The organism is Streptomyces actinomycinicus, assembly GCF_016741775.1.
Lineage (GTDB): Bacteria > Actinomycetota > Actinomycetes > Streptomycetales > Streptomycetaceae > Streptomyces > Streptomyces actinomycinicus.
Map to the genome: position 1 here is coordinate 1 of NZ_JAERRK010000032.1, position 57671 is coordinate 57671.

The 57671-nt window shown below is 72.0% G+C and carries 52 protein-coding genes (1 of these 52 running past the window's edge); 32 read left to right on the plus strand and 20 right to left on the minus strand.

The genetic code is table 11. The features are described 5' to 3' along the window. Positions 1 to 60: 60 nt before the first annotated feature. Together JK359_RS36425 and JK359_RS36430 are read left to right on the plus strand one after the other, a co-directional pair. Positions 61 to 198, plus strand: coding sequence for a hypothetical protein (locus JK359_RS36425; protein WP_201843920.1), 138 nt, complete (start codon positions 61 to 63; stop codon positions 196 to 198). Between the two features lie 105 nt (positions 199 to 303). Beyond that, positions 304 to 576, plus strand: coding sequence for a DUF6059 family protein (locus tag JK359_RS36430; protein ID WP_201843921.1), 273 nt, complete (start codon positions 304 to 306; stop codon positions 574 to 576). Between the two features lie 30 nt (positions 577 to 606). On the opposite strand, the gene JK359_RS36435 is transcribed toward JK359_RS36430, so the two are convergent. The 10 genes from JK359_RS36435 to JK359_RS36480 form a co-directional block, all read right to left on the minus strand. Continuing rightward, positions 607 to 1197 (minus strand): malonic semialdehyde reductase, encoded by a 591-nt coding sequence (locus JK359_RS36435; protein WP_201843922.1) that lies wholly within the window; start codon positions 1195 to 1197, stop codon positions 607 to 609. A gap of 62 nt (positions 1198 to 1259) precedes the next feature. After that, a complete protein-coding gene (locus tag JK359_RS36440) occupies positions 1260 to 2273 on the minus strand; it encodes a 3-oxoacyl-ACP synthase III family protein (protein WP_201843923.1) in 1014 nt (337 codons plus the stop codon). Positions 2274 to 2482: 209 nt separating this feature from the next. Next, on the minus strand, positions 2483 to 3652 hold the full coding sequence (locus tag JK359_RS36445) for a hydroxymethylglutaryl-CoA synthase (RefSeq protein WP_201843924.1): 1170 nt from the start codon (positions 3650 to 3652) through the stop codon (positions 2483 to 2485). A gap of 3 nt (positions 3653 to 3655) precedes the next feature. Next, complete coding sequence (locus tag JK359_RS36450; protein ID WP_201843925.1) at positions 3656 to 4717, minus strand: hydroxymethylglutaryl-coenzyme A reductase family protein; 1062 nt, start codon at positions 4715 to 4717, stop codon at positions 3656 to 3658. Beyond that, positions 4714 to 5805 carry a type 2 isopentenyl-diphosphate Delta-isomerase gene (gene fni / locus JK359_RS36455; protein WP_201843926.1) on the minus strand — a complete coding sequence of 364 codons (1092 nt, stop codon included), beginning with the start codon at positions 5803 to 5805 and terminating at the stop codon, positions 4714 to 4716. Before fni ends, JK359_RS36450 begins: the two co-directional genes overlap by 4 nt. Further along, positions 5802 to 6947 (minus strand): phosphomevalonate kinase, encoded by a 1146-nt coding sequence (locus JK359_RS36460; protein WP_236679017.1) that lies wholly within the window; start codon positions 6945 to 6947, stop codon positions 5802 to 5804. The genes fni and JK359_RS36460 overlap by 4 nt, the downstream gene beginning before the upstream one ends. Next, entirely contained in the window at positions 6944 to 7993 is a 1050-nt protein-coding gene (gene mvaD / locus JK359_RS36465; RefSeq protein ID WP_201843927.1) for a diphosphomevalonate decarboxylase, read from the minus strand. The genes JK359_RS36460 and mvaD overlap by 4 nt, the downstream gene beginning before the upstream one ends. Then, on the minus strand, positions 7983 to 8963 hold the full coding sequence (mvk, locus tag JK359_RS36470) for a mevalonate kinase (RefSeq protein ID WP_307788436.1): 981 nt from the start codon (positions 8961 to 8963) through the stop codon (positions 7983 to 7985). The genes mvaD and mvk overlap by 11 nt, the downstream gene beginning before the upstream one ends. Before the next feature lie 579 nt (positions 8964 to 9542). Further along, positions 9543 to 9728 (minus strand): MerR family transcriptional regulator, encoded by a 186-nt coding sequence (locus JK359_RS36475; RefSeq protein WP_201843928.1) that lies wholly within the window; start codon positions 9726 to 9728, stop codon positions 9543 to 9545. Beyond that, positions 9725 to 10351: a hypothetical protein gene (locus JK359_RS36480; protein ID WP_201843929.1), complete on the minus strand. Its 627-nt coding sequence runs from the start codon at positions 10349 to 10351 to the stop codon at positions 9725 to 9727. Before JK359_RS36480 ends, JK359_RS36475 begins: the two co-directional genes overlap by 4 nt. Positions 10352 to 10697: 346 nt before the next feature. Between JK359_RS36480 and JK359_RS36485 the strand changes: the two genes are divergently transcribed. The 6 genes from JK359_RS36485 to JK359_RS36510 all read left to right on the plus strand — a co-directional run bounded on the left by JK359_RS36485 (position 10698) and on the right by JK359_RS36510 (position 18969). After that, positions 10698 to 12818: an FAD/NAD(P)-binding protein gene (locus JK359_RS36485; protein WP_201843930.1), complete on the plus strand. Its 2121-nt coding sequence runs from the start codon at positions 10698 to 10700 to the stop codon at positions 12816 to 12818. Continuing rightward, a complete protein-coding gene (locus tag JK359_RS36490; protein WP_201843931.1) occupies positions 12815 to 14254 on the plus strand; it encodes a nitrosuccinate lyase in 1440 nt (479 codons plus the stop codon). Before JK359_RS36485 ends, JK359_RS36490 begins: the two co-directional genes overlap by 4 nt. A gap of 148 nt (positions 14255 to 14402) precedes the next feature. Next, a complete protein-coding gene (locus tag JK359_RS36495) occupies positions 14403 to 15956 on the plus strand; it encodes an NAD(P)/FAD-dependent oxidoreductase (RefSeq protein WP_201843932.1) in 1554 nt (517 codons plus the stop codon). A gap of 76 nt (positions 15957 to 16032) precedes the next feature. Then, a complete protein-coding gene (locus JK359_RS36500) occupies positions 16033 to 16371 on the plus strand; it encodes a hypothetical protein (protein WP_201843933.1) in 339 nt (112 codons plus the stop codon). Beyond that, complete coding sequence (gene qcrB, locus JK359_RS36505; RefSeq protein ID WP_201843934.1) at positions 16368 to 18191, plus strand: cytochrome bc1 complex cytochrome b subunit; 1824 nt, start codon at positions 16368 to 16370, stop codon at positions 18189 to 18191. The genes JK359_RS36500 and qcrB overlap by 4 nt, the downstream gene beginning before the upstream one ends. A gap of 418 nt (positions 18192 to 18609) precedes the next feature. Next, complete coding sequence (locus tag JK359_RS36510) at positions 18610 to 18969, plus strand: DUF3099 domain-containing protein (protein WP_201843935.1); 360 nt, start codon at positions 18610 to 18612, stop codon at positions 18967 to 18969. Between the two features lie 99 nt (positions 18970 to 19068). On the opposite strand, the gene JK359_RS36515 is transcribed toward JK359_RS36510, so the two are convergent. Then, the gene (locus JK359_RS36515; RefSeq protein WP_201843936.1) at positions 19069 to 20373 is read right to left on the minus strand and encodes a multidrug effflux MFS transporter; all 1305 of its coding nucleotides are present in this window, start codon (positions 20371 to 20373) and stop codon (positions 19069 to 19071) included. A gap of 503 nt (positions 20374 to 20876) precedes the next feature. On the opposite strand from JK359_RS36515, the gene JK359_RS36520 reads away from it, so the two are divergent. The 20 genes from JK359_RS36520 to JK359_RS36615 all read left to right on the plus strand — a co-directional run bounded on the left by JK359_RS36520 (position 20877) and on the right by JK359_RS36615 (position 43298). Continuing rightward, on the plus strand, positions 20877 to 21641 hold the full coding sequence (locus tag JK359_RS36520; RefSeq protein WP_201843937.1) for a helix-turn-helix transcriptional regulator: 765 nt from the start codon (positions 20877 to 20879) through the stop codon (positions 21639 to 21641). Positions 21642 to 21758: 117 nt separating this feature from the next. Beyond that, on the plus strand, positions 21759 to 22775 hold the full coding sequence (locus tag JK359_RS36525; RefSeq protein ID WP_307788437.1) for a type III polyketide synthase: 1017 nt from the start codon (positions 21759 to 21761) through the stop codon (positions 22773 to 22775). A 28-nt stretch (positions 22776 to 22803) separates the two neighbouring features. Then, positions 22804 to 23361, plus strand: coding sequence for a cupin domain-containing protein (locus JK359_RS36530; RefSeq protein WP_201843939.1), 558 nt, complete (start codon positions 22804 to 22806; stop codon positions 23359 to 23361). Positions 23362 to 23375: 14 nt separating this feature from the next. Further along, positions 23376 to 24524, plus strand: a complete 1149-nt coding sequence (locus JK359_RS36535) for a DegT/DnrJ/EryC1/StrS family aminotransferase (protein WP_201843940.1) — start codon at positions 23376 to 23378, stop codon at positions 24522 to 24524. An 84-nt stretch (positions 24525 to 24608) separates the two neighbouring features. Next, positions 24609 to 26195 carry a class I adenylate-forming enzyme family protein gene (locus tag JK359_RS36540; protein ID WP_201843941.1) on the plus strand — a complete coding sequence of 529 codons (1587 nt, stop codon included), beginning with the start codon at positions 24609 to 24611 and terminating at the stop codon, positions 26193 to 26195. Positions 26196 to 26254: 59 nt separating this feature from the next. Then, positions 26255 to 27325, plus strand: coding sequence for a methyltransferase (locus JK359_RS36545; RefSeq protein ID WP_236679018.1), 1071 nt, complete (start codon positions 26255 to 26257; stop codon positions 27323 to 27325). A gap of 191 nt (positions 27326 to 27516) precedes the next feature. Then, the gene (locus JK359_RS36550; RefSeq protein WP_201843942.1) at positions 27517 to 27738 is read left to right on the plus strand and encodes a hypothetical protein; all 222 of its coding nucleotides are present in this window, start codon (positions 27517 to 27519) and stop codon (positions 27736 to 27738) included. Between the two features lie 15 nt (positions 27739 to 27753). Continuing rightward, the gene (locus tag JK359_RS36555; RefSeq protein ID WP_201843943.1) at positions 27754 to 28407 is read left to right on the plus strand and encodes an undecaprenyl diphosphate synthase family protein; all 654 of its coding nucleotides are present in this window, start codon (positions 27754 to 27756) and stop codon (positions 28405 to 28407) included. Positions 28408 to 28561: 154 nt separating this feature from the next. Continuing rightward, complete coding sequence (locus JK359_RS36560) at positions 28562 to 29848, plus strand: cation:proton antiporter (protein ID WP_201843944.1); 1287 nt, start codon at positions 28562 to 28564, stop codon at positions 29846 to 29848. 132 nt (positions 29849 to 29980) lie between these two features. Further along, positions 29981 to 30901, plus strand: a complete 921-nt coding sequence (locus JK359_RS36565) for an aromatic prenyltransferase (protein WP_201843945.1) — start codon at positions 29981 to 29983, stop codon at positions 30899 to 30901. 175 nt (positions 30902 to 31076) lie between these two features. After that, a complete protein-coding gene (locus tag JK359_RS36570; RefSeq protein WP_201843946.1) occupies positions 31077 to 32600 on the plus strand; it encodes an MFS transporter in 1524 nt (507 codons plus the stop codon). A gap of 167 nt (positions 32601 to 32767) precedes the next feature. Then, the gene (locus JK359_RS36575; protein ID WP_201843947.1) at positions 32768 to 34204 is read left to right on the plus strand and encodes a DUF6851 domain-containing protein; all 1437 of its coding nucleotides are present in this window, start codon (positions 32768 to 32770) and stop codon (positions 34202 to 34204) included. 111 nt (positions 34205 to 34315) lie between these two features. Next, positions 34316 to 34609 carry a hypothetical protein gene (locus JK359_RS36580; RefSeq protein WP_201843948.1) on the plus strand — a complete coding sequence of 98 codons (294 nt, stop codon included), beginning with the start codon at positions 34316 to 34318 and terminating at the stop codon, positions 34607 to 34609. 358 nt (positions 34610 to 34967) lie between these two features. Then, complete coding sequence (locus tag JK359_RS36585) at positions 34968 to 35714, plus strand: sigma factor-like helix-turn-helix DNA-binding protein (RefSeq protein WP_201843949.1); 747 nt, start codon at positions 34968 to 34970, stop codon at positions 35712 to 35714. Then, positions 35711 to 36373, plus strand: coding sequence for a response regulator (locus JK359_RS36590; RefSeq protein WP_201843950.1), 663 nt, complete (start codon positions 35711 to 35713; stop codon positions 36371 to 36373). Before JK359_RS36585 ends, JK359_RS36590 begins: the two co-directional genes overlap by 4 nt. Positions 36374 to 36694: 321 nt before the next feature. Continuing rightward, positions 36695 to 37618, plus strand: a complete 924-nt coding sequence (locus JK359_RS36595; protein WP_201843951.1) for an RNA polymerase sigma-70 factor — start codon at positions 36695 to 36697, stop codon at positions 37616 to 37618. 192 nt (positions 37619 to 37810) lie between these two features. Beyond that, positions 37811 to 39088: an NAD(P)/FAD-dependent oxidoreductase gene (locus JK359_RS36600; RefSeq protein ID WP_201843952.1), complete on the plus strand. Its 1278-nt coding sequence runs from the start codon at positions 37811 to 37813 to the stop codon at positions 39086 to 39088. A 101-nt stretch (positions 39089 to 39189) separates the two neighbouring features. Further along, positions 39190 to 40503 carry a cation:proton antiporter gene (locus tag JK359_RS36605; RefSeq protein WP_201843953.1) on the plus strand — a complete coding sequence of 438 codons (1314 nt, stop codon included), beginning with the start codon at positions 39190 to 39192 and terminating at the stop codon, positions 40501 to 40503. A 192-nt stretch (positions 40504 to 40695) separates the two neighbouring features. Next, the gene (locus JK359_RS36610; RefSeq protein WP_236679019.1) at positions 40696 to 42084 is read left to right on the plus strand and encodes an MFS transporter; all 1389 of its coding nucleotides are present in this window, start codon (positions 40696 to 40698) and stop codon (positions 42082 to 42084) included. 548 nt (positions 42085 to 42632) lie between these two features. Continuing rightward, complete coding sequence (locus JK359_RS36615; protein ID WP_201843954.1) at positions 42633 to 43298, plus strand: response regulator transcription factor; 666 nt, start codon at positions 42633 to 42635, stop codon at positions 43296 to 43298. A gap of 31 nt (positions 43299 to 43329) precedes the next feature. On the opposite strand, the gene JK359_RS36620 is transcribed toward JK359_RS36615, so the two are convergent. From JK359_RS36620 to JK359_RS36635, 4 genes are all read right to left on the minus strand, one after another. After that, the gene (locus JK359_RS36620) at positions 43330 to 44565 is read right to left on the minus strand and encodes a sensor histidine kinase (RefSeq protein WP_201843968.1); all 1236 of its coding nucleotides are present in this window, start codon (positions 44563 to 44565) and stop codon (positions 43330 to 43332) included. A 216-nt stretch (positions 44566 to 44781) separates the two neighbouring features. Further along, the gene (locus tag JK359_RS36625) at positions 44782 to 46155 is read right to left on the minus strand and encodes an FtsX-like permease family protein (RefSeq protein ID WP_201843969.1); all 1374 of its coding nucleotides are present in this window, start codon (positions 46153 to 46155) and stop codon (positions 44782 to 44784) included. A 5-nt stretch (positions 46156 to 46160) separates the two neighbouring features. Next, a complete protein-coding gene (locus tag JK359_RS36630) occupies positions 46161 to 46919 on the minus strand; it encodes an ABC transporter ATP-binding protein (protein WP_201843955.1) in 759 nt (252 codons plus the stop codon). Positions 46920 to 47253: 334 nt separating this feature from the next. Continuing rightward, positions 47254 to 47775, minus strand: a complete 522-nt coding sequence (locus JK359_RS36635; RefSeq protein ID WP_201843956.1) for an NUDIX domain-containing protein — start codon at positions 47773 to 47775, stop codon at positions 47254 to 47256. A gap of 270 nt (positions 47776 to 48045) precedes the next feature. On the opposite strand from JK359_RS36635, the gene JK359_RS36640 reads away from it, so the two are divergent. From JK359_RS36640 to JK359_RS36650, 3 genes are all read left to right on the plus strand, one after another. Continuing rightward, complete coding sequence (locus JK359_RS36640; protein ID WP_201843957.1) at positions 48046 to 49833, plus strand: acyl-CoA dehydrogenase family protein; 1788 nt, start codon at positions 48046 to 48048, stop codon at positions 49831 to 49833. Between the two features lie 323 nt (positions 49834 to 50156). Then, positions 50157 to 50441, plus strand: a complete 285-nt coding sequence (locus JK359_RS36645; RefSeq protein ID WP_201843958.1) for a hypothetical protein — start codon at positions 50157 to 50159, stop codon at positions 50439 to 50441. 78 nt (positions 50442 to 50519) lie between these two features. Beyond that, positions 50520 to 51080, plus strand: a complete 561-nt coding sequence (locus JK359_RS36650; protein WP_201843959.1) for a Type-2Aa cytolytic delta-endotoxin — start codon at positions 50520 to 50522, stop codon at positions 51078 to 51080. A gap of 271 nt (positions 51081 to 51351) precedes the next feature. On the opposite strand, the gene JK359_RS36655 is transcribed toward JK359_RS36650, so the two are convergent. From JK359_RS36655 to JK359_RS40045, 5 genes are all read right to left on the minus strand, one after another. After that, positions 51352 to 52287, minus strand: coding sequence for an NAD-dependent epimerase/dehydratase family protein (locus JK359_RS36655; RefSeq protein ID WP_201843960.1), 936 nt, complete (start codon positions 52285 to 52287; stop codon positions 51352 to 51354). After that, positions 52284 to 53360, minus strand: coding sequence for a cytochrome P450 (locus tag JK359_RS36660; RefSeq protein WP_307788438.1), 1077 nt, complete (start codon positions 53358 to 53360; stop codon positions 52284 to 52286). The genes JK359_RS36655 and JK359_RS36660 overlap by 4 nt, the downstream gene beginning before the upstream one ends. Positions 53361 to 53623: 263 nt before the next feature. Beyond that, positions 53624 to 55186: a class I adenylate-forming enzyme family protein gene (locus JK359_RS36665; RefSeq protein ID WP_236679021.1), complete on the minus strand. Its 1563-nt coding sequence runs from the start codon at positions 55184 to 55186 to the stop codon at positions 53624 to 53626. Continuing rightward, the gene (locus JK359_RS36670; RefSeq protein ID WP_307788439.1) at positions 55186 to 55926 is read right to left on the minus strand and encodes a glycosyltransferase family A protein; all 741 of its coding nucleotides are present in this window, start codon (positions 55924 to 55926) and stop codon (positions 55186 to 55188) included. Before JK359_RS36670 ends, JK359_RS36665 begins: the two co-directional genes overlap by 1 nt. Beyond that, positions 55923 to 56951: a 3-oxoacyl-ACP synthase III family protein gene (locus JK359_RS40045; RefSeq protein ID WP_201843961.1), complete on the minus strand. Its 1029-nt coding sequence runs from the start codon at positions 56949 to 56951 to the stop codon at positions 55923 to 55925. Before JK359_RS40045 ends, JK359_RS36670 begins: the two co-directional genes overlap by 4 nt. 278 nt (positions 56952 to 57229) lie before the next feature. On the opposite strand from JK359_RS40045, the gene JK359_RS36680 reads away from it, so the two are divergent. Beyond that, positions 57230 to 57671: the 5' portion of a SigE family RNA polymerase sigma factor gene (locus JK359_RS36680; protein WP_201843962.1), read on the plus strand. It continues 74 nt past the right edge of the window; only the first 442 of its 516 coding nucleotides appear in the window; its start codon is at positions 57230 to 57232; the stop codon falls past the right edge of the window.

Sequence of the window (57671 nt, forward strand, 5' to 3'; positions counted from 1 at the left end):
CCGACGGCCCGTACAAGCCCGACCACTACCGCTACTGACGCCAACCAGCAGGAGGAGCACGTGTACGACACCAAAGAGGAGGCCGGCAGGCTGTCGGACGAACTGACGGACCCTTCACCCTCCACACCGCCCCTGCGGCTCGCCGGGACCGACGACGACGAGTGGTGGGAGCCCCACGTCGTGCGCGGCATCGACTGACGTACCGGACCGGCAGCGCGACAGCGGTCGTTCTCCACTGATCCACGAGCGGACCTTGCGAATCTATGGAGGAGATCACGAGCGAAGGGACAAAAGGGGGCGGGCATGAAACGGTTGCTTCGGGGTGGTCGTCGGGCACTGGCGGACTACGTCGTGCGACGACTCTGGCAGTCCCTGGTGGCCTTCGGGGCCGCACACGACCCCTTCGTGCACCACGCCGGAGAAGAGCAGCCGCCGCGGCAGCGGCCCGGAGGGCCACCGCTCGCCCACCCCGAGCGACTGCGCGAGGACGTTCCGCTCTCCAAGGAGGAGCTGCGGATCCTGCGCGAGGTGTGGCCGGCGTACTACGCCGAACACCGCGCCACCGACAGCAGGTGAGGTGCCGGCAGCAGCCGGCACCGACCGGTGTCAGACGGTCGTGAAGACCTCCTCGAAGCCGAAGCGGGGAGCACGCTCGCCCCAGGCGCCGGGACCCGGCCTGCCGATGTTGACGACCAGCAGCGGGGTGTGGTCGTCGTCCAGGAACTCCGCCTGCACGCCAGGGAAGTCGAATCCGTCCATCGGCCCGGCGGCCAGGCCGGCCGCACGGACGCCGATGATGAAATACGCGGCCTGCAGGACGCCGTTGAGCCGGGCGGACCGCTCCCGGACCTCCCGCGAGGCGAAGACGACATCCTTGGCCTGCGGGAACACCGGGAGCAGCCTGGGCAGCTCCTCGTGGAACTCGTTGTCCGTGGACAGGATCGCCACCAGCGGGGCGGCGGCGGTCTTGGCCTGGTTGGCCGGGGCCATGTGCTTCACCAGGCGCTCACGGGCCTCGGCCGAGCGGACCAGGGTGATGCGCAGCGGGCACTGGTTGAACGCGGTCGGACCGTACTTGACCAGGTCGTGGATCGCCTGGACCTGCTCGTCGGTGACCGGCTCCTCGGTGAAGGTCTGAGGGGTGCGGGCCTCGCGGAACAGCAGGTCCTGGGCCGTGGGGTCGAGGACGAGTGACATGGGTGAAACCTTTTCGGTGGAAGTGGTCGTCGGCTGGTGAAGCGGTCCCCGTGGCCGGCCCTTCACCACTGGACCAGGGCGAAACTCGCGGCCATGCCGCCGCCGAAGCCGGCCATGAGGACCAGCTCGCCCGGGCGGATGCCGCCCGCGCGGACGGCCGCGTCCAGGGTGATCGGGATGGAGGCGGCTCCCGTGTTGCCGTAGTGCGTCACGGTCCGGTGCATGGTGGCGTGCGGCAGGCCCAGGTCGGTGAAGACCTCGTCGAGCATGACGCCGTTGGCCTGGTGCGGGATGAAGTGGTCGATGTCCTGGGGCTCGACACCGGCCTCGTGGAGGAAGCTCTTGACCAGCTGCGGAAGCTGCTCCACGACGAACCGGCGCACCTCGCGCCCCTCCATCGCGAAGTACTGCAGCCCCGCGTCGAGGCCGGCCTGCTCCAGGGGCTGCCGGCTGCCGCCCGCGGGCACCCGGATCAGGCCCGACAGTTCGCCGAACGTGTGCAGCGCGACATGCCGCACGACCGGCCCCTGGTCGGTCGTGCCGAGCACCATCGCACCGGCGCCGTCCCCGAACAGCACGACCGTCCTGCGGTCCGCGGGGTCCAGGATGCGCGAGTACACGTCCGCGCCGATGACCAGCGCGTAGCCGCCGCGGCGCAGGATCACGCTGCCGACCGCGGAGAGCGCGAACACGGTGCCGGAACACACCGCGTTGATGTCGAAGGCCGCGGTGCCGGACGCACCGAGGTTCTGCTGGACGTAGGCCGCCGTCGGCGGCTGCGGCCGGTCCGGCGTGGACGTGGCGACCGCGATCACGGACAACTGCTCCGCGGTGATGCCGGCCGACCTCATCGCGGCCCGGGCCGCGGCCGTGGCCAGGTCCGACGTGGCCTGGTCGGAGGCGGCCCAGCGGCGTTCGCGGATCGCCGTCTTGCGGGTGATCCAGGCGTCGTCGACACCGGCAGGCGCACCGACTTCGTCGTTCGAGACGATCCGGTCCGGCACGAAGGCTCCCGTGCCGACGATCCTGACGTCCCGTATGGGGCTGCCCGTACGGAGGATCGTTGCGTCGTCCATGCGGATGCCCTCCCCTCACATGGTCTGTGAAAACAGCTGCACGGCCGGCGGGTGGCCGGCCGGGGCGGGCCCGCGGGCGGCCGGCCCGTGCGGGGCCGCCCGCCTGACACGGGCCCGGCAGCGCCCCGACGGGGCGCGGACGACTGCGCGACGGGCCGCGGGGTGCCGCGAACGGCCGGCGGGCCGTCGCGGCGCTTCCCGCGGAGCGTTCAGCGCTTCTGGTAGATGCGCTTGTGGCCGCTGATCCCGGCCAGCCGGTAGGGACCGGTGGTCTGCGCGGGGTTGGAGTGGTCACCGCCGTCGGCCGGGAGCTTGTGCTCGTGCAGCGTCCGGTACTCGGCGTGGTCGACGGTCTTGCGCCGGTCGATCGCCTCGCGGTTGGCCTCGGTGCGCAGGTGCTCCCGGTACCCGGCGACGACGGTCCCGGCGAAGAACTCGGCGACGGAGCCGGAGCCGTAGCTGAGGAAGCCGATGGGACGGCCGGTCAGGTCGTCGGCCTGGTCGAGCAGCGCGGCGAGACCCAGGTACACCGACGCGGTGTAGCTGTTCCCGATCACGGTGTTGTAGGCGGTGGTCTGCCCCAGGGCGGCCGCGATGACGTCCTTGTCCGTGTCGTAGCCGCAGTAGTTCAGCAGGTGGCGGTGGGCCTTGTAGGCCATCTTGGTGAACGGCTGGTGGTAGCAGAACGCGGCGAACTCATCCAGCGAGCGGCCGCCCTGCTCCTGGTAGTCCTTCCAGCTGCCCTCGACGGCCTGCAGGTAGGCGCCGATGGACTCGTGCCCGTCGACCAGGGCCGCGTCCCGGTAGTTCGGCCGCCAGAAGTCCATGACGTCCGCGGTGAACAGGCCGGAGGGGTCCTCGATGCGCACCAGCGCCGGGTCCACGCCGACCAGCATGGCCACCGCCGCCGCGCCCTGCGTGGCCTCGCCCGGGCTGTCCAGCTCGTACTTGGAGACGTCACTGGCGATCACGAGGACCTGCTGGGCGGGGTCGCGCCGGACCAGGCCGATGGCGAACTGCAGGGCCGCGGTGGCGCCGTAGCAGGCCTGCTTCAGCTCGACGACCCGGGTGGCGGACGACAGCCCGATCAGCGAGTGGACGTAGATGCCGGCCGCCTTGGCCTGGTCGATCGACGACTCCGTCGCGAAGACGACCGTGCGGATCCGGTCGGTGCCGTGCCGGGCGACGATCGGCGCGGCGGCCGTGGCACCCAGGGTGACGATGTCCTCGTCGGCGGCGGGCACGCTCATCGACTCCTGGCCGATGCCCACGTGGTACTTGCCGATGTCGGTGCCGTTGTACGCGGCGAGCGCGGTGTGCGGCAGGACGTACTCGGTGGTCGCTATCGACAGATCGTGGATTCCTATGGAGATGGACATGCCCTATGCACCAACCTTTGCGGTCTTGTTGTCGCGTTCCAGCTGGACGTGCGCGCGCATGAGTTCGCCGGGGTTCGTCTGTGCCGCGAGCAGGGAGAGTTCACCGCACAGCACCGTCGCCGCGGCGATGACGGCGAGCCGGCGGGCGTTCTCCCCGGGGGCGCGGTCGGCCCGGCAGCCGAGCCGGTTCAGGTTCGTCTCCACGAAGCCGAGGCCCTTGCCGTTGCCCACCGTGCCCACGATCAGGTTCGGCAGGGTGCAGGCGAAGTAGAGGTCGCCGTCGCGGTCCTCGGCCATCACGACGCCCTGGGAGCCCTCGACGATGTTGGCGGCGTCCTGGCCGGTGGCCAGGTAGAAGCCCAGCAGCATGTTGGCGAAGTGGGCGTTGGCCGAGCGGATGCCGCCGGCGAGCAGGGTGCCGAGCATGTTCTTGCGGATGTTCAGTTCGACGACCTTGGCCGCCGTCGTGTGCAGGACCTTCTCGACCACCTCGCGCGGCACGAGCAGTTCCGTGACCACGTTCTTGCCGCGGCCGAGGATGCCGTTGATCGCGGTGGCCTTCTTGTCCGTGCAGTAGTTGCCGGAGATCGAGCCGTAGGAGATGCCCGGGACCGTCTCCAGCAGGTGCTTGAGGAGCACGTCGGAGGCGAGGGTGGCCATGTTGTGCCCGGAGGCGTCGCCGGTGGAGAACTCGAAGCGGATGAACAGCAGGTTGGCGTTGATCTCGTGCCGGATGTTGATCAGCTGGGCGAACCTGCTGCAGCCGCGCACCACCTCGCGCAGCTCCTCGATGCGCGCCTCGATGGCCTGCGCCGCGGTGTACGCGGTCTGTGCGTCCGTCGCCTCGACCAGGACCGAGCGCGTCATCCGCTCGTCCACGAGGGTGGCGACGATGCCGTTCTCGGCCAGCATCGAGACCTTCGCGCCGCGGCCCACGGACGGCCACAGCGGCGACTCGTAGGTGGCGAGCGGAACATGCGTCTCGGTCTGGGCGACGTTCCCGGAGATGCGGACGGGTCCCACCCAGCGCATCGGGACCCCGGCTATGGCGTGCGTCTCGGTCATCGCGTGCTTCCCGTCGTCTCGTGGAGGGTCTCGGTGGAGCTGGAGCGCCGGGCCAGCGGACCCGTCTCGATGCCGCGGTCGGCGCAGAAGGACCGCAGCGAGCCCTGGATCAGCACGTCACAGCGGCGCAGGTCGGCGGGGGTGCGCGCGCCGAGCATCGTCTGCAGCGCGGCCAGCTGGTCCAGCCAGGTGGTCAGCTGGGAGATCAGCGCGTCCACGCCCCCGTCGAGCAGGGTCCGCAGGAATCCTCCGGACGCGCCGACACCGTTGGCGCCGAGCGCCAGGGCGCGGGCGACGTCGAGCGGGCTGCGGACGCCGCCGGAGGCGAGCAGGGGCAGGCCGGCGCCCTGCGCGTCCAGCAGGCAGGCCGGTGCCGACTGGCCCCAGCCGTGCAGGAAGGCGTACTCGCCCAGCTCCCGCCGGCCGTTCTCGATGCGGGCGAAGTCCGTGCCGCCCCGGCCGCTGACGTCGGCCACGGCCACACCGAGGTCCTTCAGCGTCTCCACGGTCTGCCGGCTCAGACCGTTGCCGACCTCCTTGACGATCACGGGGACGTCGACGGCCGCCGCGATCTTCTCGATCTGCCCGACCCAGGCGGAGAACGAGCGGTCGCCCTCCGGCATCGCCGTCTCCTGCGCGGTGTTGACGTGGATCTGCAGGGCGTCGGCCCGGATCAGCTCGATGGCGCGCCACACGTTCTCGACCGTCGCCGTCGCGTTGACGTTGGCCATGACGAACCCGTCCGGGTTGTTCTCGCGCAGCACGCTGAACGTGCCCGCGCACGACGGGTCCTTGAAGTAGGCGTTCATGGATCCCGAGGCGATCGGCACCCCGGTCTCCCGGGCGGCGACGGCCAGGTCCCGGTTGATGACACCGGTCTTGGCGCTGCCGCCGGTCATCGCATTGATGTAGATCGGCACCGGCCAGGAGATGCCCGCGAAGGACGTGGCCAGGGACACGTCCGGGCGGTCGATGCCGGCCAGGGCGTGGTGTACGAACGACACCTCGTCGAACTGGTTGATCCCGCGGGGGGTGTCCTGCTGCTCGATGGCGAGCCGGACGTGGTCGTCCTTGCGTTGAGCGCTCATTCCTCGATCCCTTCCAGGGCGGGACGGATGGGCAGGGGCAGCACCCCGGCCGTGGCCCACCGTTGCCGTACTTGTGAGATGTCCCGTGACGCCTCGGCGTCCAGCAGGGCGATACCGCAGTCGCCGCCTCCCGCCCCGGAGGGCTTGGCCGCGCCGCCGACCGCCTCGGCGGCGTCGCACAGCCGCGTCAGTCTGTCCGTGAAGATGCCGAGCCCGACCTCGTCGTCCAGGCGGGCCAGTTCCTGCCGGGCCGCGCGGATCTGCCGCAGCAGGCCCTCGCCGTCACCGGCCTCGAGCGCGGCGGTCGCCGCGCGCACACAGCCGTTGGTGGTCTCGACGAACCTCTCGTGCGAGGCGGTGCCCCGCCATGGCTTGCGGTGCAGGCCGGACACGAGGGACGCGGTGGAGGCGGGCTCCCCGGTCCAGCCGACCTCCAGCGACAGTCCCGCGGGCGACGGCAGCCGGCGCACCGAATGCCCCGGCCAGGGTGCGCCGATCGTCCGGTCGACCCCGACGCGGCGGGCCAGGTCCAGCACGAAGGCCCGGTCGGGTGCCTGGTAGGCGATCCAGCCGCCCCAGGTGCTCGCGGCGAGGTCACCGCCGGAGGCCTTGGGGTCGACCCGCGCCGTGGCGAGCAGGGCCAGCCGGTAGCGTTCGTCGTCCGACAGCTTCAGACCGGCGAACGCGGCCACCGCGTCGACGGTCGCCACGGTCACCGCGCCGCTGGAGCCCAGCCCGTACTTCCTGCCGTTGTCGTGGAGCCGGCTGCTGACCGAGACGCCCAGTGGCGTGGGCTGGGACATTCCGCGTTCGGTCAGCAGCCGGCCCACGGTCTCGATGGCCGACACCACGTGGGTCAGCCCGCCGCGCGCCCGCCCCCCGTCGTCCGCGCCGCGCACGACGAGCCGGCCGTCGTGCCAGCGCCAGGGCACCGCCCCGGGGCCGAGGTCGGAGGAGATCACGACATCGGCCCCACCGGCGTCGGAGCCGGCGTCGGAGCCGGCGTCGGAGACGGTGACCGTGATGTGCCGGTCGACCGCCACCAGGATCGCGGGGTTGCCCGGGTCCACCACCGCGTACTCGCCCGCGACGAACAACTTGCCCGGCGCCTGCCGGGCAACCGTGCGCTGCGGCGTCATCATCCGTCCCCGCCCAGCAGGTGGGCGCCGCGCCCGGGCCCGGCGACGAGCACCGTGCCGTCCGGTACGGCGTCGCGGACGGCGTCGGCGACCCGCGGCGCGTCCGCGCGACGGCACAGCACCTTCACGTTGGGACCGGCGTCCATGGTCGCGTAGGCCGGCACGGAGTCCTGCCTGAGCTGGAGCACACGGTCGAGCACGGCGACCGTGGCCGGTGACAGGTACCGCACCGCGGGACGCGCCGCCAGCATGGTGGCGTGCATGCCGAGCGCGTTGCGTTCGGCGATCTCGCCGACCGCCTCGAGGTCGCCGCGGCCCAGCGCGGTGCGCATGTCGGCCAGATCCTGCTTGCTGGAGTCGGCCCACGGCCGGTACAGCGGCGAGGTGTCGACCGTGCGCCGCATGGCCTCGCGGCTCGAGACGGCCTTGGGACCGGCGTTGACCACGGCGATGACCAGCGCGGGGTCGATGTCCGCCGTGGGCACCGGCTCGGCGTAGGAGCCGAGGTCCGCCTCCGCCGCCGTACCGGTGTCCGGGCCGGCGTGCCAGACGGCGAAGCCGCCGAACACCGACCGCGAGGCCGACCCGGAACCGCGGCGGGCCAGGCGGGACAGCGCGGTGGCGTCGAGGTCGATCCCGTACGCGGCGGCGGCGGCGACGGCCAGGGCGGCGAACCCGCTGGCGGAGGAGGCCAGGCCCGCGCCGGTGGGCACGGTGTTGCGGGTGTCGACGACGGCCCGGTGCTCCAGCCCGGACAGCTCCCGCACCAGTTCGAGGAACGTGGTGATGCGGCGGCCCGCCTCACCGGTCGCCCGGTCGCCGTTGAGTGTCACCTCGTCCTGCTCGGCATCGGGGTCGAGCCGGACCCGGGTGGTCGTCGGGAAGACGTCCAGAGTCATCGACAGGCTGTCGGTGCAGGGCAGGATCAGGCGTTCGTCGCGCTTGCCCCAGTACTTGATCAGCGCGATGTTCGGGTGCGCGACCGCGGTGGCGCCTGTCGCGGTCTGTCCCGACGGTCGCGGCACGGTGGTCGATCGGTCACGGAGCATGGTTGTCGAGCCCCTTCAGCGGTACCAACCAGGTCTGTACGGCGCCGGCCTCGTGCAGACGCCGGGTGACCTCCCGGGCCCGTTCGGGCAGGGTCAGTGCGATCAGGCAGCCGCCGAGCCCACCACCGGTGATCTTGGCGCCGAGGCTGCCGGCGTCGAGCGCGGCGTCGACCAGCGCGTCGATCCGGTCCGTGCTGAGCCGGGCCGCACGCAGCAGTGCGTGGTAGTCCGTCATCCGCGTGCCGAGTTCCTCGGGTTTGCCGTCGGCGAGGGCCTGCCGGGCCGCCTCGGTCAGCTCCGAGGCCCGGTCCACGAACCTCTCCTGCGCACCGGCATGACGGCGGAACCCGTCCCGCAGCAGCTCGACCGCTTCCTTGGTGCTGCCCAGGTCGCCGCTGTCCGCGACGATGAACAAGCCCTCGCAGCCGAGCCTGAGTTCCTCGGTCCGTCCGGGCCGGAACAGCAGCGGACGGCTCGCCCCGACGGTCATCGCATCGACGCCGCTGGCCTTGCCGTGCGCCATGTTCTCGGCCGTCTGCACCAGTTCGAACGCCGCCGTCTCGGTCAGTTCACGGCCGAACAGGTCGGCGAGGGCGAAGGCGATCGCGCGCGAGCTGGCCGCGCTCGAGCCGAGGCCCCGGCCGTGCGGGATCGCGCCGTCGAGGATCACGTCGAGGTGTGTCCTGCCGGTCACGCCCATGCGCGCCTTGAACTCCGCGGTCAGCCGGCGCAGGCCGTCCGAGGCCTGGGTGACCAGCGCCCGTGCGGGTGAGCCGGTCATCGTGTACGACAGGTCGCTCTGGCCGTCGGAGGTGTGGAAGGACCACCCGGCGCTGGCCGTCACCGTGAGCTGCGGGATCGGAAGTGCGAGCGCCGGAGCTCCGTAGACGACCGCGTGTTCCCCCAGCAGGATGGCCTTGGCGTGGGCGCGGCCGATGCCGACCGAGCGAGCCCGGTGGCTTTCTGACACCCCCTCCGCTGAGGTCGGTAGAGTCAACGCACTCAGCTCCCTTTTTCTTTTCTGCATGGTGATCGCATGGTCATGGGGATCGATCGTCCAAAGTTCTCGGATGGAATGAGGCAGGACGTCGCGGCAGCACCCAGAAGGCGATTGATCGGATGCGGAAGAAAGCGGGTGCCGTGCGCGCGGGAATCCGGTCCGCAGGGCGCTGAACGGGCGGGCACGGCACGCGATCCACTGCCCCATGGCTATTTTTGGGCAGGGTAGACGTGGGTAGATAGTGACACGGGTCGGACTCCACGCCAACACCGCGCCGGAGTGACCTGGGTCACCCGCACGGAAAGTGCTGGCACATAAGCTCGGGACGCGCAATCGAGCGAAATTCCAAGGGAATTCGAGCCGGTACCGAGAGTCTCACGGTCGAAGACACCGGAGGCGGGCGGGGACCGGGAATCGCGGCACTGCGGCCGGCGCGCGGGGCCATGGGCGCAGAAGACCGGAAGCCGCCCCGGACATCCGGGGCGGCAGGGGGCACGCAGGGGGACCGCGTGCCGGGGAAGGGGCCCGGGGGAGGGGCCCGGGACCGGGTCAGTGCCGGCGCTGCAGGGCGATCTCGGTGAGTTCCTCGATGTCGAACTCCGAGCGGCGGTGCGGCGCGCCGTAGCGCGTGATCTTCCCGCGGCTCACCCACTTGCGGATCGTCGCCTCGGACACCCCCACGGCGAGTGCGGCCACCTTCGTGGGGACGAGCCGGTGGCTCGGGGGCTTGATCATGCGTTGACACCCTTTCGCTGCCGCTCCATGAGCTTCCTGAGACTCAGCCACTCGCACACTTCCCATGAATGTCCTGAAGAGCAGGTGATGCTGCTGCCCGCACCCGCGCCGCGCTGCGGGGAGGCGCTGATCGTGCCCGGGCAGTCGTCCACGACGCAGTGCCGGACGGGCGTGTGCAGCTCTCGGGGCTCGGGGTCGATGGTCCGGCGCAGCTCGGCGACCAGGCCCTCGATCTCGTCCGCGAAGTCGACCGCCGGCGCCTGGCCGGCCAGCCACTGGAGGTTCAGGATGAGAAAACGCGCCAAGGAAAGCACGGTACGCGGCGGTGCAGTGGCCCCGAGCTTTTCCACGACCATTCCCGACCACGACTCGAGAATGGTCACGATGTTGTGGCGGGCGTCCAGCACGGAGACGTCCAGATGGTCCTTCCTGCGGCTCCCCGAGACCTTGGTCGGGTTCGTCCGACGGCCCGTCGGAGACACCTGGTAGAGGCATTCCTGGTAGAGGCCGGGGAGCGCGTGCAGGTTGTGCTCCACCGTCTTGATGCAGGGAACGCAGAGGACGGATCCGGCGGCGGCGTGGTTTTCCTGAGTGTGGTTCCTGGGACATGGCTGAGACTTCATCGAGGCTCCTTCACGAGGCGTCTCGGCCCCGCAACCGCTGTGCTTCACCTGGGATATCCCGTGCCGATTGCGGCAGTCGTTTCCGTGCTCCGGTCCGGTGACACTGGTGCGCCCCGCCCCGGCGAACGCTCCCATTACCCGACGGGCGACTCGAGTCCCGATACAGCATCGTTCGGAAACCTGCCCGGTGAACTGCCCCGGACCGCCTCTCAAGGCCGTTTCCACCCGGAACCGAGCTTCGGTTGAGCCCCTGCACGGACGGTGGCCGGAGGAAGGAGGAACTGTGGACGGTACGCACGGAGGCGAACGCGCAGTGAGCGTCGAACTCCCCGCAAGGCCGCTCGTCATGACGGCCACTCAGTTTCGCCCGGGTGAGGCTCTTCCCCCCGGAGCACCAGGCACCGCCCGCGCATCCGCCGAACCGGCCGGGAACGGCACGGCGGCACACCTGGAGGTGTGCCTCGTCGGCGCCGGCCCCCGGGGCCTTTCCGTACTGGAACGGCTCTGCGCGCAGGAACGGAAGTCGCCCCGCTGGGACACCGTCACCGTGCACGTCGTCGACCCGGATCCGCCGGGCTCGGGACGGGTGTGGCGCCCCACCCAGTCCCGGCACCTGCTGATGAACACCGTGGCCTCCCAGGTGACGGTCTACACCGACGCCAGCGTCCGCATCGACGGTCCGCTGGAGGAGGGGCCGAGCCTGCACCAGTGGGCCAAGGCCCTGGAGACGGGAACCCTCGAGGACGTCCCGGAGGGCGGCTACGGCGAGCAGATCGTCGCCGAGGCACGCGCACTGGGCCCCGACACCTATCCCACGCGCGCCCTCTACGGCTCCTACCTGACCTGGGCCTTCCAGCGGGTCGTGGCGCACGCCGCCGCACACGTGAGGGTGCGCACCCACGCCGTACGCGCCGTCGCCCTCGAGGACGCCGACGCCGTGGCCGGGCCCGCGGGCCCGCAGACCGTCACCCTCGAGGACGGCACCCGGCTGAGCGGCCTCTCCGCGGTCGTCCTCGCCCAGGGCCACGTGCCGGTCCGCGCCTCGGACACCGAGCGGCGGCTGACCGGCTTCGCCGCCCGGCACGGACTGACCTACCTGCCCCCCGCCAACCCGGCGGACGTGGACCTGTCGGGCATCCGCCCCGGCCAGAGCGTGCTGCTGCGCGGGCTCGGCCTCAACTTCTTCGACTACATGGCGCTGTTCACCCGCGGCCGGGGCGGTGTCTTCACCCGGGTGGACGGCCGGCTGGTCTACCGTCCCTCGGGCCGCGAACCACGCCTGTACGCCGGCTCCCGGCGCGGGGTGCCCTACCAGGCGCGCGGCGAGAACCAGAAGGGCGCCCACGGCCGCTACTTCCCCCGGCTGCTCACCGCCGGGTACATCGCGTCGCTGCGCGCCCGGGACACCCGCAGCGGGGCCATCGACTTCGCGGCCGACCTGTGGCCGCTCATCTCCAAGGAGGTGTGCGCCGTCTACTACGCGGCCCTGCTCGCCCAGCGCGGCGAACCGGGCCCCGTGACGGAGGAGTTCACCCAGCGGTACCTGGACGCCGAGCCGGGCCCGGCCGAGGACTCGCTCCTCGACGCAGCCGGCATCGGCACGGCCGAACGCTGGGACTGGGAGCGCGTCGCCCGCCCCTACGGCAGCCGCTCCTTCGACGACCTCGCCGCCTTCCGCCGCTGGCTGCGCGGCCACCTCGACGACGACGTCCGGCTGGCCCGCCAGGGCAACGTCAGCGGACCGGTCAAGGCCGCCCTCGACATCCTGCGGGACCTGCGCAACGAGCTGCGGCTCGCCGTCGACCACGGCGGCCTGACCGCCGACTCCCACCGCGACTACCTCGACCGCTGGTACACACCGCTCAACGCCTATCTGTCCATCGGCCCGCCGACGTCCCGCATCGAGGAGATGGCCGCGCTCATCGACGCCGGGATCCTCGACGTCACCGGACCCGACCTGTCCGTCACCGCCGAACCCAACGACCCGCTCGGCCCCTGCTTCATCGGCACCTCCGGCGCGATAGCGGACGTACGGATACGGGCCACGGTCCTCATCGAGGCCCGCCTGCCCGAGATCGACCTGCGGCGCACCGCCGACCCGCTGATGGCCCAGCTGCTGCGCACCGGGCAGTGCCGCCCGTACCGCATCCCCGGCGGCACCGCCGGCACCGGCGCGGACTACGAGACCGGAGGGCTCGCCGTGACCGAGCGGCCCTACCACCTGATCGACGCCCGGGACGAACCGCACCCCCGGCGCTTCGCCTACGGGGTGCCCACCGAATCCGTGCACTGGGTGACCGCCGCGGGCATCCGCCCCGGCGTCGGCTCGGTCACCCTCGAGGACTCCGACGCCATCGCGGCGGCGGTCCTCGCCGTGCCCGGGGCGACCGCACCGCCGCCCCCGGCCGCCGCCGCGGCGCTGCCCGCGGCCACCGTCCCGCTCACCACCGCGAAGGCAGGCGCATGACCTCCCCGCAGGAACCTCCACGGCCCGCAGCCCTCCCCGGCCACCTCGACGCCGGACTGCTCTCGCCCGTACGCGCGGGCACCCCCGTCGAGGCGGCCGTCGGCGACAGCGCATGGCTGCAGGCGATGCTCGACGCCGAGGCGGCCCTGGCCCGAGCCCAGGCCCGGTGCGGCACCGTGCCGGCCCACGCGGCCGAGGCCATCACGGCCGCCGCCCGCGCCGAACTGCTGGACGTACGGGAAGTGGCCCTGGCCGCACGGGAGACCGCCAACCCGGTGGTCGGCCTGGTCAAGGCGCTGACCACGGTGGTCGCCGAGCGCGCCCCGGCCGCCGCCGAGTACGTCCACCGCGGCTCCACCAGCCAGGACGTCTTCGACACCGGGGCGATGCTGGTGGCCGCCCGCGCGCTGCGCCTGATCGTCGCGGACCTGCGGGACGTCGCCGAGGCCCTGGGCGGTCTCGCGGCCACCCACCGGGACACCGTGATGGCGGGCCGCACCCTCGCCCTGCACGCCGTCCCCACGACCTTCGGGCTGAAGGCGGCCGGCTGGCGGCAACTTGTCCTCGACGCGGCCGAGCGCCTCGAGCGCATCGCCGACGGGGGGCTCCCGGTGGCGCTCGGCGGCGCGGCCGGCACCCTGGCCGGCTATCTGCAGTACGCGGGGGAGGGCGCCGACCCCGCGGCCGTGCTCGGCGAACTCGGCGCCGCCTTCGCCGCCGAGACCGGCCTGGCCGCCCCCGTACTGCCCTGGCACGCACTGCGCACCCCCGTCGCCGACCTGGGGGCCGCCCTCGCCCACACGACCGGAGCCCTCGGCAAGATCGCCGCGGACGTGCTGGTGCTCACCCGCACCGAGATCGCGGAGGTGGCCGAGCCCTCGGTCGCCGGGCGGGGAGCCTCCTCGGCGATGCCGCACAAACGCAACCCGGTGCTCGCCACCCTCATCCGCTCCGCCGCCCTCCAGGTGCCCGCGCTGGCGACCGTCCTGATGCAGTGCCTGCCCACCGAGGACGAGCGTTCGGCCGGCGTCTGGCACGCCGAGTGGCAGCCGCTGCGCGAGGCCCTGCGGCTCACCGGCGGCGCCGCGCACACGGCGGTCGAACTCGTGCGGGGGCTGACGGTGCACCCGGCACGGATGCGCGCCAACCTCGCGGCGACCGGGGGGCAGCTGGTGTCCGAGCGGGTCTCGGCCGTCCTGGCCCCGCGGATCGGCAGGACGGCCGCCAAGGAACTGCTCACCAGGGCCTCGTTGCTGGCCGCCACGACCGGCCGCCCGCTGGCCGCCGTACTGGCCGAACTCCCGCAGCTGGCCGGCGTACTGAGCCGCGGCGAGGCGGCCGCCCTGCTCGACCCGGACCGCTACACCGGTGTCGCCGGCCCCCTGGTGGACCGGGCGCTCACCGCACCGGACCGCACGCCCACCGGGGCGCCCTGACGGCTCCCCGTGCACCCGCCCGCTCGAGACGGCCTCGGGACCCGCTCGAGCCCCCCTCGAGCCCCGGTTCCGGACCGCCCGAACCCCTGCCCCCCGGACGGCCCCTTTGCGCATGATGCAAGGACAACGCACAGGGAGGGCAGCCAAGTTGACTCTGCACGCGCAGGTTGCCGGCGGTCGTGGCGGCGGCCACGGCCACGCCGTGGTCATCGGCTCGAGTCTCGCCGGGCTCACCGCGGCGCGGGCCCTGGCCTACTTCATGGACCAGGTCACCGTGATCGAGCGTGACTGGCTGCCCCGCGGACCGGGGCGGCGCCGGGGCGTGCCCCAGGCACGGCACACCCACACCCTGATGCCGGCCGCCCAGCAGGGCCTGGAAGAGCTGTTCCCGGGCATCGGCAAGGACCTGACCGCCGCCGGAGCGGTGCGCGTGCGGATGCCCGAGGACATGCTGCTGCTCGGTCCGGGCGGCTGGCTGCCCCGGACCGGCTCCGGCCTGTCGGTGCTGAGCGCCGGCCGCGACCTGATCGACGCCGTGATACGCGACCGGCTGCGCGCCGAGCCCAAGGTGACCTTCCTGCAGGAACACGAGGCCGTCTCCCTGGAGCCCGGCCGCAACGACAGCGTCGCCGGCGTCTGGGTGCGCGGGCGGGACCGCAAGGCACCCGAGGGGTGGGCCGGCCGCCGCCTGATACCGGCCGACTTCGTCGTGGACGCCAGCGGACGCGGCTCACGCGCCCCCCAATGGCTCGCCGAACTCGGCTACACCCCGCCCGGCGAGACGGTCGGCGACCCCCGCACCGCCGTCGCCACCGCCGTGTACGCGCCGGCCATCGGCCATGTCGCCGACTGGAAGAGCCTGCTGCTCATGCCCGCGCCCGGCCAGCCGGCCCAGGGCATGCTGCACCCCATCGAGGGCGGCCGCTGGTCGGTGTCGGTCTGCACCGGCGACGGCAGCCGCCCGCCCGCCGACCACGCGGGGCTGCTGCGCGCCGCCGGAGCCCTGCGCCACCCGCTGCTGCGCGAGGTCCTCGAGGCCGCCACACCGCTCGGTCCCGTCTACGGCTGCGCGGCCACCGGCAACCGCTGGCGCCACTACGAGAGGCTGCGCCGCTTCCCCGGCCAGTTCCTCGTCGTCGGTGACGCCTACGCTGCCCTCGACCCGGCCCACGGCCAGGGCATGACGGTCGCGGTGGAGTGCGCCCTGGCCCTCGACCACCTGCTGACCTGCCACGGCACCGCGGTCGGCCTCGGCCACCGGTTACGCCGTGCCCTCGCCCACCGGCTGGCTCCGGTCTGGCGCGCGAGCGCCTTCGGTCTGCGCGCCGTGCAGGACGGCCGGGACCCGCGGGCCGGCCTGCGCGAGCGGCTCGGCAGACGGTACGCGGCCCGGATCGCGGCCGCCGCGACCACCGAGGCACCCGCGGCCGCGCTGCTGCTGGACCTGCTGCAGTCGGCGGCCGCACCCACCGCGCCGCTGCGCCCGTCGGTACTGCGCGCCGCGCTGCGCGGCCCGCGCGGCCCGGTTCCGGCGGCCCCGCCCAGCACCACCCACGGGTCCGACGCGCGACGGCGCCGCGCGGTCGCGCCGGACCGGCCCGCCATCGGGGTCTCCACCGGTTCCGCCCGCTGGCGGCCCGGCACCGGCTCGTCCGCCCAGTGGCCGGCCGCGGCCCCCGTCGGCGACCGGCGGCTGCCGTGAAACACCGGGTTCCGGCACCGGCCGGCAAGGCGTACCCGGCCGCGCACGAAATGGGGAGCGGTCATACGCTTCACGCATGACAAAGGCAGATCAACTGGCATCTGCGGGAGTCGAGTTGCAAGGCACGTGGCTGTATGGCGCACGTAACAAGCCTGCAAAACCCGCCCAGTTGAGACAGAAGAAGATCAATTCACACGCCGCTCACTCGAAACTCGCTCAAGAATCACTTGAGTTGGGCCTGTACTTACACTCGAGAACGGTTGTCGAGCCGCCTGCGGCGTCGATAGCGTTCCAGCTGCTCGAAGGCACGGGCCTGCTTGCGCCGCAGCAGGCCACCCCGGCCGCCGGCCGCTTGCCGGACGGACCGGATGTGCCGGTGACAGCCGAGCGGCGAGGGGAGGGTGCGCGGGTATGAGCACGACCGAAACGGCGCCACCGAGTGCCCGCACCGAGACACCGAAAGGCGAGCGCGTCGCCGACTGGATGGACGGGCGGCTCGGGATCTACAACTTCAGATTCCTGATCCGCAAGGTGTTCCCCGAACACTGGTCGTTCATGTTCGGCGAGATAGCGCTCTACAGCTTCGTCGTCCTGCTGCTGACCGGCATCTGGCTGACGCTCTTCTTCGACCCGAGCATGTCCGAGACGGTTTACAAGGGGCCGTACACCGCGCTGCAGGGCGTGCGGATGTCGCAGGCCTACTCCTCGACCGTCCACATCAGCTTCGAGGTGCGCGGAGGCCTGTTCATCCGCCAGCTGCACCACTGGTCGGCCCTGACCATGATCGGCGCGCTGTGCTGCCACACGCTGCGGCACTTCCTCACCGGCTCGTTCCGCAAGCCGCGCGAGGTCAACTGGCTGATCGGCTTCGTGCTCCTGGTGCTGGTCACCCTCGAGGGCTTCGTCGGGTACTCGCTCCCCGACGACCTGCTCTCGGGCACCGGCCTGCGCATCGCCGAGGGCGTCACGCTCGCCATCCCGCTCGTCGGAACGTACCTGTCGATGTTCCTGTTCGGCGGCGAGTTCCCGGGCCACAACGTGATCGGCCGGTTCTACAGCTTCCACATCCTGCTGATCCCGGGGATCATCGTGGCGCTGCTCACGGTGCACCTGATCCTGGTCTTCTACCACAAGCACACCCAGTTCCGGGGTCCCGCCCGCACCGAGCAGAACGTCGTGGGCCAGCCCCTGTTCCCGCACTACACGGCCAAGGCCGGCGGCTTCTTCTTCCTCATCGCCGGTGTGCTCTCGCTGCTGGCGGGCATCGCCCAGATCAACCCGGTGTGGACGTACGGTCCCTACCGGGCCGACCAGATCTCCCAGGGCTCCCAGCCCGACTGGTACATGGGCTTCCTCGAGGGCGCGCTGCGCGCCATGCCCTCCTGGGAGTTCGCGGTCGCGGGCCACACCGTCAACCTCGGCGTCCTGATCCCCGCCGTCATCCTGCCCACGCTGATGATGGCCGTGATCGCCCTCTGGCCGTTCCTGGAGGCCTGGGTCACCGGGGACCGGCGTGAGCACCACCTCCTCGACCGGCCGCGCGACCACCCCACACGGACCGCGTTCGGCGTCGCGTTCGTCTCCCTGTACCTGGTGCTGTTCTTCGGCGGCGCCAACGACGTCCTGGCCGAGATGTTCCACCTGTCCCTGAACCAGATCACCTGGGCGGTGCGGATCGGCGTCTTCGCGGTGCCGGCGGTGGCGTACGTCGTGACCCGGCGGATCTGCCTGGGTCTGCTGCTGCGGGAGCGCGACAAGCTCCTGCACGGCCGTGAGACCGGACGGATCAGGCGCCTGCCGCACGGTGAGTTCGTCGAGGTGCACGAGCGTCTGGACCGGCACCGGGAGTACGCGCTGCTGGCCCGCAAGTCCTACGAGCCGCTGCCCGCGCCGTCGCCGGAGCGGGACGGCGTGCCCAACCCGAGGCTGCGCAAGGAGATGCTGCGCTACCGGCTCAGCCGCTGGCTGTTCGGCGGCCAGATCCCGAAGCCGACCCCGCAGGAGATGCGGGAGGCCCTGGCGCACTTCGGCCACGCGGAGGGCGGCCACGCCGCGCTCAACGGCCACGGCTCGCCCAACGGGCACGGGTCGGCCAACGGGCACGGGTCGGCCGACGGCCACGGCTCGGCCGACGGGCACGGCTCCGCCAACGGGCACGGGTCACCCGACGGACACCTGGAAACCGGCGCCGAGCGCCCCGCCGACGGACGGGAGCCGGACCAGGAACTGCTCTGACCCGGCACATCGCAGGGGACCGGGTCAGTGAGGGCGGCGCGGGTGATCAGGGGACGGTCACCCGCGCCGCCGTCGTTCCACGGCCGCCGTTCCGCCGTTGTTCCGTCGCCGTCGTGCCACGGCCGTTGTTCCGTCGCCGACGTACCGCCGCTGTCGTTCCGCCGCTGCCGTTCCACTGCCGTCGTTCCGTCGCCTCCGCCCCACCCACCCGTCCGCCACGGTCCGCCACCGCCGTGCCGCCGCACCGTGCACCGTGAGCCGGCCGCGCGGGCGTCGCACGAGGTGCGGCCGCCTCGCCGGTGCCCGGCCCAGGCAGGTACACCGCCACGCAACGCGGGACCGCCGGGCCGGCCCGGCGCGAGGTCCCGCTTCCCATCCGGTTGTCCGGCCTTCGGGCCGGAGTGTCCACGGAGGCCCGATGAGTACAACCCCCTGGCGCCGGGACGCACCCCGGGCCGAGTCCATCACCGGGGCGCGCACCGGCCTGACGCGTGACCTGCGGGGCCGCCAGCGCCGCTATCTCATGGCCATGCTGGTGCGCAGCGCCTGTGTGGTCCTGATGGCCGCCACCTGGAGCCGCTGGCCCGTCGTCGCGGTCGGCGCCCTGGTCGGCGCGGTCGTCATCCCCTACGTCGCCGTGGTGGCCGCGCAGGCCCACTGGCGCCAGCAGCGGGGCGCCCGGCACGCGGTGGTGTGGGTCAGGGAGGAGCCGCCCGCCACCCGCGTGGTCCTCGAACCCACCCTGATCCTGCCGCCGGAAGGCAACAGCCCCGGCTGAACCGTCCGCACGGGCGCCGGGGAACACGGAACGGCTCCCGCGGATCGCTGGGCGACCGGCGGGAGCCGTAGGGGCGAGGCACATCCTGCGGGGGCTTGCTCAGGACTTGGTCTCCTGGGCCGGCTGGTTCTGCCAGGGGCGGCACATGAACAGGAGTGAGGCGATCGCGGCCAGCGCGCCGCCGGTCTGGACGGCGGCCATGGGCACCGCCGTGCCCTTGCCCGCGATGCCCACGAGCAGCGTGGCGAACGCCCCCGTGGCGAAGCACGAGGTACCGACCAGCGCCGAGGCCGAGCCGGCGGCGTGCGGAGTGCGCATCAGCGCCAGCGCGTTGGTGTTCGGCAGCACCAGCCCCAGCGCCGAGATCATGACGAACAGGCAGGACGCGACCGGGACCGTGCCCACGTGTCCGAAGGCGCCCCCCGCCACCAGCAGCAGCACCGTTCCGGCGAGGGCGATCACGGCGAGTCCGACGCCCAGCGCCTTGTCCAGGCGGACCCGGCCCACGAGGAGCTTGCCGTTGATCCGGCCGACGACCATCATCCCGAGCGAGTTGAGGCCGTACAGCAGGGAGAAGGTCTGCGGGGACGCCCCGTAGATCTCCTGGATGACGAACGGCGAGGCGGCGATGTACGAGAACAGCGCACCGTAGGCGAAGCCGTTCACCATCACGTACCCGCCGAAGACCCGGTCGGCGACCAGTCCGCGCATGGTGAACAGGGCACCGAGCACGCCACCGCCCCGGCGCTGCTCGGGCGGCAGGGTCTCGGGCAGCCGGCGCCAGACGACCGCGGTCAGCGCGACGCCGATCGCGGCGAGGACCAGGAAGACGCCGCGCCAGGCGGTGAACCGCAGCACCTGCCCGCCGAGGATGGGCGCGACGACCGGAGCGAGGCTCGAGACCAGCAGCAGCGTGGAGAAGAACCGGGCCATCTCCAGGCCGTCGTAGAGGTCACGCACGACCGCGCGGGCGATGACGATGCCGGCCGCGCCCGCCAGGCCCTGCAGCAGCCGGAAGCCGATCAGCGACTCGACGTTGGGCGCGACGGCGCAGCTGGCGGAGGCGACGATGTAGACGAGCAGTCCGACCAGCAGCGGCTTGCGCCGCCCCCACCGGTCGCTCATCGGACCGACCACGAGCTGCCCGAGAGCCATGCCGGTCAGGCAGGCGGTGAGGGTCAGCTGGCCGCTCGTCGCGGAGGAGCCCAGGGTGTGTGTGACGTCCGGCAGGGCCGGGAGGTACATGTCCATCGACAGCGGCGGCACCGCGGACAGCGCGCCGAGCATGAAGGTGATGAGAAAACCGGTCCGGCGCAGTTTCTTCAGGTCGACGGCAAAGCTGCCACGCGCCGGTGGCCTCGGGATTCGTTTGCTCCTGACGGTGGCTTCCTCGGCGCGAGACATTCGCCCTCCGTGTCCATGCGTACGGGTCTGACGCCGATGGTGGCAGCAGGGCGCTACAGAATCGGTCGGGTACGGATTGCGTGATGCACGCGGTGCGACATATCAACTTCCGCGGGACTTCCCGCAATTGACGTGACCCAGGTCACTCGAAGGCGCTCTTGGCGCGAGGTTGCCGACCGTGTCACTATTTCGGCACGCCTCCCCTGCCCAAAAACAGTTGCACGGCAGTGGATTGAGCGACGCGCCCCCGAGCCGGCACCGGTAAGACCCGGTCCGTGCCCGATACGGGCGCTCATCCCTTTACGGCAGCCCCGCCGGCGCCGGCCACGGCCGTGACCCCACCCACGGCCTGCCCCCCACGCGGCACCGGCCGGCCCCAAGGCGTGCCTCCCCTCCCGAACCGGAGACCGGGCGGGCCCGCGCCGGCCCACTTCCCGGACCAGCGGCCCTCACGCCTCGGCGGGCTCCGGTACCGGCCTCGTGATCGCCATCAGGAGCCCTTCATGGAGCACCTAGTGCAACATGCCGTCACCACGATCCGCGAACGCTTCTGGGAACCGCTGACCCTCGACGAGCTGGCGCGGAGCGCGATGGTCAGCAAGTACTACTTCCTGCGCCTGTTCACGCGGGTCACCGGCGTCACCCCGGGACGCTTCCTGTGCGCGGTGCGACTGCAAGAGGCCAAGCGCCTGCTCCTGAGCACCTCGCTCACGGTCGCCGACATCTCGGTACGGGTCGGGTACAGCAGCACGGGCAGTTTCACCCGCCGCTTCACCGAATGGGTGGGGCTGTCCCCCACGCAGTACCGCAAGCTCTCCCTCGCCGTACCCGGCGACAAGCCCGAGCCCGCGCCGCCCGAAGCGGCCCCCGCCGACAACCCGCCCCCACCGGCGGCCCGCACCACCGGTTCGGTGACGGGGGTCCTGCGCAGCACCGGGACCGTGCTCTCCCCCGTCTACGTCGGAGTCTTCGACAGCAACATGCTCCAGGGCACCCCCGTCTCCTGGACCAACGCCTGCGCACCGGGCCGCTTCACGCTGCCCCGCATCGCCGCGGGCACGTGGTACGTCCACGCGGTGGCCCAGGGCCGGCACCCCGACAGCCCCGCCGGGACGGAACCCACCCCGCTGACGGCCACCCTGGGCCCGGTACGGGTGAAGGGCGAGACGGCACACCGCCTCGACATCACCCTCTCCCCGCAGGACTGGACCCGGCCGCCGATCCTCTCGGCCCTCATGGACCTCGAACCACAGCCGATGGCGGCGTGACCCCGGCCGTCGGCTGTGCGCACCAGCACCTACCCAAGGCAGACTCTAGAGAAAGTGGATCCAGATATGCCCAGGCTATGCAAGCCCGCGGTTCAGGCGCCGGAAAACGTCATCACGATGGAAGAGACGCTGGATTTCGCCCAGCGGGTCCACCAAGGAAAACCGCAGCTGCCGCTGGCGCTTCGCCTGATCCGTAATACGGGCGTGCAGAAGCGTCATATCGTCCAGCCCATCGAGAAGACGCTGCGCCACCCGGGTCTGACGGAACGCAACCGCATCTACGAGGCCGAATCCAAGAAGCGGACCCCCGCGGTCGTCGAGGAGGCCCTGAAGAACGCGGGCGTGGCGGCCCGTGACGTCGACGCCATCATCTACGTGTCGTGCACCGGCTTCCTGATGCCGTCGCTGACCGCCTGGCTCATCAACACGATGGGCTTCCGCCCCGACACCCGGCAGATACCCATCGCCCAGCTCGGCTGCGCGGCGGGCGGTGCGGCGATCAACCGCGCCCACGACTTCTGCGTGGCCCACCCCGGGAGCAACGTCCTGATCGTCTCGGCCGAGTTCTGCTCGCTGTGCTACCAGCCGGACATGGACGACATCGGCTCGCTGCTGTCCGACGGCCTGTTCGGTGACGCGGTCGCCGCCGCCGTGGTGCGCGGCAACGGCGGCGTCGGCATCGAGCTGGAGCGCAACGCCTCGTACCTCATCCCGCACACCGAGGACTGGATCTCCTACGCCGTGCGCGACACCGGCTTCCACTTCCAGCTCGACCGCCGGGTGCCCGGCACGATGGAGCCGCTGGCCCCGGTGCTGCGCGAGTTCGCCAAGGACCACAGCTGGGACGCCGGCAACCTCGACTTCTACATCGTCCACGCCGGCGGTCCGCGCATCCTGGACGACCTCGCCAAGTTCCTCGAGGTCGACCGCAAGGTGTTCCGCCACAGCTGGTCGACCCTGAGCGAGTACGGGAACATCGCCAGCGCCGTCGTGCTCGAAGCCGCCCGCCGGCTGTTCGAGGAGGACACCCCGGCGCCCGGCGCGACCGGTCTGATCGCGGGCTTCGGTCCCGGCATCACCGCGGAGATGGGGCTCGGCACCTGGGCCGAGTACGACCCGCAGACCATCGACTGAGCCGTCCCGGACCAAGGAAGCGACGAGTATGACTGACCTCATCCTCCCGGCGGGCGCAGGGCGGAAGCTGATCACTCCGGCGCAGGAGGTGACCTTCAAGGCCACGGCGGAGATGGGATCCTCCGTGTCGATCTTCGAGGTGGTCGTTCCGCCCGGCTTCGACGTCGGGGCACACGTGCACGACCACTCCCAGGAGTTCTTCTACGTCCTGGACGGCGAGCTGGACCTGCTGTGCTTCGAGCCGACCGAACGCACGAAGGAGGCCTGGCACCGCTGGGAGTCCCCGAAGGGCGACCGCGTCGTCCGGGCGGGCGAGGGCAGCTGCATGTTCGTGCCGCCCGGCACCCCGCACGCATTCCGCAACGCCACGGACAAGCCGGCGAAGATGCTCTTCCAGTGCCTCCCCTCGCCCGACCACGAGGACTACTTCGAGGAGATCGCGGAGATCTGGTCGCGCGGCACCACGGTGGACGCCGCGGCCGTGGAGGAGATGCGCAGGCGCTACGACGTCAGTCAGCTCACCCCCCTGCGCTTCGAACCCCCGACCCTTATCCCTGCCCAGTCGGCGACAGAGCACGAGGCATGACGGAGATGAGCACGATGGATTCGATTCCCCTGGTTCACGCGAGCCTGGGTGAGCAGGAACTGGCCGCCGTCGCCGAGGTCTTCGCCTCCGGCTGGCCGGCCGGCCAGGGCCCCCGGGGCAAGGCCCTGGAGGCCCAGCTGGCCCAGAAGTACGGGGTCGCCGACGCGGTCGCGGTGAGCAACTGCGGCGCCGCCCTGCACCTGGCCATGCTCGCGTTCGGGGTCAAGCCGGGCGACGAGGTCATCGTCGCCGACTACGGCTTCCCGGCGCCCGCACAGGCCGCGCTCTACGTCGGCGCCACCCCGGTCTTCGCCGACGTACGACCCGACACCTACACCGTCGACCCGCAGGCCGTGGCCGACCTGGTCACCGAGCGCACCGTGGGCATCATCGCGGTGGACACCGTCGGCATGCCCGCCGACTACGCCGAACTGCAGGCCGTCGCCGACCGGCACGGGCTGTTCCTGGTGGAGGACGCCGCATGTGCCGTCGGCGCCACCTACCAGGGCCGCCAGGCCGGTGCGCTCGCCGAGGTGGGCTGCCTGTCCTTCCACGGACGCAAGGGCGCCAGCAGCGGTGAGGGCGGTGCCCTGCTCGCCGCCGACCCGAAGATCGGGGCGGACGCGCGGCTGCGCTCCTCCTTCGGCATCGGCAGCATCTTCGACATGGGGGAGGTCGTCGGCCTGCCGATCCCGACGTTCACCGAGATCGGCTACAACTTCAAGCTGTCCGACATCGCCTCGGCGATCCTCCAGGTGCAGCTCGGCCGCATCGACGAACTGCTCCAGCGCCGTGACACGGTCGCCCGCCAGTACGCCGAGCTGCTCGCCGACGACGACCTGCTGTCGGTGCCGTACGTGCCGAACGACCGCACCCACGCCTGGCAGACCTACATGGTGACGCTGGACGCGGGCGTGGACCGCGGCGCGGTCGCCACCGAACTGCGCGGACAGGGCATCGGCTGCGGGCACGGCACCTTCGCGGGCCACATCCAGCCCGTGTTCGAGGCGAAGCAGAAGTGCCCCGTCTCCGCGGACCTCGCCGCGCGGCAGCTCGCCATACCCATGCACGCCGAGCTGACCCAGGACCAGGTCGCACGGGTCGCCCAGGCGCTGCGCAGCGCCGTGCGCACCCACGCGAGCACCGGCCGGCGCGCCGCCTGACGCACGTACGGCCCACCACGTGCCACGGCTCCCGCACAGCGCGTCGCCGACCTCGCAGCGTGCACCGAAGGAGAGACATTCCCCATGAAGGGCTCAACAGCCTACAGATCCATACTGAAGCGCGGTCTGCACATCGGCCTCCTGCCGGAGATGGCCGCGGCCGTGAACCCGTCGACGCCGATCGTCCTGGACCACGACCTGGACGTCCTGCCCGAGGCCGGACGGCGCCTGACGGTCGCCCAGTACGCCGAACACGTGGACGACCTCGCCGCCCGCCTGTGGGCGGCCGGGGTCCGGCCCGACGAGCGGGTCGTCATCTACAAGACGGCCAACGCCGACCACTGGATGCTCGCCGCCGCGGTCTCCCGCATCGGCGCGGTCGTCGTCAACCTGTCGCCGGCCCTGGACGCCGCCACGGTGGGCGTCCTGCTCCAGCGGGTCGACCAGCCGACGCTGCTCACCGACGGGACGAAGCTCGACCTCCTCACCGAGGTGCCCCTTGCGGACCTCACCCGACGGGTGATCACCTCGGCCGACGACCGGCCCGGGACCGTCTCCCTGGCCGAACTCGCCGGCGCGCCGCGGGTCAGGCCGGTGGTGCGGCCGATCGACGAGGCCGCCGTCATCACCCACACCTCGGGCACCACCGGGATTCCCAAGCTGGTGGTGCACACCGCGCGCACGCAGGGCCTGCGCCTCATCCCCCAGTGGCGCCTGCTGTCCCTGATGCGGAAGAAGGAGACCGTCGCCATCCACGTGCCGTTCGTGCACTCACGGATGGTCGCCGCGATGTCGCTGGCGCTGCTGCGGGAGTACCCGGTCCTGCTGCTGCGCGAGACGGACCCCGCCGTCGTCGCCGAACACTTCCTCAGGCACCGGCCGGCCCTGGTCGAAGCCCTGCCCAACTCGCTGATGGAGTGGGAGGGGCTCACCGAGGACCCGCGGATGCCGTTCGCGTCGGTGAAGGTCTTCAGCAGCACCTTCGACGCGATCCACCCCGCGACCATGGGCAAGCTGCTGGGCGCCTCCGCCCGGCGCGGGGCGCTGTTCTTCCAGATCTACGGGCAGAGCGAGGTCGGCCCGGCCGTCGGCCGCGCCTACTTCCGCCACTCCGCCCACAAGGCGAACGGGCGCTGTGTCGGCTGGGCCATGCCGTTCGGGGCGGCGAAGGTACGCGTCGTCAGCCGAGACGGCAAGCGCCCGACCGAACAGAACCCCGGGCGCATCGAGGTCGCCTGGCCCGCGCTGGCCAAGACGTACTACGGCGAGCAGGAACGCTACGACGGCAACCGCAAGGGCGAGTGGTGGGGGACCGGCGACGTCGGCTACTTCACCAAGTTCGGCTGCCTGCACATGCTCGACCGCGAGGTCGACATGATCCCCGGGGTGCGCAGCTCCCTGGAGATCGAGGACGTGGTCCTCGGCAAGCTGGACGAGCTGGCCGAGCTGGTCGTGGTCCAGGGCCCGAACTCGGAAGCCGTCCCGGTGATCTGCACCGTCGACGACGAACCGCTGGACCTCGCCCGCTGGCGGACCGCCGTCGCCGACTTCCCGCAGCTCGCCGACCCCGTCCAGATCCCGCAGGCCGAACTGCCCAGGACGGCCACCTTGAAGGTGCAGCGGCTCGCGCTGGCCCGCCGGTTCGAGAAGCAACTTCAGGAGCGGGCGTGACCCGCGAAAAGCACACCACCACGGCGATGCACACACACCACTTGAAAGGGGCCAAAGCCTTGACACCCGAAGCCACGCTCGCCCGATTCCGCGAGTACATGGTGGGACCCTCGCGGTTCATGAGCCTGCTCTCCAGCTTCGAACTCGGCATCGTCGACAAGCTGCGGGAGACCCCCGGCCTGACGGCGGAGCAGCTCGGAGAGGCCGCCGGAACCAAGCCCGACGTGGTGGAGCAGCTGCTGTTCCTGCTGGTCAAGGAAGGCTTCGTCGCCCACGACGAAGCCGCGGGGACCTACCGCCTGGACGCGCTCGCCGACGTTCCCGTGAGCGATCTCAACCGGGCGCTCGCCTACATGGACCTGATCAAGGTCACGGCGCTGCGGCAGCTGTTCTACCTCACCGAGAGCGCGCGGACCGGCACGGTCGTCGGTCTGAAGGAGCTGTACGGCGCCGAGGGCACCCTGTACGACGCGGTCGCCGACCACCAGGACCTGAACGACTCCTGGCTGAAGCTGATGAACAACGTCACCGCCAACATCGACCCCTGGTTCTTCGACAACATCGACGTACCGGCCGGCTCCCGGGTGCTCGACGTCGCCGGCAACACCGGCCTCGGCGCGATCCACACCTACCGCTACAAGTCCTCCCCGGGGCTGAAGGTGACCACCTTCGACCTGCCGGACAAGGAGACCGAGGCGCTGGCCAACTTCAAGGCCGAGGGCCTCGAGGAGCACCTGTCCTTCATCGGCGGGAACGTCTTCGACGAGATCCCCAAGGGCTTCGACGTCGTACTGATCAAGCACTTCCTGGACATGTTCGACAAGAGCGACGTGATCCGGATCCTCGAGGGCGTCAGCAAGTCCCTGGAGGTCGGCGGGCAGGTCAACATCCTGGTTCCGGTCTACCCCGAGGACATCAAGGACACCGACAACTACAACGTCGACTTCTTCCCGGCCTTCTTCATCGGCTGCACCATGGGCCAGGGCGGCCCGCAGAAGCTGTCGACCTACGAGCGGTGGCTGGAGGAGTGCGGTTTCAAGGTGACGAAGGCGATCACCAAGAACGCCTCCGAGATCCCGCCGGACGTCATCCCGGTCCAGGCCATCCTGACCGCGACGAAGGTCGCGTGACCGGCTGAGGCGAGGACGTCGCCCACTTCTCGCGACCGTCGCCGTGTACGGCAGTGCCTTGCGGCCGGCAAGGCACTGCCGGGGCTGGAGGACCCATGAAGACGCAGGAGGGTCGGCGGGACTCCGGGACAGGGACCGTGCGGGCCCCGGCACGCGCATGAAGTGCCCCCGCGCACCGAGGAGACCAACCGGTGGGCGCACCGCCCACCACCGGCACTGCCTGCCCTCGCGGCGGGCCGCACACCAACGTACCGGCGAACCCCGCCCGAGCCGCTGCCGAGGCCGCGGGGGCCGAGGTGACCACGGCGACCGCCGACGTCATGGATGACGCCGAGCAGGAGCCCCCCGACGGAGCCGACGCGATCGTCGTCGAGGTGCTCCGGCTGATCACCGCGCAAGCACAGACCACGTAACCGAAGGAGATCACGGTGTCCAACTTCATGCTGTTGCCGGACGGGATGCGTCGCTGGTCCCAGCAGCAGGGGGTGTCCCTCCAGGAGAGCTACCAGGCGATGGCGGACAAGATCGTCGAGTTCACCGGCTGGGTCCGGGAGGAAGGCTTCACCAACTTCTACATCGCGACCAACTCCGCCCAGAACTACACCCGTCCCGAATCCGCGGTGACCACGTTCCTCGGCGCGTTCAACGACGTGGCGCGACGCGTCCACGGCGATCTGAACTTCGAGTTCTCCGGACTGCTCGACCTCGTGCCGGAGACCTACCGCACCGAGCTGGAGGAGCTGCGGGACAAGTCGGACAAGGAATCCGGCTTCACGCTGCACTTCGTCCTGGGCATGTCCCTGTCCCAGGAGATCATCGGCATCTTCAACAAGCTCAACGGCAAGATCCCGGAGCTGACCGAGGACATCCTCGCGGCCCACGCCTACGTCCCCGAACCGGTCGACTACGTCCTGCGCACCGGGGGCCACGTGCGGCTGTCGAACTTCTACCCGCTGATGTCCCCGTTCGCCGAGCTGCACTTCTCCGACGCCCTGATGCCCGACATCACGCGTGAGGAGTTCGACGCCGCTCTGCGGGACCTCCGCGGCCGGGACCGGCGCTACGGCGCCTACCCGGTCTGAGCACCCGTCCCCGACCGGGCGGGCCCCGCCACGAACCGCCACGAACCCCGGTGACCGCCGCAAGGTCACCGGGGTTCCCGTGCCGTTTTCGCATGGTGCGTCGGACGCAGCCACCCGGCCGACGGGCCGCACCCCCATACGGAGACCCACCGTCATGAACACCCACCAGACCACCTCACTGCTCCTCGCTCTCGCGGCGATCGTGCTCCTGGCCCGCGTCCTGGGCGCCCTGTTCCGGCGGTTCAACCAGCCGGCGGTGATCGGCGAAGTCCTCGCCGGCATCGCGCTCGGACCCACCCTGTTCCACGGGGCGGTCTCCGACGCCCTGTTCCCCGGCGGCATCCGGCCCCTGCTCAGCGCCCTGGCCGCGGTCGGCGTCGTGCTCTTCATGTTCATCGTCGGTCTGGAATGGGACGCGGCGATGATCCGCGGCAGCGGAAGCCTGGCCGCGACCGTGTCGTTCAGCTCCATCCTGCTGCCGTTCGGCCTCGGAGCGGTCCTCGCGCTGTACCTGACGGACGACTACGGCACCGGCGACGAGACGGCGTTCATGCTCTTCATGGGCATCGCCATGTCCATCACCGCGTTCCCGGTCCTGGCCCGGATCCTCACCGACCGGGGCATGACGCGCTCACCGCTCGGCGTGGTGGCTCTGGCCTGCGCCTCCATCGACGACGTCCTCGCCTGGTCCCTGCTCGCCGCCGTGGTCGCCATCAGCGGCTCGGCCGGCGCCGACCAGTGGCACATCCTGCTCGCCGTGCCCTACCTGCTGGGCATGCTCTTCGTCGTACGCCCGCTGCTGGCCCGGTTCGTGGCCCGCCGGCCCGGCCTGAAACTCACCCCCACCGTGCTCGCGAGCGTTCTGGTGGGCCTGCTGCTGTCGGCCACCGCCACCGAGTGGGTCGGCCTGCACTACATCTTCGGCGCCTTCCTCTTCGGCGCGATCCTGCCGCGCACCGGCAGCGAGCAGCTGCGTACGGACGTGCACGACCGCATCGGCCAGCTGAGCGGCACCCTGCTGCTGCCGGTGTTCTTCCTGGTCGCCGGCCTCCAGGTCGACCTGTCCGGCCTCGACGCCGACGGGCTGGGGACGCTGGGGCTGATCCTGCTCGTGGCCGTCGGCGGCAAGTTCACCGGCGCCTTCCTCGCCGCCCGGCTGAACCGGATGCCGGTACGGCAGTCCGCCGCGCTCGCCACCCTGATGAACACCCGCGGCCTGACCGAACTCATCGTCCTCAACGTGGGTCTGCAACTCGGCTTCCTCGGCCAGGAGCTGTACTCGCTCATGGTCGTCATGGCGGTCGTCACGACCGCGATGGCGGGCCCGCTGCTCAGCTGGCTCATCGGGCGGCCCACCGACGACGGCCGGCCGGAGCCGGCCAGGGCGCCCGAGCAGGCGGCGGCACGCGTGGAAACGGCCGCCCAGTCCCCGGTTTCCTGACGGCCGTGCCGGGGCGACCGGTGCGGCTGAATTCTCGAGCGGGTCTTGAGCGGGCCCGCGTTATCGTCGGGGGGCGACGGAGTGCGGGATTCCAGTGGAATCAATGGCTGATGCCGACTACTTGGAGTTTTGATGTACCAAGACACTGAGGCAGAAAAGCTGTACTCAGCCATCGAGGAAGCGGCCCGTCTGGTGGGTGCGGCCTGCTCACGCGAAAAGGTGTGGCCGGTTCTGACCACCTTCGGTGGAGCACGCGAGAACGCCATGGTCGTTTTCAGCGTGCTGACCGGAGAGCGGCACGCGGGGCACCTCGACTACTGTTTGACGATCCCTCCGGAGATCGGCGATCCCTACGCCCATGCGCTGGCGAACGGACTCGTCACCGAGACCGGCCACCCGGTCGGCTCGCTGCTCTCGGACATCCATGCGCAGGGCTGGGAAGTCAGCGAACACTTCACCGACTGTTCGGCCGTCAACGGCTTCAAGAAGATCTACGCGCACTTCCCCCGTGACCTGCAGAAGGTGTCGAAACTTGCGGACCTTCCGGCCATGCCGCGCGCGGTGGCGGAGAACCTCGCTCTTTTCGACCGCTACGGGTTGGACGACGTGGCGATGATCGGCATCGACTACAAGAGCCGGACGATCAGCCTGTATTTCCAGTTCACGCCGGAAACCCGCCCCGAACCGGAAACCCTGCGGTCGATGCTGCGCGACATCGGACTGCCGGAACCGAGCGAGCCGATGCTCGAGTTCGCTCACAAGGCGTTCAGGGCGAATTTCACCCTGAGCTGGGACTCCACGAAGATCGCTCGGGTCGCCTTCGCACCTCCGCTGGGCACCGGGTTGAATCTTTCCGAGGTTCCGGCACGCGTGGAACCACACATCGAACGATTCGCGACAACTGCTCCGCGTGCTTACGCCGGCGAGCGCATGAACCTTTTCGCCGTCAAGTGGCTCCCCACCGGAGAATTCCTTGAGGTCTGTTCGTACTACCAGGTCTCCGCGGCGTACGAACCTGTCCGGCTGATGGAAACCCACAAAGAACAGGCGTAGTCCCGAGGACGCACCTGGCTCGCCGCTTCCCCCCGCCCCGGCGGCAGGCGGGCCGGCACCCCACGGCACACCGGGGGACCGGTCCGAAGAACCGTGTCACAGCCCGGCCGCCGTGCCCCGTCTTATGGGTGACGCCTCAAGTCCGTTCGATGGAACATGGAACAAGGAGAAGATCATGGAGACACGGAGCGCGGCCCCTGCGGCCGGGCCGAGCTCGGGGACAGCAGCCGGGGACTCACGGCGATGGCTGATCCTCGCCGTCATCTGCACCGCCTACCTCATGGTCGGTGTCGACCTGACCGTGGTGAACCTCGCGCTTCCGTCGGCGCAGGAGGCGCTCGACTTCACGGACGCCGACCGGCAGTGGATCGTGACCGCCTACGCGCTCCCGTTCGGCAGCCTGCTGCTGTTCTGCGGGCGGCTGTCCGACCTGATCGGCCGTAAGCAGACCTTCCTCATCGGCCTGTCGGGCTTCGCGGTCGCCTCCGCCGTCGGTGGCGCGGCGACCAACTTCGAGACGCTGGTCACGGCCCGTGCCGCCCAGGGCGCCTTCGCGGCGATGCTCGCACCGGCCGCCCTGGCCCTGCTGGCCACCACGTTCACCGACCCGAAGGAGAAGGGCAAGGCCTTCGGCATCTTCAGCGCCGTCGCGGCCGCCGGCACCGGTCTCGGACTGATCCTCGGCGGTGCGCTCACCTCCGGCCTCAACTGGCGCTGGTGCCTGTACATCAACCTGCTCTTCGCCGGCGTCTCGCTCATCGGCGGTCTCATGCTGCTGAGCAAGCAGCCCAAGACGGGCGCCCGGATGGACGTACCGGGTGTGCTGCTGGCGTCGGCCGGCATGTTCTGCGTGGTCTACGGCTTCTCCAACGCCGCGGAGCACAGCTGGAGCACCCCCTCCACGTGGGGGGTCCTCGCCCTCGGCGCGGTGCTGCTGATCGTCTTCTCGGCCTGGCAGACGCGCACGGCGAACCCGCTGCTGCCGCCCCGGGTCGTCCTCGACCGCAACCGCGGCGGTGCCTACCTCACCACGCTGTTCGTCGGAACCGGCATGTTCGGCGTGATGCTGTTCCTCGTCTACTACATGCAGACCGACCTGGGCTACTCGGCCATCACCTCCGGGGTCGCGCTGCTGCCGATGCTCGTCTTCACCGCCGTCGCCGCCAACGTCAGCGCCGCCAAGCTGCTGCCGAAGTACGGCCCGAGGCCGCTGGTCACCGTCGGTCTGCTGCTCAGTGCGGCCGGCATGGCCTGGCTGACCGGGATCGGCATCGACTCCGGCTACGCCACGCACCTGCTGGGCCCCGTCAGCGCCGTCGGCGCCGGCCTCGGCCTCATCTACGGCGCGGCCCTGCGCACCGGCACCGCCGGCGTGGCACTGCAGGACACCGGCATCGCCTCGGCGTGCGTCAACACCGGCCAGCAGCTCGGGGGCGCCATCGGCACCGCGCTGCTCAACACGATCGCCGCCACCGCGACCGGCAACTGGCTGGACAGCCACGTGAAGGGCAAGCCGTCGGCCGAGCAGATCCACCTGGCGTCCATCGACGGATACACCACGGTGTTCTGGTGGTGCACCGCCATCTTCCTGGTCGGCGCCCTCATCTCCGGCCTGATGCTGCGCAGCGGCCCGCTGCCCGCACCTCAGGGCGTCCCGGCCGCCAAGCCGGCCGAGAAGAGCGAAGCCGCACGTTCCTGACGTGCACCGTGCCCGGGCCCGAGCGGCCCGGGAACCGGTGATGCCCGCGGAGAGCGGGCATCACCCGTCGCGCCGGGGGCCGGTGCCCGTGCACCCGCCCGCCGGCGCGGCCCACACCGAGACCCCACCGCAGCCGCCCTGTCATTCAAGGGATGAGGACACCCACCATGACGACGTCCGGAAGTTCTCCCGCCGGCTTCGCCTTCGACTTCGACAACGGAAACTTCTACCGGGACCTGATCGCCGCGGCGGGCGACTCGTCCGGGCAGCAGCAGGCCATCGGCCCGCAGGACGTGTCCCTCATCGTCTGGGTCCAGGCGGTCATGTGGGCCGCACGCTTCGACGCGCTGGCGCCGTACCACCCGACCGCCGTCGGGGTGCACTCCCGGATCGACCGCCGCCCCGCCGAGGAGCGCGCCACCAACCGCAACAAGAACATCGCCGCCCTGTACGCCTCGTCCTACGTGGCCAACGCCGTGTATCCCGAGCGCGAGCACGTCATGCGGAAGATGATGACCATGCTCGGCCTGGACCCCGACGACACGGCCGAGGACCCGACCACCCCGGCCGGCATCGGCACCATCGCCGGCAAGGCCGCCGTCGACGCCCACACCCGCGACGGCATGAACTTCCTCGGCGACGAGGGCCGCACCTACAACGGCCGGCCCTTCGAGGACTACACCGGCTACCGGCCCGTCAACACCGCCTACGAACTGACCGACCCCTCGCGCTGGCAGCCCGCCCTGCGCCCCCACCGCCGCCGCACCGGCGGCGGACCGGGCGACAAGGGCGCCTTCCTCGTCCAGCAGTTCGTCACCCCGCAGCTGCGGCTGACCAAACCCTTCACCTACGAGGACCCGGCCCGGTTCGAGCTGGCCCGGCCCGAGCACTCCGACCACACCGACCCGCTCGCCTACCAGCGCTCCGTGGACGAGGTCCTGTCGGCGTCGGCCGGACTCACCGACGAGCAGAAGGTGACGACGGAGTTCTTCGACAACACCTACCTGAGCGTCCTGCAGTCCACGAAGGCCGCCGGACTCGCCCACGAACTCGACCTGGACGGCTGGGTCCAGCTGCTCTTCACCAGCTCCGTGGCGCAGCTCGACGCCCTGATAGCCGCCTGGCACCACAAGCACGCCTACGACGCCGTCCGGCCGTTCAGCGCCATCAGCCACGTGTACGGCAGCAAGCAGGTGACCGCCTGGGGCGGACCCGGCAACGGAACGGTGCAGGACCTGCCCGCCGACCAGTGGACCGGCTACCTGCCGCCCGGGGACACCCCCGAGTACCCCTGCGGCACCACCACCCTGTGCGCCGCCGAGGGGCAGGCGGCGCGCCGCTTCCTCGGCGACGACGTCCTGGACTGGACGCACACGGTCCCCGCCGGCTCGACGCTGACGGAGCCCGGACACACCCCCGAGAAGGACGTCGAGCTGCACTACGCCACCTGGACCGACTTCGCCGAGGAGTGCGCCCGCAGCCGCGTGTGGGCCGGCGTGCACTTCCGGACGACCACCGAGCGCTCCCTGCACTTCGGCACCCAGTTCGGCGACCGTGCCTACGACTTCGTACAGCGGCACGTCAACGGCGACGTCCAGGACTGACCCCGGCCGGACAGCACACGCCGCCGCCTGCACGAGCAGGCGGCGGCTCCGTTTCGGCACCCACCGCACACCGCAGCAGGAGACCACCGGAACCGACGGAAGAAGAGACCGATGAGTGCTGCCCCGCCTCCCCCCGAGCCGCACGCCCGCCGCGCCGAGATCGCGTCCCGGGCCTGGACCGAGGCCCTCTCCATGACCGGTGCCGGCCCCGCCCGCCGCCCGCGCGGCGAGATCACGGCCGCCGCACTGCGGGCACACAGCGCACTGTCCGCGGGCCTCGGGCAGCACATCCCGCTCACCGTGCTGGGACCGGACGCCGGAGCCCGCCAACTGGCCCTCTTCCTCACCGTGTACGCCGGCCGGGACGAACAGCGCGAGGCACGGGACCTCGGCGCGGCGGCATGAACTCGACCCGCGCTCGAAGCGCGCTCGGGGTTCCCCCGCACGCGCGGGACTCACACGGGAACCGACCCTAGGGTGGACCCGCGGTCGTCGCGCCCGCCTGCTCCATCCCCCCGTTGGCGGGCGGGCGCGACGTATCCGCACGGCCGGACGGCCCGCCCCGGCCTCTCGTCCGCGACGGTCCCCACCTGCCGTGTCACTGCCGGCCGGACTGTCTCGTCTCAGGGCAGACAGCGAATTCCGAGACGGGGAGGCACTGCCGGCCGCGACACGTCCGGTGAGGCGGTGGCCGAGCCGGGCGCCGGCTGCGAGGCCCGTCCCCACGGCTTGGATGCGAGCTTGGACGCGAGGAGGGGCTTGCATGAGCCGGATCGAGGAGTTCGAGACGTTACGGCCGCTGCTGTTCTCGATCGCCTACCGGATCCTGGGCGACGAGAGCGACGCCGAGTACGCGGTGCGCGAGGCCCGGCGGCGCTACGACGCCGGTCCCGTCCCGGCGGCCACGGCCACGTCGTACCTCCCGGCCCTGGTCACCCGTATCTCGACGGACGTGCTGCGCGCGGCCCGCTCCCCACGCGAGAAGTACCCCGGCCCGTGGCCCCCCGAGCCACTGCTCAGCGACCCCTTCCAGGACCTGGACCAGCCGGCGGACCTCGCCGAGTCGCTGTCGACGGCGGCCGTACTGCTGCTGGAACGCCTGTCCCCGCTGGAGCGGGCCTTCTTCGTCCTGCGGGAGATCTTCGGCTGCGACATGTCACGGATCGCCGCGGCCGTGGGCTGCTCGCGCACGGCATGCCACCAGCTCGCCGACGCCGTGACCCGGGCGAGCGACGGCGACGGCGCGGCACCGCCCTGGCCGGACGTCGTCGTCGGCTCCGGACAGGTGGCCCGGGTGCTGGCCGCCATCGTGCCGGCGCTGCTCGGCATCGGCGTCACGATGGAGCCGCAGCACGTGCACTCCCGGCCGGGCGCCGTCTTCCGCGACCGCCACGGCACGGCCCTCAGCGCCCTGACGCTCGACTTCCTCGACGGGCGGATCCAGACGATCCGCTGGGTCAGCCTGCCACCCGCCGCGCACGCCCGGCCCGTCCCGGATCAGGCGTCATGATCCGCGTCCTGCTGGTCGACGACCAGCCACTGCCGCGCAAGGGACTGCGCGCGCTCCTCGACGGCCACGACGACGTCCAGGTCGTGGGCGAGGCCGCCGACGGCACACAGGCCCTGCGGATGACACGGACCCACGTGCCCGATGTCGTGCTCACCGACATCCGGCCGCCGGCCGTCGACGGCATCGAGATGACCCGCCGCATCGTCGCGGACCCCGCGCTGGCCCGGGTCCGTGTCGCCATCCTGACCAGCCACGTCTTCGACACCCACGTCTTCGACGCGCTGCGCGCCGGCGCCGCGGGCATCCTCCTCAAGGACACCACCGCCGAGGAACTCCTGCGCGCCGTACGTGTCATCGCCCGCGGCGACGCCCTGCTCGCGCCGTCCGTCACCCGCACGGTGATCAGCAGGCTCGTCACCCAGCCGCTGCGCACCCCCCGGGTGACCGGCCTGAACGAGCTGACCAGCAGGGAACGCGAGGCCGTCGCCCTGGTCGCGCGAGGACTGTCCACCGACCAGATAGCCGACCGCATGGTCATCAGCCCGCTGACCGCCAAGACGCACATCGACCGGGCCAAGACCAAGCTCCACGCCCGCAGCCGCGCCCAACTCGTCGGCTTCGCCTACGAAGCCGGCCTGGTCGGCCGGCGCAGCCCCTGAACCCCGGTGACCGCAGAGGGCCGGTGCACCGGCCATGTCACAGGCGGCCGGGATACCTCGTCTCCCCTTCCGGAGACATCCAGCGACGACGACCACACCGCCAAGAAGGCCGATATGCAGCACCTTGACCGCCGGTCCGCCGGCACCGACCGGCTACGCTCCGACGAGAGAACGGCAGGCGCGACGGCGGAGGCGATGCCGCACCCCACGGCGGGCACCGACTCCACCCCGTGGACACACCGTGCAGCCGCCGAGGCCGGACGGGCCCCCGGCAGCGGAGCGAACCCGCCCGTGGCGCCAGGGTTTCGAGGAGGAGCCGGCATGAGCAGGACCGAGGAATTCGAGGAACTGCGGCCCCTGCTCTTCTCGATCGCCTACCGGATCCTGGGCAGCGTCAGCGAGGCCGAGGACGCCGTCCAGGAGACCTGGCTGCGCTTCGCCGCATCCACGACCGAGCCGAGGTCGGCCAAGGCCTTCCTCTCCACCACGGTGACCAGGATCTCCATCGACGTGCTGCGCTCGGCCCGCGCCCGACGCGAGGTGTACGTCGGACAGTGGCTGCCCGAACCCCTGCTCACCGACCCCTACGAGGATCCGGAGCGGTCCGCGGAACTGGCCGACTCCCTGTCGATGGCCGTCCTGCTGCTGCTGGAGCGGCTCAGCCCCCTCGAGCGGGCGGTGTTCGTCCTGCGGGAGGTGTTCTCCTTCGGCTTCCCGGAGATCGCATCGGCGCTGGGCCGCTCGGAGGCCGCCTGCCGCCAGCTCGCGGTGCGCGCCCGCCGGCACATGGACGCCGGACGCCCCCGCTTCGAGGCCGACCGGCAGGAGCGCGAGGAACTCGCCGAGCGCTTCTTCTTCGCCGTCCGCGAGGGCGACGTCCAGTGCCTGCGCGAGCTGCTCGCCGCCGACGCGCAGATCGTCGGGGACGGCGGCGGCAAGGCGCCGCAGCTGGCCCGGGTCGTGGTCGGCGCCGACAACGTGGCCCGGTTGCTCGCCTCCTACCTCCCCGTGCTGGCGAAGGTGGACGTGACCCTCGAACCGTGTGAGGTGAACGGCCAGCCCGGCGCCATCTTCCGCGACCGGGACGGCAAGGTGCTCAACACCTGGACACTCGACGTACTCGACGGACAGATCCAGACGATCCGCTCGGTGAGCAACCCCGACAAGCTCGGCCACCTCGGGCCGGTCGCGGACGCCTGGGCGGTCAACCGCGAGGCCAACCGGGCCCGCCGGTCGACGACCTGAGGCCGGCTCCCGTACCGTGCTCGGGAAATTCTCGGAACCGGCCGGAACCGTCCCGGGATTTCCATTGAGCAATATGAGCGATGACATGACCTGACACCCACCCGCACCCTGGTTCGAGAACGCGCTCTGCGGGCGGAGAAAGTCCTCACGCGACTCGCGAGTGCCGCCGAATCGGACTGGGGAAGGTCTCGTATGTCGTCCACCACCTACGGAATTTCTGGCGATTTCGACGTCATCGTCATCGGCGGCGGACCCGCCGGTGCCACCACCGCAGGGCTCCTGGCCCAGCGCGGCCGCCGTGTTCTCGTGCTCGACCGTGAGCGATTCCCGCGCTACCACGTCGGGGAATCCCTCATTCCCGGATTCATGCTGCCCATGGAGGAACTCGGCCTGACCGAGCGCATGGAGGCACGTGGCTTCGAGCGCAAGTACGGCGGCACGCTGATCTGGGGCAACAATGAAATCCCGTGGAGCTTCGACTTCTCCACGGGCGGCCGAATCCCGTACTCGTACCACACCCGCCGCGCCGACCTGGACACGATGATCCTGGACCGGGCGCGCGAACTGGGCGTCACCGTCGTGGAAGAGGCGACGGTCAAGGACACCATCGAGGAGGACGGGCGCGTCGTCGGCGTCAAGTACGCCCTGCGCGGTCTCAACGGCACCCAGGAGGCCAGGGCGTCCCTGGTCATCGACGCCTCCGGGCAGGCCCGGGTCATCGGCCGGAAGTACACCGAGGTCAACTGGCACGACCAGCTGCAGAACGTCGCCGTCTGGACGTACTTCGACAACTGCCACCGCCTCCCCGGTGACGAGTGGAGCAACATCCTCATCGAGGGCATCAAGGACGGCTGGTTCTGGGGCATCCCGATCGACAAGGGAGTCTTCAGCGTCGGCTACGTCACGCGCTCGGCCACCGCCAGCGCCTCCGACGAGTCGATGGAAGACCTCTTCGCCTCGGAGCTGGCGCGCACCACCAAGCTCAAGGAACTCCTCAAGGACGCCCACCAGACCTCCGGCTTCCGCACCGCGCGCGACTGGTCCTACACCAACGAGCGCTTCTACGGGAACGGCTGGGTCCTGGTCGGCGACGCCGCCGCCTTCGTGGACCCGCTGTTCTCCACCGGCGTCGCACTCGCGACCATGGCCGGCAGCACCCTGTCGAAGATCGTCGACAAGATCCTCGAGCACCCGGAGATCGAGGAGAAGGCACTCGACCGGTACGCCACCGCCTACCGCGACTTCTTCGGCGACATCCGCTACTTCGTCGAGCAGTTCTACGACCGCTCCAAGACGAAGGGCTTCTACTGGAGCCTGGCGCAGGACATCACCGACCCCGAGAAGGAGAACCGGGACGAGGTGGACTTCGTCAAGCTGGTCTCCGGTCTCAGCGGAAAGCACGCCCTGTTCAACCTCGAATTCGACGACCTCATCGCGGACGCCACCAAGCCGGCGGTCTCGGGCGACTGACGGCCCGGACGATCGGAAGGGCCGGGGCGGACGGCCCGGAAGAACAACGAAAACGCGGCAGCCTCCGGAGACGGGGGCTGCCGCCGCGTTACGGGGGTGTCATGCCAAGCCATCAGATCGAGCTGCTCTTCCTCGACCTCGCGCTGATACTCCTGCTCGCCCGTGGACTCGGCACGCTGGCCGCACGGATAGGTCAACCACCCGTGGTGGGCGAGATCGTCGCGGGCATCGTGCTGGGGCCCACGCTCCTCGACGGAGACCTCGCCGAAGCGCTGTTCCCCTCCGACGTGAAGCCCCTGCTCACCGCGCTGGCCTCCGTCGGGGTAGCCCTGTTCATGTTCACCATCGGCCTCGAGATCGAACACCAGGCGCTGCGCGGCGCCGGAAGACTCACCGCCGGCGCCGCGATCGGCTCCACCGTGCTGCCGTTCCTGCTGGGCATCGGCATGGCCGCCGGTCTGCTCCGGGACCACGCCGGCGGCGACACCGCCGTGTTCACCGTGTTCGTCGGGCTCTCGGTGTCCGTGACCGCCTTCCCCGTGCTGGCGAGGATCCTCGCCGACCGGCGCCTGTCCACCACCTCCGTGGGCAATGTGGCGCTGGCCACCGCCGCCGTGGTCGACGTGGTCGCCTGGGTCGCTCTCGCCGCCGTCCAGGCGGTGGCGGGCGGCGGCTCGGAGCACTGGCGGGTCGCCCTGGTCGTGCCCTTCACCGCGGCCCTCGTCCTGCTGGTCCGCCCGCTGCTGCGACGCGTGCTGCTGCCCGGCGGCCGGGTGGTGCCGCTCGGGCCCGGCCGGCTCGTCGTGGTGCTCACCGCGGCGCTGCTGTGCGGGGCGGCCACCGAGGCGATGAACCTGCACTACATCTTCGGAGCGTTCCTGCTGGGCGTGGTCGTGCCCCGCGACGCCGTGGCGGCGGCACTGCGCGCCACGATCCACGAGCGCACCACCCAGATCACCGGCTTCCTGATGCCGGTCTACTTCGTGGTGAGCGGCCTCGACGTCGACCTCGGCGGGCTCGGCCCGGACGAACTGGCGGACCTCGCCGCGATCCTCACCGTCGCCGTGGCCGGCAAATTCGCGGGCACCTACCTGGGCGCGCGCAGCCAGGGCATGCCGGGCCGGCCCGCGGCCGCCCTGGCCTCCCTGATGAACACCCGGGGACTGACCGAACTGATCATCCTCGGTGTCGGCCTGCAACTGGGCCTGCTGGACGGCACGCTGTACTCCCTGATGGTCGCCATGGCCGTACTCACCACGGCTTTGACCGGCCCACTGCTCACGATCGTCCTCCGCAAGGCCCCCGACGTCCCCGCCCCCGACGTCCCCGCCCCCGACGTCCCCGCCGTCCCGTCGCGCCCCGAGCCCGCCCGCGCGCCGGCCCGAACCTCGCACAGCGGCACGCGACGCGCCTGACCGGCACACGGCGCACCCGAACGGCACACGACGCACCCGAACGGCCGCGGAGACACCAGCCGGACAGGCGAAAGAGACAGAGGTACGCCGGAAAGCCGCGCCCCTCTCCCGCACTGCAGCGCCCCCGCCCTGTCCAGGGCCGCGCCCTCACGCCTGGGCACTTTCCCGTTCGTTCGCACGAAAGGTTCCGCCATGACCACGGACACTCCGCTGCAGCTGAGTCCGCAGGAGTTCATCGACCGCGGGCAGATGAGCCGCCGGCAGTGGCTCATCGTGATCCTGGGCCTGCTCATGATGGTGGCCGAAGGCCTCGACGCGACCATCGCCGCCTTCGTCTACCCCGTCATCGTCAAGGACTGGGGCACCGATCTCGACGCGGTGACCGCCACCGTCACCCTGGGAATCCTGGCGATGGTCGTCGGCGGTGTGGCCGTCGGCCCGCTCGCCGACCGGCACGGGCGCAAGGTCATCACCGTCACGGGCATCGCCGTCTTCGGTCTGGCCACGGCCGGCATGGGGCTCACCCAGGGCATCGGCCCCCTCGCCGGGCTGCGGATCGTGGCCTGCCTCGGACTCGGCGCCGTCCTGCCCGGCGTGATGGCGCTGGTCGCGGACTGGACACCGGCCCGGCGCAGAGGCCAGATGGTCGCACTGTCCTTCACCGGCGTCACGGCCGGCACCACCCTCGGCGGAGTCCTCTCCTCGGCCCTCGTCTCCACGCTCGGCTGGCGCACCCTCCTGGTCGTGTGCGGACTGGCCCCGCTCCTGCTCCTTCCGGCCGTCGTACGCTTCGTGCCGGAGTCCGTCAGCGTGCTCACCGGGCGCGGCCGGCCCGCCGCGGACGTGCGCCGGGCGCTGAGCGAAGTCGTCCCGGACCAGGACCTGTCCGCCGTCGCCGTCACCCGGCCCGCACTGCGCAAGGAACCGAAGCCCTCCCTGCGGGTCATCCTGGCCCGGGGCATCGCCCCCGTCACCGTCCTGCTGTGGCTGTGCTTCTTCGTGGGCCTGGGCGTCGTCTTCGTGATCCTCAGCTACCTGCCCCTGCTGACCGAGCGCATGGGCCTCTCCTCCGCCCAGGCCGGAATCGCCGTCGCCCTGTTCGGGTGGGGCGGCCTGGCCGGACAGCTCTCGGTGTCCTTCGCCCTCAAGCGCTTCGACCGGTTCCGGGTGCTGACGGCCCTGTGGGGCCTGAGCGTGCTCGCTCTGGTGGCGGCCGGGCTGTGGGCCGTGCAGTTCGCCGCTCTGCTCGCCGCGGCGTTCGTCCTCGGCTTCTGCCTCCCGGCGGCCAACGCCGCCCTGCAGGCGATCGCCGCGGTCGCCTACCCGCCCTCCGCCCGCGCCACCGGAATGAGCTGGGCGAGCAGCATGGGCAAGGTGGGTCCCGTGGTCTGCGGCCTGCTCGGCGGTCTGATGGTGAAGGCGGGCTGGACCCTGGGAACGGTCCTCCTCGTCCTCGCCGTGCCCGTCGCACTGTGCATCGTGGCCGCACTCGCCCTGCAGTCCCGAAGCCGGACACCCGCCCCCCAGCCCCACCCCGCCCCCCGCCCCCTCGCGACTCCCGCCACCGCCGAACGTCCGTGACCACCCGCCGGCCGACTCCAGCCGAACGTCCGTGACCACCCGCCGTTCGGCTTGAGCCGAGCGTCCGTGACCACCCGTCGTTCGGCTTGAGCCGAATGTCCGTGACCACCCGTCGTTCGGCTTGAGCCGAATGTCCGTGACCACCCGTCGTTCGGCTCGAGCCGAGCGTCCGTGACCACCCGCCGGCCGGCTCCCGCCGGGCGCGTGCCCGCCCACGGCCGGTGAGCCGTCGCCGCGGCTCCGACCACCCCGAACGCACGATGACGGCCCCGGCCAGCGCCCCCGCTGGCCGGGGCCGTTTCCGTGTTTCCGGCCCCGCCCCGGCCCGACCGTGCCCGAACCGGCCCCTCCATCCGGGCCGGGCACACTTTTCGCCCCGGCGCCCACACCCCGGCGCCCACACCCGGGCACCCTTGCATCCGGGCACCCTTGCATCCGGGCACCCTTGCACCCCGGCCCCCCGGCGCCCCTTTCACCCGGCCCCCCGGCCCCCCGGCCCCCCGGCCCCCCGGCCTCGGGGAGCACCGACCGCCCCGGACAATGACGTCGTGATCAACAGGCACTTGCGCGTGGTACTGGCCGAGGACTCCGTCGTGCTCCGGGACGGCATGGTCGAGCTGCTTCGCGCCCGCGGATGCGAGGTGGCCGCCGCCGTCGGGACGGCACCCGAACTGCTCGCCGCGGTCGCCGAGCACCGCCCCGACGTGGCCGTGGTGGACATCCGCATGCCGCCCACGCACACCGACGAGGGCATCCGCGCCGCCGTCGAGATCCGGGCAACGGCACCCGGGACCGGCATCCTGGTCTTCTCGCAGCACGTCGAGACCACTTGGGCCTCCCGGCTGTTCGCGCACGGCGCGAGCGGCATCGGCTACCTGCTGAAGGAACGCGTCGCCCGCACCAGCGAGTTCGTGGAGGCGCTGCACCGGGTCGCCGACGGGGGCGCGGCCCTCGACCCGGAGTTCGTCACCCAGCTGATGCGCGGCGGCCGGCGCAGCCGGGTGGACACCCTGTCACCGCGCGAGCGCGAGGTGCTGGAGCTGATGGCACAGGGCCACTCCAACCGCTCCATCGCCGGGCTGCTGGCGGTCTCGGAGCGGGCGGTGGAGAAGCACGTCGCCGCCGTCTTCACCAAGTTCGGACTGCGGGCGACGGACGCCGACAACCGGCGGGTGAAGGCCGTCCTCGCCTTCCTGGCCGAGAGCGGAGCCTGAGCCCCCGTCACAGCCGGGCCGGCAGTCCCCGTCACAGCCGGGCCGGCAGCTCGGCGGTGACCACGGTGGGCCCGCCGGACGGGCTGTCGATACCGAGTACGCCGTCCACCGCCGCGAGCCGCTCGGCCAGACCGGTCAGCCCCGTGCCGACGCCGAGTGCCGCACCGCCGCGGCCGTCGTCGCGCACGACGAGGCGGACACGGCCGCCGGCCGCGCTCGCCGTCAGCTCGGCCGAGCCGGCACCGCTGTGCTTGGCGACATTGGTGAGCAGCTCGGCCGCGCAGAAGTAGACGGCCCGCTCGACCGCCTGGTCCGGGCGTTCCCGCAGATCAAGGCGGACGGTGACGGGCACCGGCGAGGTGGTGGTGAGTACCGGCAGCGCCTCGCCGAGGCCGCCGTCCAGTGCCACCGGGTGAATGCCCCGGGTGAGCCGCCGCAGTTCGGCGATGGTGTCGTCGGTCTGACCGCGGGCACGGCCCACCAGGCCGCGCAGCCGCCCGAGGTCCGGTCCGGCGGTGGGCGCGAGCGCGTCCTCGGCCAGCGAGAGCGTGATGGCCAGGGCGACCAGCCGGGCCTGGGTGCCGTCGTGCAGGTCGCGCTCCAGACGACGGAGCTGGTCGGTGTTCTCCGCGAGCAGGGTGGCGCGGGCCGTCTCCAACTCCCGTACGCGCCGCTGCGCACCGGCCGGACCGAGCAGCATCCGGGCGAGCCACCGGTTCGCCCCGCTCAGCGACCGGACCGCGCCGGGCACCGTGCACAGCAGCAGCAGGCCCAGCAGGACACAGGCCGCATCCAGCAGGGCCGCCGGCCGCGCGCCCGGCTCCAGCAGGCGGCCCCAGAGCGGAAAACCGATCAGCCAGCCGCAGCCCAGGGGAAGCGCCACGGCCGCCACGAACCCGAGCACCCCGAGCGGCAACCGCAGCACCAGATAGAGCAGCGTCCGCCAGGCCACCGGATCGGTCAGCACGGTACGGCCCCGGGCCACCAGGCCGGCCGGGCGGGACAGCTCGGCCGGCGCCTCCACCCGCTCGCCGAGCAACCGGCCGACCAGCCGCCGGTGCAGCGCCCCCAGACCACGCGCGCCCAGCAGCGCGGCCACCACGAACGGCAACCCGAGCACGGTGAGCGAGAGCAGTGCCCCCGCATACAGGACGGCGAGCGCGTACCCACCGCCGACCAGCGCGAACGGCAACCCGACGACGGCAAAGACCCATTCACCGCCCCGAAAGCCCAGCCCCCGCCGGCCACCCCCACCCCGTACCGGCATTCCTCGCCCCCGCTCAGCCACGGCCGCTCCCGCCTCGTACCGGCCCCTGCTCAGCCACGGCCGCTCCTGCCTCGTACCGGCCCCTGCTCAGCCACGGCCACCCTGACCTCGTACCGGCCCCCGCCGCCCCCGCTCAGCCACGGCCACTCCCACCCCGTACCGGCCCCTGCTCATCCACAGCCACTCCCACCCCGTACCGGCATTCCTCGCCCCCGCTCACTCACCGCCGCCGCTCACCAGCTCCGCCGCCGGGCCGCGTACCGCCCGCAGGCCGGTGGCCAGGATGCCCGGCACGGTCAGCACCGCCGCGCCCACGACGATCCACCCGCAGGCGGCCACCGGGACGGTCGGCACCGCCGAGCCGGTCGCCGCCCTGCTGAACGCCGCGGACGCGGCACCCGCGACCGCCGCGCCCAGCAGCACACCCACCACCGCGGTCAGCACCGCTTCCACGCTCAGCATCCGCACCAGCTGCGCACGAGTCGCACCGACGAGCCGCAGCAGCGCGAACTCACGGCGCCGCTCGGCGGTCACGGCGACCAGGGTGTTGAGGGTGGAGACGGCGGCGAAGCAGATCAGCAGCGCCAGCTCGGCCTGGCGGAGCCAGACGTCCGTGGCGGAGGTGACACCGGTCGCCGTCGCACCAGAAGGGCGGTGCCCGGCAGTGGCGGTCATGATCGTCATGGTGCCCGACAGCCCCACGAGCAGCGCGACCGGCACCACGGCGGACGACAGTCGCCGCGCGTACCCGCGCAGGTTGGCGTCGGCCAGCCACCCCGCGCCGGGCGTCAGAACCCGTACGGGCACACCCAGTACGGCCGCCAGGACGCGCGCCGCCAGCGGCCCGGCCAGGGCGACCGCGACCAGCAGCACCAGCGAACCGAGCAACGCCGCCTGCCCCGCCTTGTCCAGTTCCTGCGCCGGCCGCGTCGCGGCCAGCCGCAGCAGCAGACCGCCGCCCACCAGCGCACCGGCCCCGGCGACCAGCCGCGCCGCACCTGTCCGGCCCTGCTCGGTCGCACTCGCGGTGAGGGCGGCCGCGGGTGCGATCCGGGAGATCCGCCGGGCCGCGAGGGCCGAGGCGGTCAGACCGACGGCGAGCGCCGCGGCCGACGCGACCAGCATCGGCACCGGCGTCCCCGGGATCCGTACCCCGGGCGCCGCCATCCCCCGGTGCTGCAGCTCGGCGAGGAAGCGCCGGGCCGCCACCGCCCCGGCCACCCAGCCCGGCACGGCCGTCAGCAACGTGGTCGCGACGACCTGGCCGCGCACCAGCCGCCGCGCCTGACGGGGTGTCGCCGCGACGGTGCGCAGCAGCGCCAGCTCGCGATGCTGCTGGCGCAGTGCGAAGCCCAGCGCATTGACCACCACGAAGAACGCGACCAGCACGGCGATCTCCCCGAAGGCACCGGCGATCACCTTCAGACCGGGTCCGTCGGCCCCCTTCCGGACGGCCGCAGGGGCGGCGAGATCGGCGGCGAACAGCGAACCGAACATCGTCACGGTGGCCATGGCCAGGAACAGCGCGACGGCCAGCCCGACGAAGGCGGCCGGACGCCGGCGCATCTGCCCGAGGGCGATCGGCACCATCGTGCTCACCCGCCCAGCCGGCTCAGCCGCTCGCCGACCTCGGCCGCGGTCGGCCGGTGCAGCTCGTCCACCACCAGGCCGTCGGCGAGCAGCAGCACCCGGTCCGCGTACCCGGCGGCAACCGGGTCGTGGGTCACCATCACGCAGGTCTGCCCGCCCCGGTCCACCCCGGAGCGCAGCAGGGCGAGTATCTCGTGGCCGGTGGCGCGGTCGAGCGCGCCGGTCGGCTCGTCGGCGAACAGCACCTCGGGCCGGGAGACCAGCGCCCGGGCGATCGCCACCCGCTGCTGCTGCCCACCGGAGAGCTGTCCGGGCCGGTGCCGCTCACGCCCGGCCAGGCCCACCCGGTCGAGCGCCTCCAGCACCCGGTGCCGGTCGGGCCGCCGCCCGGCCAGCCGCCCGGGCAGTTCGACGTTCTGCGCGACCGTCATCGCCGGCATCAGATTGAACGCCTGGAACACGAACCCGACCCGGCTGCGCCGCAGTTCCGCCAGCCGCCGCTCGGACAGCCGGGACACCTCCGTACCGCCCCACCACACGGAGCCCCGGGTGGGCCGGTCCATACCCGCGAGGCAGTGCAGCAGGGTCGTCTTGCCGGACCCCGACGGGCCCATCACCGCCGTGAACGTCCCGGGCGCGAGGGCCACCGACACCCCGCGCAACGCCCGCACGGCGGCAGCACCCCGCCCGTACTCACGGTGCAGTCCCTCCGCCCGCGCGGCGGCTCCCACACCAGTTCCTGTTCCTGTCGCCATTTCAGCCATGCCCTCATCCTGGGCACCCCGGGCCGTCCAATCGATCATGCTCACCCCCCGCCCCCAGGTACGGAAAACCGAACCCCCACCCCCGGCCCCCATCCCCCGCCCACCCACCCACCCGCCAGGTCCCCGCCCACCCACTCACCCACCCGCCAGGTCCCCGCCCACCCCCTCACCCACTCGCCGGGTCCCAGCCCTCCCGCGTGCTCGCCCGTCGGGTCACCGCCCGAACCGCGATCACAAAGGAACTCCGCAGCAGGCAACTAGGCCGACCAGGCCGAATCCGCAACGGGACCGACCGGCTCGGGTCTTTCCCGGTGCCGTCGCAACGGCCACAGAGTCAGATCCACCGATGATTACCGTCGTCCACCCCCGCGAGCATCCCCGCGGCCGCGTCGACAGGGGCCGTAGGACTGCTCAACTCCGCCACCGGTACGGGGGGAAACAGGTTCAGCCCTGCGGTCGCACGGTAGGGAAGCCACACCACCTCGCCGTTCCCGACGGCGTCGTCCTCCTCGAAGCGCCGCAGCCCTCGTCGCACCCCGGCACCGATGTGCACCCGGTAGACGCAGTGCAGCTTCCGCGGAGGCGTACTGCCCGGGCGGGTCAGCATGGCGTCCAGGAGCCACGTGAAGCTCGGCGGCCGTTCGACACGTTCCAGGTCGAGCCCCAGTTCCTCCAGCAGCTCCCGCCGCAGCGCATGCGGCAGCGGCTCGGCCGCTTCGACGTTGCCGCCCGGCACGGTGTACAGGGCCACGCCGTGATCGTCGACCCGCCGGATCAACGCAATGTCGTCGCCGTCGAACACCACAGCCGCGACGCGGATCTTGATCTTGTGAAACGCGGCCTCGTACGTACTCACTGAGCCTCTTCCTTCGTCCCTGGACGGTGCGGACAGCGCGGGCAGCGCGGACGGTGTTGGTCGGTGCTGGGCGGCGGCGCAGGCGGGGGGAGGGCATGGTGCGCGCGTAGTCGGCCGGCCCCGGTCGCCCCGTCGGGGGTCCCTAGGCGTCGTTCAACGCACAACCGCTTCCACCCATGGCCCGCCGCCAATCGTGTTGATCATCACGCTGTATGGAAGTGATCGATTCCACTATCTTCTCCGTTCGTGACTGCCTCTCAAGTTCCGTACATGCAAGGGATATCCGCGGATTTAACCCATATCTTGTTCGGTTCGCGCGCAGAGCAGATCCACGAGCCCTGGAGGCGCCTGTTCGACGGCCCCCGGTTCGCCTTCCAGGAGGGCCTCGGCCCACAGGAGCGGACGGCGCTTTCGTACGAGCGCCTCCATTTCGTCAACGAGGCGGTGCCGGACCCGGTCGGGCTGGCGTCGGACATCGAATCCCTCACGGCGATGCACGAATGGGCCGGAGTCGTGGACCCCGGTATGGCGACGATCGCGAGCATCCACTGGAACCTGCACATCGGCAGCCTCCTGGACCACGACCCCCGCTCCCGGGACCTCTACCCCTACGCCCGCATGGAGAGCGTCGGTACTTTCCTGTGCACGGAGCTGGACCACGGCAACGACGCCGCCTCCTTGGAGACGACCGCCACCTTCGACCCGGAGACGAGCGGCTTCGTCCTCGACACCCCCACTCCCGGCGCCTGCAAATGGATGCCGAACACCTCCGGCACCGGCGGCGCGAAGACCGCCGTCGTGGCCGCCCGCCTACTGGTGGGCGATTGCGACCACGGCGTCTTCCTCTTCCTCACCCCGATCACCGACAGTGCGGGCCTGCACCACCCGGGCGTGGAGGTACGGCCCCTCCCGCAGACCGCCAGCGCGCCTGTCGACCACTGCGCCACGTCCTTCCACGGCGTACGACTGCCCTTCGAAGCCATGCTGCAGGGGGACCACGGACGCCTCTCCCGCGACGGCACCTTCACCAGCACGCTGGGCAATCCGCGCAAGCGATTCCTCAGGTCGGTCCGACGCGTCCACACCGGCAAACTCTGCATGAGCGCCTACAGCCTCGGCGTGACCCGCCACGCCCTGGCCGTCGCCATGCGGCACTCCCACCGGCGGCTCACCTCCGGAATGACGACCGGCCGCAAGGTCTCCCTCATCGAGCACCGCAGCCACCACGCCCCCCTCCTCTCCGCGGTCGCCACCACCTACGCCGCGACCCTGCTGCACCGCGAGGTGGTACGGCGCTGGACGGCAGGCGGCGAGACCGGCCGCGAGGAGACCGAACGCCTCGCGGCCGTGACCAAGGCCTGGATCACCTGGCAGGCCAGGTCGGTCATGACCGAATGCCGTGAGCGCTGCGGGGCACAGGGCCTGCTGCTTTCGAACGGCATCGCCTACCAGCTGGCGGCGAACGAGGGAACCGTGACCGCCGAGGGCGACAACCGCGTCATCTGGGTGAAGGCGGCCGGGGAGATGCTCATGGGCGGATTCACCCCGACGCCCCCCTCCGAGACGCCCGCGTCCGGCCGTTCACTGGACGACTCGGACTGCCTTCAGGAACTGCTCGCGGACATCGAGCGCATCTGGCACGGCAGGGCCCGCAGCCGCCTGCGGAACGGCCGCCGCGGCGACCCCCTCGCACGGTGGAACGGAACCGTGACGCCGGCCCTCCAACTCGTCGAGGCACACGTCCACCGCCTCGCCGCGAAGGCGCTCCTGGAAGCCGCCGGCAAGGCCTCCGACCCCCGTACCCGCGCGGTCCTCGGGCAACTGCACCGCCTGTTCGCCCTGCGCCAGCTGAAGGCGCACAGCGGCGACCTGCTGGCCGCCGGCCACATCACCCCCGACCACGTCCACCAGCTGCCCGACACGGAAGAGACCCTGATCGAGGCCCTCCTCCCGTACGCCCTCCACCTCACCGAGGCCTTCGCCGTCCTGCAGGGCGTCATGGACGAGCACCCCATGCTCCACGCCCCGACCCCCACCGCCGAAATGGTGCCGGCGTAACGAACCCCGCCCCGACGAGCCCGGGCCCGACGGGCACGACCCGACGGACACAACCCGGCGGACACGAACCGACCGATGCGACAGGCCGACGCGAGCGGCCGACGCGACAGGCCGCCGCGCCCCCACGGCCCGCACCACCTCCTCCTGCAGGCCGATCTCGAAGGGTTCGTGATCAAGAAGATCTGTCGGGCACGCCGGCGCACCGCTGTCCGCACCGATGCGCCTGTCCGAGTGCCTTCCGCACGACCCGCGAGCGAGACGCACCCGCTGGGGGGTATGTCGATTCGCGCGAGGCGACCTCGGAATCAGTGAGGAGATGGGCGATGTACGCAGTGGTCCGGCGGTACGAAGGGGTGACCGATCCTGCCGAGGCAGGGCGCCGAGTGGACGAGGAATTCGTGCCTCTCCTGCGGCAGGTCCCCGGATTCGTGGCCTACTACTGGGTGGACGCCGGGGACGGGGTGATGGTCTCCACCAGCGTCTTCGAGGGCCGGGACGGGGCCGAGGAGTCCGTCAAGAGGGCGGCGGACTTCGTACGGGAGCACCTCGCGTCGCTGTTCCCCAACCCACCCCAAATCACAGCCGGCCAGGTGGTGGCCGCCGGATAGCGCCCCGCGGGCCGCGACGGCGCGCCGCTACGGCATACTGACGCCCCACCCTGCAACAAAATGTTTAAGGAGGGGGAGTTGGCAGCCAGTTTCAGGACCATCACCGAGGTGGAAGAGGCTCACCTCGCCCAGGCGGAGGCCCTCGTACGCGCCTTCCAGGAGGCGATCGCGCCCGCCACCGTCAACTACGACTTCGGACACATCAGGGACGCCGCCGCCCTGCTTCCCGACAGCGACATCGTCAAGATGGTCCGCGGATGGGGGCTCCAGGAGGAGGCGCCGCTCCTGGTGATGGTGCTCTCCCTCAAAGAGGCGGTCCGCCAGGCGCTCCCGCCCGAGGCGGCTCAGGCCTCGTTCTGGGACACCATCGAGCGCGAACTCGTGGATGCCTTCACCGGTCTCGCCGCGCAGGAGGGCCAGCCGGGACTGGTCTACTACGCGGAGGGTCCGGACCACACGAGCTACTACCGCGACCTGTTCTTCGCCCTCCAGGACGAGGAGGCCGGCGCGCACCTGTACGCCGTCGCCTTCTGCACCGACGTGACCATCGGCCTCGACAAGACCCGTGCGGGGACCCTGAGCCTCACCGACACCACACCGTTCGCGGTCCGCCTCAACGCGATCGTCGTACGCCAGTAACTCACGAACCAGACCAGACCAGACCAGACCAGACCAGACCAGACCTGACCTCACCTCACCTGACCCTCCCGGCATCACCCATCGCTCGTGACACCCGGGACCGCCCCGCCCCGCCCCACCGCGAGGCCGCCCTCCACAGATCCGCAGACAGGCACCTCCGCGGATCCGCACCTCCGCACCACCCTCACGGCCCGCCGTCCCGGGCCGCGAATCCGACGAGTCGGCCGGGTCACCCAGGCCCACGCGGCGATGAGCAACCGCCCCCGCTCTCCTACGGCGAGTCCTGAGCCAGGACAGCACCTGCGGACGACGCCGTGGTGTAGTCGGCCAGCGCACGACGCGCCCTCCAGCCCTGCGCCTCGGCCTTGGACACGTCCAGTACGACCGAGCCGGCCAGTTGGTCGACCGCGTACGGCGTGAGAAACGGCTCCGTGCCGGGCCGCAGGCGTCCGGCCAGCTGGGCCGCTCCGGCCACCGCACGGGCGACGGCCGGCGGAACGTGACGTATCCGCGCTCGCACGCCGTGGGCCTCCAGCACCGCCCGAACGGCCCGGTCCCGGTCGTACGGCGCCGGATCCGCGATGTTGTACGCCCCGGGAGGCCACCCGCCGGCGGCGAGGCAGGCGTCGGTGAGGTTCTCCACGGCCGTCAGACTGAGGCGGACACTGGGCCCCGGCAGCAGGAGCAGCCCGCGCCGGACACGGGAGAGCAGCCGGGGCACCAGGTGCGGGTCCCCGGCGCCGTAGACCGCCCGCGGCCGCAGGACGACGGCGCCCCCGGACAGCGCAACGGCCTCCCCGGCGGCCTTGGTGCGGCCGTACGCGTTCAACTGGCCGCGCACCGGATGTTCCTCCGTGATGTACGAGCGGCCCGGCCCCGGTTCGTAGACGCTGGCACTGCTCACCCACACCACAGGCCGGTCCCCGGCCGCCTCCATCAGCCGTGCCGTGCCGTCGATGTTGACGGCACGCATCGCGGCCTCGGCGCGCGAGCCGGGCGGCGGATCACCGACCGCCGCGGCGCAGTGCACGACGAGGTCGGCGCCGGACAGGTCCGGTGCCTCACGGGTGGCGTCCCACGGCACGTGCCGGCCGACCGGCCCGGGCCGCCGCCCGACGCACAGCACCTCATACCCACGGGCCGCGGCGGTGCCGGCGACGTGCGATCCACAGAAGCCGCTGGCGCCGGTGACGGCGATGGTGGTCATCGTTCCTCCTGGGGCGCCCACGCGGCACGCACGGTGAGCGTCCGCCAGCTGGGCAGTGCGGCGCGCCGGTCCACCCGGGCGCGGACGACGGTAGGACGGTACGGGGCCAACGCGGCGAGGACGTCGTCCAGTTGAGCGTGGGCGAGGCGGGCGCCGGGACAGGTGTGGGGCCCGGCGCCGAAGACGAGCCGGCTCACGGCGGACGGAGCGGGCCGATGGGCGTCCGGGGGATCGACGTGGGCCCGCGCGGCGTGCCGCGCCACCAGGATCAGCCGGTCACCGGCCCGTACCGGACAGCCGTCGAGGTCCGCGTCGGCCGCAGCGACGCGCGGCAGCAGCGGTGAGGGCGCGGTCACCCGCAGCAGCTCAGCGACCAGGGCCGGCCGCAGCCGGTCGTCGGCGGCCTGCTCCCACAGCGCGGCGTCCGCGCACCAGGCGGCGGCGCGCGGGAGGGCCGCCACGGTGGTGTTGACGGCGGCGACCGCCAGCATCGCCCGCAGAGCAGATTCCCCGCCCGGCGCGGCCGGAGCGAGCAGAGCTTCCAGCCGAGCCGTCGCCGCGGCAGCGGCACGGGCGGTGCCGGGCGGCCGGGGCCCGGGCACATGGTCGCGCACAGCGGCCGCCGCGGCGCGGGCGGCGGCCCCGGCGATCCGCTCCGGATCCGCGGTCACGCCCAGCAGCGCGCGCACCGTGGCCCCGGCCATCTCGCGGGCCACCAGTACGAGGTCCACGTCGTGCCCCGCGCCGAGCGGGGCCAGGCGCCGGTCGAGGACCTCCTGCCACACCGGGCGCAGCCGCTCCACTCCGGCCGCCCCGAGGCCGTCGGCGACCACGCGCCGGGCGGTGCGGTGGCCTGCGCCGTCCTGGTCGAACAGCGCACCTCCGGCGGACAGTTCACGGGCGGCGCCCCCGGTCGTCCCGGCCGCGGCCCGGTCCAGCGGCACCCGGGTGAGGGCGTGCCGGTACGCGTCACCGCCGTGCACCAGCACCGTGCCACGCCCGAGCCGGGCCACGGCGGAGCGGCGGGTGACGGCGAGCAGCGCGAACAGCACGGGATGGGCCCGGGTGTACACACGCCGATCCCGACGCCGAGCCACCCGCCCACCGTCCGCGGGCGCACGCTCCGCCCGTCCACTGGCCACCCGCTCACCGGTCGTGGGCGCCCGGTCCGCCCGGCCACCGTTCGCCCGTCCACTGGCCGCCGAGCCACCGTTCGCGGGCGTACCAGCCGCGCCTGCATCGGCCGCCCACTCACTGGCCGCCCGCCCACCGTCCGCGGGCGCACGGTCCGCCCGCCCCCCATCCGCTCCGGGCACCACCCTCCACCACATCCCCGTCACGCCCGGCTACCCTTGGCCCGGTCCCCTTTGACGCGGCCCCCCTTGACGCGGCCTCTCTCGGCGCGGCCCCCCTCCGCGTGGCCGGCCAGGATCCGGGCCGCCAGGCGGGCCGTAGCCGCCCGGTCAGGCTTGCGGGAACGCCCGGACAACGGGATCTCGGCCAGGAGCACCGCGTCCGGCCGGGCGGCTCCCATCCGCTCCAGCGGACGGGCCAACGCGGCCCGCAGCGCCGCCCGGTCCGTACCCCGGACCGGCTCCACCACGGCCACCACACGCTCGTCGCCGTCCCCGGCCGGCACACCCACCAGCAGGGCCACCTCGACACCGGGCACGTGCAGCGCAGGTTCGTACAGCCCCGGGTAGATGTTCTCCGCCTGCCGCAGCACCATGTCCTTGGCACGGCCCGCCAGCACGATCCGGCCGTCACACAACCGGGCCCGGTCGCCGGTCGCGACCCACGGATCGGGCTCCTCGCCCAGGTAGCGGTCGCGGGCCGCCGGCCCGGACAGCAGCAGCTCGCCGGACGAGTCCGTCCGGGCCACGACCCCCGGCAGCGGAGCCCCCACCAGATCACCCTCCCCCGTGAACGCGGCCTTGTCGGCGTGCTCCACAGCCGCGGCCGGGAACAACTCGGTCAGCGCGTACACTCCCCACGCCTGCACGGCTCCCCTTTCCTTGACGCGGCCGAGCAGCCCGGCGCTCGCCGGCGCCGAACCCGTCCACACCCGCCCCGAGAAACGGCCCCCCTGCGCCAGCACCGCCCGCAGCTGCGGCGGCGTCAGATACGTCGCCTGCGGCGCGAGCCGCACCAACTGCCGGGCCAGGACACGCGGGGAGCGGGCGGGCAGGGCCACCGGAGCGCCGCTCGCCAGGGACGGGGCGAGGACGAAGAACGTCCCGCCCAGCACCGGCCGCCCCGCCTCCGGCGCGACCAGGCCGGCCACCGCAGCCATGCCGGCGGCCAGCGAGGCGCGGGTGTGCACCACCGCACGCGGCCGCGAGGTGGTGCCCGAGGTGAACACGATGACCGCGTCGCCGTCCCCGTCCATGGGGCGGGGCGGTATCACCGATCGCACTCCGGCGTCCAGCGCGGGTGCGCAGCCGGGTAGGCGGGGGCCGATCGTTGCCACGGGTCCCAGCTCTGCGAGGTCCGGCAGCGCGAGCCGGGCCCGGCGTGCCAGCGGCCGTGCCCATCCGGCCACGGCCTGGGCGGTGGCGTCGGCGAGCACGACCTCGGGCCGGGCCACGGCCAGCCGGGCGCGCAGCACGTCCGGTCCGGCCCCCGGATCGAGCACGGCGGCCCGCGCCCCGAGCCGGTGCACGGCCAGCATCACGGCCAGGGCCCGGGGACCGGGCCGTACCGCGACGCCGACGGTACCGCCGGGCCCGATGCCACGGGCGTGCAGGGCGGCGGCGTAGCGGTCGGCGAGGTCGGCGAGATCACCCCGGGTGGCCAGGACACGGGCGGCCCCGGCACGGTCGGCTCCCAGGACGGCGGGTTGATGGGTGTCGCGCCGCCGCAGGTCTCGGGCGAGCGCATCGAGCACGGCGTGGGACATCAGCGTGGATCCTCCGCGTGCCGGCCCGGACCCCGGTCGAGGTACCAGCGGGCGGTGCCCAGCAGACCGTAGGCACGCAACCGCCGGGTGGAGTTCTCCACCACCATCGCGCGGGCGTGCACGATCGCGGAGGTGTGCCGGCGCACCCGGTTCAGGAAGAGCCGGTCGGTGGGAGAGGGGCGGCGGGGCATGCCGCCCACTGCCTCGTACAGCGCGGCCGTGACAGCCATGTTGTTCCCGGCGTGCATCCGGTACGGGGCCAGGTAGCCGTGCCGGAGCCGGTGCGCCGGGCGGACCCGGCCGAAGAAGGCCGCGAGGCGCACCAGCGCACGGAACACGGCCCGCCCGACCGGCCCGTGCTCGTCGCGACGCGCCTCGATCCGCCCGCACACCAGCCCGGCGCCGCCCCCAAAGGCGTCGCGGGCGGCTTTCGTCCACCCGGGGTGCGGCAGACAGTCCGCGTCGGTCCGCGCCAGCAGCGTCGCACCGCAGCCGATCGCGTACCGGAAGCCCGTGTCCACCGCGCAGCCCACGCCCTTCTCCCCTTCCCGCAGCACATGCACCGGGAACGGCGCCCGGCGGGCGAAGGCCCGGACGAGGTCCGCGGTGCCGTCGGTCGAGGCGTTGTCCACCACCACCAGCGTGAAGTCCCGGTCCCGCTGGGCCGCGAGCGCATCCAGCGTGGCGCCGATCCGCGCCTGCTCCTGGTGCGCGGGCACCACCACCCACAACGCGCTCACGCCTTCTCCCACACCATCGTCATCAGGCTCACGCCACCCCCCAGGCCCACGAACAGCACCCGGTCACCCGCCCGCAGCCCGCCGTGCACGAGATCGAGCTGTACGCCGAGCGTGGCGCTGGCCATGTTCCCCAGCTCGGGCACGGTGACGACCAGCCGGTCCCGGGGCACGCCCGTCAGCTCCACGAACCGCTCCAGGTACGGCACGGTGACCTGGTGCACGAGGATGTGCCGGAAGTCGTCCCAGCCGAACCCCGTGCGCTGCCGCATCCGGTCGAGGACCGAGGTGCCGACCTTCTCGAACACCTCCCGCAACTCCGACCCGTCACCCCGGAAGTACGTGTGCTCGTCCCCGCGAGGGTGACGCGAGCCGCCGCCGAAGATCCCGCCCACCCGCCAGTGCTCCGAGTGCGTCTCGGCGTCCACGTCGAGGATGCCGCCCCGCTCCACCGCCTCCAGCACGACCGCGGCCCCCGCGTCCCCGAAGGTGTAGCCCGCGAAACCGTCCCGGAACTGCCCGGGACCTGCCGGGGCGTACCGCACCGCCCGACTCGGGGTCTCCCCGGTGACCACGAGAGCCCGCCGCGCCCGGCCGGCCACCACCATCGCCCGTGCCGTGTCGACCCCGTTGACGAAGCTGTTGCACGCGTTCGTCACGTCCAGCGCGTGCGCCCGGGAGCCCAGTTCGGCCTGGACGATGTGTGCGGTCGCCGGCTCGGCGACGTCCCGGGTGGCGGAGGCGAACACCAACAGGTCGATGTCGCACGGGAGCAGCCCGGCCCGCCCCAGCGCGGTCCGCGCCGCCCGCACCGCGAGCGTCGAGGCGTACTCACCGTCCGCCACGACCCGGCGCGAGGAGATGCCGGTCACCCGCTCCAGCATCCGAGGCGGCAGATTCAGCCCCGAGGCCGCGGCGACCTGCTCCTGAAGGTGCCGGGAGGTCATCTCGCGGCCGGGCAGACAGGACGCCACCGCGGTGATGCCCACCCGTGGCGACGAACCGCGAGCAGCATGGTCTATGTGCATGGGACGCACGCTAGAACCGTCCCCGGGCGGCCTGCCTGAGCACTCGTACCTAGCCGACGTCCGTAAACGAGCCTGGACACGCAGGGCACGGCAACGGCCCCACGGGGCCGGCACACCCGCACTAGACAGTCGGCCGGCCGGCCCGCCAGCCGGCCGGCCGTACACAGGCCCGGCGGCCGTCCCGCCCGGACTCCTGAGAAAGTTTGAAACATTCCGGTGGGCCCGGCGCATCGAAAGGGGTGAGAGCGGCAGGCGGCGGTACAGGACACGGGGGATCGATGAGACCGGGACGCAGTGACGAATACCAGGAGTTCGCCGCCGCGCGTGCTGGGCATCTGTACCGGTCCGCCTGCCTGCTCACCGGCGGGGACACACACCTCGCTGAGGACCTCGTCCAGGAGACCCTCGGCAAGGTCTACGTCCGCTGGGGGCGCGTCTCCCGGGCGGACAACCCCGCCGCATACGCCCAGACCGTCCTCACCCGCACCTACCTGGCCCACCAGCGGCGGCACAGCAGCCGCAAGGAGCACTCCACCGCATCGCTTCCCGACACCGCCGGGCCGGGCCCGACCGGCGACGCCCCGTTGCGGCTCACCCTCGTCGAGGCTCTCGGACGGCTGCCCGCGAAGGACCGGACGGTGGTCGTACTTCGGTACTGGGAAGACCGCAGCATCGAGCAGACGGCAGTGGCCATGAACACGAGCTCCGCCGCCGTGCGCA

Coding starts and splice junctions, on each gene's coding strand:
- JK359_RS36625 (WP_201843969.1), bottom strand. CDS start 46,155: ATGGTGCCGATCGCCCTCGGGCAGATGCGCCGGCGTCCGGCCGCCTTC.
- JK359_RS36430 (WP_201843921.1), top strand. CDS start 304: ATGAAACGGTTGCTTCGGGGTGGTCGTCGGGCACTGGCGGACTACGTC.
- JK359_RS36570 (WP_201843946.1), top strand. CDS start 31,077: ATGGAGACACGGAGCGCGGCCCCTGCGGCCGGGCCGAGCTCGGGGACA.
- JK359_RS36665 (WP_236679021.1), bottom strand. CDS start 55,186: ATGTCCCACGCCGTGCTCGATGCGCTCGCCCGAGACCTGCGGCGGCGC.
- qcrB (WP_201843934.1), top strand. CDS start 16,368: ATGAGCACGACCGAAACGGCGCCACCGAGTGCCCGCACCGAGACACCG.
- JK359_RS36605 (WP_201843953.1), top strand. CDS start 39,190: ATGCCAAGCCATCAGATCGAGCTGCTCTTCCTCGACCTCGCGCTGATA.
- JK359_RS36510 (WP_201843935.1), top strand. CDS start 18,610: ATGAGTACAACCCCCTGGCGCCGGGACGCACCCCGGGCCGAGTCCATC.
- JK359_RS36480 (WP_201843929.1), bottom strand. CDS start 10,351: ATGAAGTCTCAGCCATGTCCCAGGAACCACACTCAGGAAAACCACGCC.
- JK359_RS36610 (WP_236679019.1), top strand. CDS start 40,696: ATGACCACGGACACTCCGCTGCAGCTGAGTCCGCAGGAGTTCATCGAC.
- JK359_RS36485 (WP_201843930.1), top strand. CDS start 10,698: ATGACGGCCACTCAGTTTCGCCCGGGTGAGGCTCTTCCCCCCGGAGCA.
- JK359_RS36490 (WP_201843931.1), top strand. CDS start 12,815: ATGACCTCCCCGCAGGAACCTCCACGGCCCGCAGCCCTCCCCGGCCAC.
- JK359_RS36575 (WP_201843947.1), top strand. CDS start 32,768: ATGACGACGTCCGGAAGTTCTCCCGCCGGCTTCGCCTTCGACTTCGAC.
- JK359_RS36445 (WP_201843924.1), bottom strand. CDS start 3,652: ATGTCCATCTCCATAGGAATCCACGATCTGTCGATAGCGACCACCGAG.
- JK359_RS40045 (WP_201843961.1), bottom strand. CDS start 56,951: ATGCACATAGACCATGCTGCTCGCGGTTCGTCGCCACGGGTGGGCATC.
- JK359_RS36630 (WP_201843955.1), bottom strand. CDS start 46,919: ATGGCTGAAATGGCGACAGGAACAGGAACTGGTGTGGGAGCCGCCGCG.
- JK359_RS36450 (WP_201843925.1), bottom strand. CDS start 4,717: ATGACCGAGACGCACGCCATAGCCGGGGTCCCGATGCGCTGGGTGGGA.
- JK359_RS36535 (WP_201843940.1), top strand. CDS start 23,376: ATGGATTCGATTCCCCTGGTTCACGCGAGCCTGGGTGAGCAGGAACTG.
- JK359_RS36595 (WP_201843951.1), top strand. CDS start 36,695: ATGAGCAGGACCGAGGAATTCGAGGAACTGCGGCCCCTGCTCTTCTCG.
- JK359_RS36640 (WP_201843957.1), top strand. CDS start 48,046: ATGCAAGGGATATCCGCGGATTTAACCCATATCTTGTTCGGTTCGCGC.
- JK359_RS36655 (WP_201843960.1), bottom strand. CDS start 52,287: ATGACCACCATCGCCGTCACCGGCGCCAGCGGCTTCTGTGGATCGCAC.
- JK359_RS36530 (WP_201843939.1), top strand. CDS start 22,804: ATGACTGACCTCATCCTCCCGGCGGGCGCAGGGCGGAAGCTGATCACT.
- JK359_RS36500 (WP_201843933.1), top strand. CDS start 16,033: ATGACAAAGGCAGATCAACTGGCATCTGCGGGAGTCGAGTTGCAAGGC.
- JK359_RS36440 (WP_201843923.1), bottom strand. CDS start 2,273: ATGGACGACGCAACGATCCTCCGTACGGGCAGCCCCATACGGGACGTC.
- JK359_RS36435 (WP_201843922.1), bottom strand. CDS start 1,197: ATGTCACTCGTCCTCGACCCCACGGCCCAGGACCTGCTGTTCCGCGAG.
- JK359_RS36475 (WP_201843928.1), bottom strand. CDS start 9,728: ATGATCAAGCCCCCGAGCCACCGGCTCGTCCCCACGAAGGTGGCCGCA.
- fni (WP_201843926.1), bottom strand. CDS start 5,805: ATGAGCGCTCAACGCAAGGACGACCACGTCCGGCTCGCCATCGAGCAG.
- JK359_RS36645 (WP_201843958.1), top strand. CDS start 50,157: ATGTACGCAGTGGTCCGGCGGTACGAAGGGGTGACCGATCCTGCCGAG.
- JK359_RS36520 (WP_201843937.1), top strand. CDS start 20,877: ATGGAGCACCTAGTGCAACATGCCGTCACCACGATCCGCGAACGCTTC.
- JK359_RS36580 (WP_201843948.1), top strand. CDS start 34,316: ATGAGTGCTGCCCCGCCTCCCCCCGAGCCGCACGCCCGCCGCGCCGAG.
- JK359_RS36460 (WP_236679017.1), bottom strand. CDS start 6,947: ATGATGACGCCGCAGCGCACGGTTGCCCGGCAGGCGCCGGGCAAGTTG.
- mvaD (WP_201843927.1), bottom strand. CDS start 7,993: ATGCTCCGTGACCGATCGACCACCGTGCCGCGACCGTCGGGACAGACC.
- JK359_RS36590 (WP_201843950.1), top strand. CDS start 35,711: ATGATCCGCGTCCTGCTGGTCGACGACCAGCCACTGCCGCGCAAGGGA.
- JK359_RS36560 (WP_201843944.1), top strand. CDS start 28,562: ATGAACACCCACCAGACCACCTCACTGCTCCTCGCTCTCGCGGCGATC.
- JK359_RS36515 (WP_201843936.1), bottom strand. CDS start 20,373: ATGTCTCGCGCCGAGGAAGCCACCGTCAGGAGCAAACGAATCCCGAGG.
- JK359_RS36565 (WP_201843945.1), top strand. CDS start 29,981: ATGTACCAAGACACTGAGGCAGAAAAGCTGTACTCAGCCATCGAGGAA.
- JK359_RS36540 (WP_201843941.1), top strand. CDS start 24,609: ATGAAGGGCTCAACAGCCTACAGATCCATACTGAAGCGCGGTCTGCAC.
- JK359_RS36620 (WP_201843968.1), bottom strand. CDS start 44,565: ATGCCGGTACGGGGTGGGGGTGGCCGGCGGGGGCTGGGCTTTCGGGGC.
- JK359_RS36585 (WP_201843949.1), top strand. CDS start 34,968: ATGAGCCGGATCGAGGAGTTCGAGACGTTACGGCCGCTGCTGTTCTCG.
- JK359_RS36600 (WP_201843952.1), top strand. CDS start 37,811: ATGTCGTCCACCACCTACGGAATTTCTGGCGATTTCGACGTCATCGTC.
- JK359_RS36525 (WP_307788437.1), top strand. CDS start 21,759: ATGGAAGAGACGCTGGATTTCGCCCAGCGGGTCCACCAAGGAAAACCG.